The organism is Phaeovulum sp. (genome assembly GCF_047638075.1).
Taxonomy (GTDB): Bacteria; Pseudomonadota; Alphaproteobacteria; order Rhodobacterales; family Rhodobacteraceae; genus UBA6197.
In genome coordinates this window covers 1-45,167 of sequence record NZ_JBLJBV010000065.1, presented here as the reverse complement: position 1 = coordinate 45,167, position 45,167 = coordinate 1, and the positions used below count along the sequence as shown (strand labels likewise).

The 45,167-nt window shown below is 60.6% G+C and carries 40 protein-coding genes; 17 read left to right on the top strand and 23 right to left on the bottom strand.

Annotated elements, in window-relative coordinates; translation table 11 throughout:
* The 7 genes from ACM62R_RS10150 to ACM62R_RS10120 all read left to right on the top strand — a co-directional run.
* Positions 1-236: glycine cleavage T C-terminal barrel domain-containing protein (locus ACM62R_RS10150; RefSeq protein WP_415183938.1), on the top strand; the 236-nt coding region annotated here is incomplete at its 5' end.
* A 189-nt stretch (positions 237-425) separates the two neighbouring features.
* Entirely contained in the window at positions 426-1,181 is a 756-nt protein-coding gene (locus ACM62R_RS10145; protein ID WP_415183937.1) for an amino acid ABC transporter ATP-binding protein, read from the top strand.
* Complete coding sequence (locus ACM62R_RS10140; RefSeq protein WP_415183936.1) at positions 1,178-1,822, top strand: amino acid ABC transporter permease; 645 nt, start codon at positions 1,178-1,180, stop codon at positions 1,820-1,822. The genes ACM62R_RS10145 and ACM62R_RS10140 overlap by 4 nt, the downstream gene beginning before the upstream one ends.
* Positions 1,822-2,505, top strand: coding sequence for an amino acid ABC transporter permease (locus ACM62R_RS10135; RefSeq protein ID WP_415183935.1), 684 nt, complete (start codon positions 1,822-1,824; stop codon positions 2,503-2,505). The genes ACM62R_RS10140 and ACM62R_RS10135 overlap by 1 nt, the downstream gene beginning before the upstream one ends.
* A 34-nt stretch (positions 2,506-2,539) precedes the next feature.
* Positions 2,540-3,388, top strand: a complete 849-nt coding sequence (locus tag ACM62R_RS10130) for a substrate-binding periplasmic protein (RefSeq protein ID WP_415183934.1) — start codon at positions 2,540-2,542, stop codon at positions 3,386-3,388.
* A 171-nt stretch (positions 3,389-3,559) separates the two neighbouring features.
* On the top strand, positions 3,560-5,599 hold the full coding sequence (locus tag ACM62R_RS10125; protein ID WP_415183933.1) for an FAD-dependent oxidoreductase: 2,040 nt from the start codon (positions 3,560-3,562) through the stop codon (positions 5,597-5,599).
* A gap of 61 nt (positions 5,600-5,660) precedes the next feature.
* On the top strand, positions 5,661-6,629 hold the full coding sequence (locus ACM62R_RS10120) for an ornithine cyclodeaminase family protein (protein WP_415183932.1): 969 nt from the start codon (positions 5,661-5,663) through the stop codon (positions 6,627-6,629).
* 71 nt (positions 6,630-6,700) lie between these two features.
* Here ACM62R_RS10120 and glyA read toward each other — a convergent pair whose 3' ends face one another.
* The 5 genes from glyA to ACM62R_RS10095 all read right to left on the bottom strand — a co-directional run bounded on the left by glyA (position 6,701) and on the right by ACM62R_RS10095 (position 13,151).
* On the bottom strand, positions 6,701-7,966 hold the full coding sequence (gene glyA / locus ACM62R_RS10115; protein WP_415183931.1) for a serine hydroxymethyltransferase: 1,266 nt from the start codon (positions 7,964-7,966) through the stop codon (positions 6,701-6,703).
* Positions 7,967-8,042: 76 nt separating this feature from the next.
* On the bottom strand, positions 8,043-8,573 hold the full coding sequence (locus ACM62R_RS10110; protein ID WP_415183930.1) for a sarcosine oxidase subunit gamma: 531 nt from the start codon (positions 8,571-8,573) through the stop codon (positions 8,043-8,045).
* A gap of 13 nt (positions 8,574-8,586) precedes the next feature.
* On the bottom strand, positions 8,587-11,589 hold the full coding sequence (locus ACM62R_RS10105) for a sarcosine oxidase subunit alpha (RefSeq protein ID WP_415183929.1): 3,003 nt from the start codon (positions 11,587-11,589) through the stop codon (positions 8,587-8,589).
* Entirely contained in the window at positions 11,586-11,885 is a 300-nt protein-coding gene (locus tag ACM62R_RS10100) for a sarcosine oxidase subunit delta (RefSeq protein ID WP_415183928.1), read from the bottom strand. Before ACM62R_RS10100 ends, ACM62R_RS10105 begins: the two co-directional genes overlap by 4 nt.
* 12 nt (positions 11,886-11,897) lie before the next feature.
* Positions 11,898-13,151 carry a sarcosine oxidase subunit beta family protein gene (locus ACM62R_RS10095; protein WP_415183927.1) on the bottom strand — a complete coding sequence of 418 codons (1,254 nt, stop codon included), beginning with the start codon at positions 13,149-13,151 and terminating at the stop codon, positions 11,898-11,900.
* 123 nt (positions 13,152-13,274) lie between these two features.
* Here ACM62R_RS10095 and ACM62R_RS10090 point away from each other — a divergent pair, with 123 nt between their 5' ends.
* Entirely contained in the window at positions 13,275-14,276 is a 1,002-nt protein-coding gene (locus tag ACM62R_RS10090; protein ID WP_415183926.1) for a GlxA family transcriptional regulator, read from the top strand.
* Here the strand turns inward: ACM62R_RS10090 and ACM62R_RS10085 are convergent.
* From ACM62R_RS10085 to ACM62R_RS10065, 5 genes are all read right to left on the bottom strand, one after another.
* Positions 14,273-15,082 (bottom strand): ABC transporter permease, encoded by an 810-nt coding sequence (locus tag ACM62R_RS10085; protein WP_415183925.1) that lies wholly within the window; start codon positions 15,080-15,082, stop codon positions 14,273-14,275. The two genes, ACM62R_RS10090 and ACM62R_RS10085, sit on opposite strands and share 4 nt — an antisense overlap.
* A gap of 6 nt (positions 15,083-15,088) precedes the next feature.
* Positions 15,089-16,336 (bottom strand): ABC transporter permease, encoded by a 1,248-nt coding sequence (locus tag ACM62R_RS10080; protein WP_415183924.1) that lies wholly within the window; start codon positions 16,334-16,336, stop codon positions 15,089-15,091.
* Positions 16,337-16,339: 3 nt separating this feature from the next.
* The gene (locus tag ACM62R_RS10075) at positions 16,340-17,461 is read right to left on the bottom strand and encodes an ABC transporter ATP-binding protein (RefSeq protein WP_415183923.1); all 1,122 of its coding nucleotides are present in this window, start codon (positions 17,459-17,461) and stop codon (positions 16,340-16,342) included.
* 29 nt (positions 17,462-17,490) lie between these two features.
* Positions 17,491-18,543: an ABC transporter substrate-binding protein gene (locus ACM62R_RS10070; RefSeq protein WP_415183922.1), complete on the bottom strand. Its 1,053-nt coding sequence runs from the start codon at positions 18,541-18,543 to the stop codon at positions 17,491-17,493.
* A 216-nt stretch (positions 18,544-18,759) separates the two neighbouring features.
* Positions 18,760-19,989 carry an aminopeptidase P family protein gene (locus tag ACM62R_RS10065; protein ID WP_415183921.1) on the bottom strand — a complete coding sequence of 410 codons (1,230 nt, stop codon included), beginning with the start codon at positions 19,987-19,989 and terminating at the stop codon, positions 18,760-18,762.
* A 128-nt stretch (positions 19,990-20,117) separates the two neighbouring features.
* On the opposite strand from ACM62R_RS10065, the gene ACM62R_RS10060 reads away from it, so the two are divergent.
* From ACM62R_RS10060 to ACM62R_RS10045, 4 genes are all read left to right on the top strand, one after another.
* Positions 20,118-21,074 (top strand): LysR substrate-binding domain-containing protein, encoded by a 957-nt coding sequence (locus ACM62R_RS10060; protein ID WP_415183920.1) that lies wholly within the window; start codon positions 20,118-20,120, stop codon positions 21,072-21,074.
* A gap of 73 nt (positions 21,075-21,147) precedes the next feature.
* Entirely contained in the window at positions 21,148-21,843 is a 696-nt protein-coding gene (locus tag ACM62R_RS10055; RefSeq protein WP_415183919.1) for a M48 family metallopeptidase, read from the top strand.
* A gap of 75 nt (positions 21,844-21,918) precedes the next feature.
* On the top strand, positions 21,919-23,193 hold the full coding sequence (locus ACM62R_RS10050; protein WP_415183918.1) for a hypothetical protein: 1,275 nt from the start codon (positions 21,919-21,921) through the stop codon (positions 23,191-23,193).
* Positions 23,190-24,590 (top strand): cytochrome P450, encoded by a 1,401-nt coding sequence (locus tag ACM62R_RS10045; RefSeq protein ID WP_415183917.1) that lies wholly within the window; start codon positions 23,190-23,192, stop codon positions 24,588-24,590. Before ACM62R_RS10050 ends, ACM62R_RS10045 begins: the two co-directional genes overlap by 4 nt.
* Before the next feature lie 29 nt (positions 24,591-24,619).
* Here ACM62R_RS10045 and ACM62R_RS10040 read toward each other — a convergent pair whose 3' ends face one another.
* The 3 genes from ACM62R_RS10040 to ACM62R_RS10030 all read right to left on the bottom strand — a co-directional run bounded on the left by ACM62R_RS10040 (position 24,620) and on the right by ACM62R_RS10030 (position 28,050).
* Positions 24,620-26,092 (bottom strand): carboxypeptidase M32, encoded by a 1,473-nt coding sequence (locus tag ACM62R_RS10040; RefSeq protein WP_415183916.1) that lies wholly within the window; start codon positions 26,090-26,092, stop codon positions 24,620-24,622.
* The gene (ctaA, locus tag ACM62R_RS10035) at positions 26,089-27,228 is read right to left on the bottom strand and encodes a heme A synthase (RefSeq protein ID WP_415183915.1); all 1,140 of its coding nucleotides are present in this window, start codon (positions 27,226-27,228) and stop codon (positions 26,089-26,091) included. The genes ACM62R_RS10040 and ctaA overlap by 4 nt, the downstream gene beginning before the upstream one ends.
* An 87-nt stretch (positions 27,229-27,315) precedes the next feature.
* Complete coding sequence (locus tag ACM62R_RS10030) at positions 27,316-28,050, bottom strand: RNA methyltransferase (RefSeq protein WP_415183914.1); 735 nt, start codon at positions 28,048-28,050, stop codon at positions 27,316-27,318.
* Between the two features lie 101 nt (positions 28,051-28,151).
* On the opposite strand from ACM62R_RS10030, the gene ACM62R_RS10025 reads away from it, so the two are divergent.
* Together ACM62R_RS10025 and ACM62R_RS10020 are read left to right on the top strand one after the other, a co-directional pair.
* Positions 28,152-28,802 carry a thiamine phosphate synthase gene (locus ACM62R_RS10025; protein ID WP_415183913.1) on the top strand — a complete coding sequence of 217 codons (651 nt, stop codon included), beginning with the start codon at positions 28,152-28,154 and terminating at the stop codon, positions 28,800-28,802.
* Between the two features lie 2 nt (positions 28,803-28,804).
* On the top strand, positions 28,805-29,431 hold the full coding sequence (locus ACM62R_RS10020) for a nucleoside/nucleotide kinase family protein (protein ID WP_415183912.1): 627 nt from the start codon (positions 28,805-28,807) through the stop codon (positions 29,429-29,431).
* Positions 29,432-29,495: 64 nt separating this feature from the next.
* On the opposite strand, the gene tgt is transcribed toward ACM62R_RS10020, so the two are convergent.
* The 8 genes from tgt to ACM62R_RS09980 all read right to left on the bottom strand — a co-directional run bounded on the left by tgt (position 29,496) and on the right by ACM62R_RS09980 (position 40,386).
* Positions 29,496-30,626 carry a tRNA guanosine(34) transglycosylase Tgt gene (gene tgt, locus ACM62R_RS10015; RefSeq protein WP_415183911.1) on the bottom strand — a complete coding sequence of 377 codons (1,131 nt, stop codon included), beginning with the start codon at positions 30,624-30,626 and terminating at the stop codon, positions 29,496-29,498.
* Positions 30,627-30,740: 114 nt separating this feature from the next.
* A complete protein-coding gene (locus tag ACM62R_RS10010) occupies positions 30,741-32,519 on the bottom strand; it encodes an aminopeptidase P family protein (protein WP_415183910.1) in 1,779 nt (592 codons plus the stop codon).
* On the bottom strand, positions 32,491-33,783 hold the full coding sequence (locus tag ACM62R_RS10005; RefSeq protein WP_415183909.1) for an alpha/beta fold hydrolase: 1,293 nt from the start codon (positions 33,781-33,783) through the stop codon (positions 32,491-32,493). The genes ACM62R_RS10010 and ACM62R_RS10005 overlap by 29 nt, the downstream gene beginning before the upstream one ends.
* A gap of 15 nt (positions 33,784-33,798) precedes the next feature.
* The gene (locus ACM62R_RS10000; protein ID WP_415183908.1) at positions 33,799-34,752 is read right to left on the bottom strand and encodes an ABC transporter permease; all 954 of its coding nucleotides are present in this window, start codon (positions 34,750-34,752) and stop codon (positions 33,799-33,801) included.
* A gap of 3 nt (positions 34,753-34,755) precedes the next feature.
* Positions 34,756-35,760, bottom strand: coding sequence for an ABC transporter permease (locus ACM62R_RS09995; protein WP_415183907.1), 1,005 nt, complete (start codon positions 35,758-35,760; stop codon positions 34,756-34,758).
* Positions 35,757-37,601: an ABC transporter ATP-binding protein gene (locus ACM62R_RS09990; RefSeq protein WP_415183906.1), complete on the bottom strand. Its 1,845-nt coding sequence runs from the start codon at positions 37,599-37,601 to the stop codon at positions 35,757-35,759. Before ACM62R_RS09990 ends, ACM62R_RS09995 begins: the two co-directional genes overlap by 4 nt.
* Before the next feature lie 76 nt (positions 37,602-37,677).
* Entirely contained in the window at positions 37,678-39,426 is a 1,749-nt protein-coding gene (locus ACM62R_RS09985) for an ABC transporter substrate-binding protein (RefSeq protein WP_415183905.1), read from the bottom strand.
* 255 nt (positions 39,427-39,681) lie between these two features.
* Positions 39,682-40,386: a GntR family transcriptional regulator gene (locus ACM62R_RS09980; protein WP_415183904.1), complete on the bottom strand. Its 705-nt coding sequence runs from the start codon at positions 40,384-40,386 to the stop codon at positions 39,682-39,684.
* Between the two features lie 224 nt (positions 40,387-40,610).
* On the opposite strand from ACM62R_RS09980, the gene ACM62R_RS09975 reads away from it, so the two are divergent.
* Positions 40,611-41,561 carry a dihydrodipicolinate synthase family protein gene (locus tag ACM62R_RS09975; protein ID WP_415183903.1) on the top strand — a complete coding sequence of 317 codons (951 nt, stop codon included), beginning with the start codon at positions 40,611-40,613 and terminating at the stop codon, positions 41,559-41,561.
* A 211-nt stretch (positions 41,562-41,772) separates the two neighbouring features.
* On the opposite strand, the gene gltX is transcribed toward ACM62R_RS09975, so the two are convergent.
* Positions 41,773-43,101 carry a glutamate--tRNA ligase gene (gltX, locus tag ACM62R_RS09970; RefSeq protein ID WP_415183902.1) on the bottom strand — a complete coding sequence of 443 codons (1,329 nt, stop codon included), beginning with the start codon at positions 43,099-43,101 and terminating at the stop codon, positions 41,773-41,775.
* Positions 43,102-43,178: 77 nt separating this feature from the next.
* Between gltX and ACM62R_RS09965 the strand changes: the two genes are divergently transcribed.
* Positions 43,179-43,556 carry a hypothetical protein gene (locus tag ACM62R_RS09965; protein ID WP_415183901.1) on the top strand — a complete coding sequence of 126 codons (378 nt, stop codon included), beginning with the start codon at positions 43,179-43,181 and terminating at the stop codon, positions 43,554-43,556.
* Positions 43,553-44,500, top strand: coding sequence for a 1-phosphofructokinase family hexose kinase (locus ACM62R_RS09960; protein ID WP_415183900.1), 948 nt, complete (start codon positions 43,553-43,555; stop codon positions 44,498-44,500). Before ACM62R_RS09965 ends, ACM62R_RS09960 begins: the two co-directional genes overlap by 4 nt.
* Positions 44,501-44,568: 68 nt before the next feature.
* On the opposite strand, the gene nadE is transcribed toward ACM62R_RS09960, so the two are convergent.
* Positions 44,569-45,167: NAD(+) synthase (nadE, locus tag ACM62R_RS09955; protein WP_415183899.1), on the bottom strand; the 599-nt coding region annotated here is incomplete at its 5' end.

Below are 45,167 nucleotides of genomic sequence, written 5' to 3'. Positions count from 1 at the left end.
GCGAAACGTCGGTGATTGCGGATGAAGGTGTCTATCACAATGGCAAACTGGCGGGCCGCGTGACCTCTGGCGGTTTCAGCTATCACTTTGGTCACGACATCGCTTTGGCGCTTGTCGCAACTGATCTGGCGCAAGCCGGCACCGCGCTGGAGGTCATGGTTCACAATGAAATGCGCAAAGCCACCGTCGTGCTCCACAGCCTTTATGATGCGGCCAACGCAAGGCCAAGAATGTAGCCGTGGCAATAGTTTTATTGACGCCCGAAATTCATCAGTTATCATACAGCATACAAGATAACTGTGGTGCTGCGTCCCAAATATCAACTTGCGCCCCCCTACCCCGCGCCATTCGTGCCAAAGGCTGTGAGACGGCGTAATCAGCAGGGCATCGGGCCTTATCATCAGCCGAACAAGGACAACTTCCCTATGAATGAACGCCCCGTGATCCAGTTGGAGAAAATCTCAAAAAGTTATGGGACGTTCAAAGTTCTGAGCGACGTTGATCTGTCTGTGGCAGCGGGCGAGGTATTGGCGATCATCGGGTCAAGCGGCTCGGGGAAGTCAACCTTGCTGCGCTGCATCAATTACCTGGAGCCGCCCGATACCGGTATCGTTACCGTTGGCGACACCCGATTGGACGGTGAAATTCCCCCTACCCGCCAACAGCTTTATGCGCTGCGCAAGAACATCGGCATGGTGTTTCAGTCTTTCAACCTGTTCCCGCATATGAGTGTGCTGCGCAATGTAAGCCTGGCCCAGGAACGGACATTGGGCCGCAGCCGGAAAGAGGCGGACGCGATCTCGCTTGATTTTCTGAACCGGGTCGGTCTGGCGGAAAAGGCGCATGAATACCCTGCCCGGTGTTCGGGCGGCCAACAGCAGCGTATTGCGATTGCGCGGGCGTTGGCGCTTGGCCCCAATGTCATGTTGTTTGACGAACCGACATCCGCGCTTGACCCCGAACTGGGGCTAGAGGTTCTGGCGGTCATGCGCGAGCTGGCCGAAAGCGGGATGACGATGATTGTTGTCACCCATGAGATGAGCTTTGCAGGGAACGTTTCCGATCACGTAATGTTCATGGCGGACGGTAAAGTTGTCGAATACGGCAACAGCAAAGAGGTTCTTGGTAACCCGCAAACGCCGCGCGCCAAACGCTTCCTTCGTGCGGTGAACGAACGATGACCTATGCCAATTTCCTTCAGATCCTTCTAGGCTTGCCGATCACCATCGCGCTGACCGGGGTGGCGTTTTTGGTGGGTGCCATCCTTGGGTTTCCGCTTATGTTGGCGCGCCAATCCAAGATCCGTGTGGTTCGCATCCTCACGCTTGCGCTGATCACGCTTATTCGGGCGATCCCGCCGATCGTGTGGTTGTTCATCGTGTTTTTTGGCGTCGGGGTTGCGGCGGTGCAGATGTCGCCCTTTGTGTCGGCGGCGATCGTGTTTGGCATAATCGCAACCGTCAACATGGCCGAAATCTACCGTGGCGGCATGATTTCCATCCACGAGGGTCAGTGGGAGGCGGCGCGCGCGCTAAACCTCGGCCACCGCCATACCTTCACCGACATCATCATCCCGCAGATGTTTCGTGTCTCGCTTCCGTCGGCGGCGACCTATGCCATCGGCTTGCTGAAAGATTCCTCCATCGCCTCGACCATTGGCGTGATTGATCTGGCCTATCGCGGCAGCATGGTTTCGCAGATGACATTCAAGGGGCTAGAGGTCTTTGCCGTCGTCGGGGTTCTCTACATTCTGATAAGCCTGCCAATCGCCTGGCTTTCACGCATGGCGGACTATCGTCTGCAAACAAGGGTGGCCCGCTGATGGACGCGTTGTTGATGGGCGTAACCTGGGATGAGATCGTATCCTGGCTGCCCGGTTTTTGGGCCGGATTCTTGATCAGTATCAAGCTAACGGCGCTGGCACTTATCATCGGGTTTCCGCTTGGCCTGGTGTTTGCCCTGGGCGTAAAGGCCAAATCCCTGGTGTTTCGAATCCCGGCCTTTGTTCTGGTTGAGCTGGGTCGCGGGGCTCCGGCGCTCGTGCTGCTGCAATTCATGTATTTCGGCCTGCCCACCGTGAATATGCCGCTAAGCGCATTTGCCTCGGCCACAATCGCGCTAAGCTGGAATGCCGGGGCCTACGCCAGCGAGATTATCCGCGCGGGTCTGGGGGCCGTTGCCGCAGGCCAGACCGAGGCCGCCACAGCACTTGGGCTTAGCCGCAGGGATACCTACCAGTTCATCCTTCTGCCCCAGGGGCTACGCGTGGCGACACCCGCGCTGATGGGGCTGGCGATCCTGACTTTTCAGGGCACATCGCTTTGTTTCGCGATTTCGCTGCCTGAAATTATCAGCCGCGCCTACAACGTGGGGGCAAACACCTTCCACTATTTCCCTGCGCTTACCATTGCCGGGCTGTTTTTTGCGGCCGTCTGCATTCCAGCGTCGTTCCTCGTCTCCTGGGTGGAACATCGTGCTGGGTCTGGCTCTCGTTCGCGGGGGTAAATCAAAATACCGGGAATCAACAAGGAGTTGGGCTATGAAGACTGCATCAAGAATTCACTGGAGTTCCCTTGCCTTTGGCGCGCTGCTGTCCTTTGGCGTCGCAGGCACGGCAACCGCACAAGACAGTTGCACCCCCAAACATGAAGGTTTGCAGACACTCGAACAAGGGTTCATCATCCCGGCCGTAACGATCCTCGTGCCGTTTTCCTTTATGGACGCGAACGGCAAAGCCAGCGGTATCGACGGAGATATCCTGGCCGAAATCGCCAAGATGGAATGTCTGGAAATCAAACCACAGACGGTCGACACCGCCGCGGCGATCCAGTCTGTCATCTCAAAGCGGGCCGATACGACGGTGGGCGCATGGTACCGGACAGAAAAGCGCGCCGAAGTCGTCAATCTGTCGGCACCGCTTTATGTTGACCAGATGAGTGTTTGGTCAAAAGCCGGCATCGACACAATGACAGGTCTGGAAGGCAAGACCGTCGGGACAGTGCAGGGCAACCTTTGGGTTACTGACGTTGCGGCGATTTTGGGCGATAGTCTGATGCTTTATCCAAACTCGGTCGGGATGCAGCAGGATCTGATGTCCGGCAGGATCGACGCGGGGCTGGAAGGCATGGGGGCCGCCATTGCGGCCATGAGCGCCGGCGGAATGGAAGGCATGCAGATCAAGCCGATTCAACCCGATGACCGTGTAGGCGCCAGCCAGGCGGCGGGTCAGATCACCTTCCCCTTGGCCAAGGGCAACGACGCGCTTCTTGCGGCCTTTGATGACGATATCAAAGAACTGCATGAAAGCGGCAAGATCGCGGAAATCCTTGAGAAATATGGGATGAGCCCCAGCGCGGCGGACACCGGTGAGGCCCGTTTGCTGAAGTAATCGGGTGGCCCCTTGCGTATGTTGTGACGTAGGGGGCCAGCCAATCCGCAGATAAAATCCAGGCGTCATGCCCCGTGCATGGCCCAAAACCGGCCGCAAAATCACCCCGATCAGCGGCAATCCATTTGAACGCCATCACTCGGCCTCGGGCGACGGTATGGAGAGACGACAATGACATCCGCTGATCCTCTTTTGCAGCCCTATACGCTAAAGCATCTGACAATGCGCAACCGCATCATGTCTACCGCGCATGAACCCGCGTTTACCGATGACGGGATGCCCAAGGACCGCTACCGGCTTTATCATTCCGAAAAGGCCAAAGGCGGCATCGCGCTGACGATGATCGGCGGCTCGTCCATCGTTGCGCCAGATAGCCCACAGCTTTTCGGCAACATCATGCTTTACAAGGACGAAGTCGTGCCGTGGTTGCAAGAGCTGTCGGACGACGTTCACAGCCACGGTGCTGCCGTCATGATCCAGATCACCCATCTGGGGCGGCGTGCGACGTGGAACAAGGCAGATTGGCTTCCCACGGTTGCGCCCTCGTCGATACGCGAACCGGCGCATCGCGCCTATCCCAAATCCATGGAAGATTGGGATGTGACGCGGATCGTCAAGGATTATGCTGATGCCGCCGAGCGTGTAAAGGCGGGTGGCCTCGATGGGTTTGAGTTGCAATGCTACGGCCATCTGATCGACCAGTTCTGGTCACCCATTACCAACCACCGCGATGATGAATATGCGGGCAGTCTTGATAACCGGCTAAGGTTCCTGTTCCAGATCATCGGCGCCATTCGCGAACGGGTTGGCCCTGATTTTCTGGTAGGCTCGCGGCTGGTCTGCGACGAGGAAACACCGCGCGGCCTGTCCAAAGAGGAAGGCATAGCGATTGCGCAAAAGCTGGAAGCGTCGGGTCAGTTTGATTTTCTGAACGTGGTTCGGGGGCGGACCGAATCCGAAGAGGTCCTGTCACGGATGATCCCCGGCATGGGCTCCCCTTCTGCCCCGCAGCTTGATTTTGCCGGCGAGGTGCGTCGTGCCAGCGGCATGCCAACCTTCCATGCCGCCCGAATTCAGGATGTGGCAACCGCGCGCCACGCGATTGCCGCGGGCAAAGTGGACATGATCGGCATGACGCGGGCGCATATGGCAGACCCGCATATCGTCAAAAAGATCATTGCCAAGAACGAAGACGATATCCGCCCCTGCGTTGGTATGGGCTACTGCATCGACAGCATTTACGGCGGTCAGGCGTCGTGCATCCACAACCCCGCCACCGGCCGCGAAGCAACCGTGCCCCATGTCATCACCCCCTCAACCGGACCAAAGAAAACGGTTGTGGTGATCGGCGCGGGCCCCGGTGGGCTTGAGGCGGCGCGGGTTGCCGCCGAACGCGGCCACCGGGTTGTCGTCTTTGAGGCCGGCGATGCGGCTGGCGGCCAAGTCCGGATCACCGCCGGGCTGAAGCGACGGCGCGAAATCATGGGCATCATCGACTGGCGGCTTGCGCGTTGCGAACAGCACGGGGTCGACATTCGGTACAATACCTTTGCCGAGGCAGACACCGTGCGGGCTGAAAACCCGGATGTCGTGATCGTGGCCACCGGCGGGCTGCCCAACACATCCTTTCTTGATGCGGGCGAAGACCTTGTCACGACCAGTTGGGCCATTCTGACGGGTGCCGAACGTCCGGCCCAATCCGTCATTCTATATGATGACAACGGCGCCCATCCGGGGATGACCACCGCCGAGTTTCTGGCCCAATCGGGTAGTGCGCTGTCCTTTGTGACCCCCGAACGCACCTTGGCGCCGGATGTTGGCAGCACCAGCTTTCCGCCTTATTTCCGCGTTTTCACCCAAAAGAAAGTTGCCATAACGCTTGGCCTGCGGCTTGAGGCCGTGCGGCGCGAGGGCAATTCGCTGGTGGCGACCTTTTATGATGAATATGGCCGCCAGCATATCGAAAAGCAGGCCGATCAGATCGTAGTCGAACATGGCACGTTGCCGCTGGACGATCTTTATTTTGATCTGAAACCAGACTCTTCCAATCTGGGCGAGGTGGATTATCAGGCGTTGATAGATAACCATCCCCAGAATGTGACGCGTAACCCAAAGGGCAGTTTTCTGCTTTATCGGGTCGGTGATGCGATCTCGGGGCGAAATATTCTGGCCGCGATCTATGACGCCATCAGGCTGACGAAGGATCTGTGATTTTGACCAAAGTGCGGACGAAGATCATACCCCTACACCAGATCATGGGGGGGCAAAGGCTATGCCCCCCAGCCTGATTGAGTCAGATACCTTGCTGCCATCTCTCGACCCGCTTTTGCTGGTTGAAGCGATCCGCGCAGGGCATCAGCACGAGGCGATTCCGACGGCCCGGTCTGCCTTGGAGGACATCCAGGAAAACGGCGAAATCAATCACTTCATTTCCTTGACGGCCTGGCAACCGGGAACGGCGCTTGGGGCAAAACTATCCACAGTCTTTCCCGCCAATGAACGGCTTGGCCATGGGCAGAATATCCATTCGGTCTTTGTGCTTTTTGATGGGGAAAATGGTGCGCTGCTTGGCGTTATCACGGGTGACAGTTTTACGCGCTACAAGACCGCAGCGGATTCAGCCCTGGGCGCCTCAATCCTTGCCAGATCTGATGCGACAAATCTTGTCGTCTTGGGCGCCGGGTCACAGGCCGAACCGCATATCCGTCTGATGTGTGCGGTTCGACCATCCATAAAACAGGTAACCATCTGGAATCGCACAGAATCGAAAGCACGCGCCCTGACCGATAACCTGTCGTTGCCGGGGGTGAAGGTCGCCTCAACCACCGATCTTGAAAGTGCGGTCAGGGCTGCCGACATCGTGACCTGCATCACCAGTGCGTCAAAGCCTGTGTTAAAAGGCGCGTGGCTGCAACCGGGAACCCATGTAGACTTGGTCGGCGCCTTTACCGACGCCATGCGCGAAAGCGATGATGAGACCATGCGGCGCGGGCGGATTTTTCTGAACAACCCCGCATTGGCGATGGCGTCAGGCGATATCTCAGCCCCGATCGCCACAGGCGTCATTTCGGCGTCAAGCATCGCAGGGGATCTCTTCGACCTATGCACTGGGCGCGTCGCCGGGCGGACTTCTGCGGCAGAGATCACCATCTACAAAAATGCGGGTGGCGGGCATCTTGATCTGATGGTGGCGCGGGCGCTTTATAAATTATCCAACACCCGCGCCGACCCAACAGTCTAAGTGCCCGTTGATCCTTGCCCAGGTAACCACCCTGGACAAGGCCAATCAGATCGCCCCTTCCGTGCCCCTGATCAACTATAGATGGGGAAACGGTCGCACAGGATTTTGACCTCGGCGCGCATAGCCGCCTCAATTTCCGCGTCGCCTTCGGGGTTGTTGGCAAGACCGCGCAGCACCCGCAGGATCATCTCGCCAATGGCGCGAAACTCTGGCTCGCCAAAGCCGCGGGTGGTGCCCGCAGAGCTACCCAAACGAATGCCAGACGTCACGAAAGGCTTTTCCGGATCGAAGGGAATCGCGTTCTTGTTGCAGGTCAGGCCAGCGCGTTCCAATGCAATCTCGGCCGCTTTGCCGGTGACGCCCAACGGGCGAAGATCACACAGCACCATGTGCGAGTCTGTTCCGTTGGAAACGATCCCCATACCACCGCTGCTCAGGGTATCGGCCAATGCACGGGCATTCGCGATCACGCTGGCGGCATAGCCCTTGAACGATGGCGCCAGCGCCTCGCCAAAGGCCACGGCCTTGGCGGCGATGACATGCATCAACGGGCCACCCTGGTTGCCGGGAAACACGGCCGAGTTGAACTTTTTACCCAACGCCTCATCATTGGTCAGGATCATGCCGCCACGCGGACCGCGCAGCGTTTTATGCGTGGTGGTAGTCACGACATGGGCATGCGGCATCGGGTCAGGATATAGCCCCGCCGCGATCAGACCCGCGTAATGGGCCATGTCAACCATCAGATAAGCGCCGATTTCATCAGCAATCTCGCGAAATGCGGCAAAGTCGATGTGGCGCGGATAGGCCGAGGCCCCGGCGACGATCAGTCTGGGCTTTGTTTCAAGCGCAACCTTACGAACATTATCCATGTCGATCAGCTGGTTATCCTCACGCACCTCGTAGCTGACCACGTCAAACCACTTGCCTGACATCGTCACCGGCGATCCGTGCGTCAGATGCCCGCCGTGCGCCAGATTCAGACCCATGATCCGGTCGCCGGGTTGCAGCAGGGCCAAAAACACCGCCTGGTTCGCCTGTGCGCCCGAATGCGGCTGAACGTTCACAAACCCCGCGCCGAACAGTTGCTTGGCACGGTCGATGGCGATCTGTTCGACGGTATCGACATGCTCGCAGCCGCCGTAATAGCGCCGGCCGGGGTAACCTTCGGCGTATTTGTTGGTCAGCACCGACCCTTGCGCGCGTAGCACATCAAGGCTGACGATATTTTCCGATGCGATCAGCTCGATCTGGTTCATCTGGCGGTCAAGTTCCAGATCAATGGCGTCCGCGATTGCCTTGTCGGTGATGCGGCTGGCGTTCAGGGTTTTCAACATGACATGGGGCCTTTCGGGCAAGGAGAGATCGGGCCGCGCCCGAAGGCGTGGCCATCAGTTTCAGGAAAACGTTATGTCACAACCCGCTGGCAAGCTCGCGCGTGGCGATTTGCAGCAGCGTGTGAACATGCGGAAAGAAGGACCGCCACACCTCGATGCGAAACGCATCTTTGCTGTCACGCAACAGCACGATCTGCGCACTGTCAAACACCGTGCGCTTGGCACTGCCGGGGGCTATGCGCGCAAGGTCAAGCGGGCAGCCAACCGACAAAAGCTCTGCCGCGCGGGGCCCGCGGATCTCAATGGTGATTTCGCGGTCCGAAATCACGGTCAGGCTGTTCGGCGTGGTGACGCGCAGCGTATCGAAGGCAGCGGTGATCGCGGCCTGCTCATCCTCGGGGGCGTGCAAAAGCCACTCATCTGGGCCAAGGCAATACGCTGCGCGCCCCCCCTTGATAGCACCCTGCCCGACTTTGGCCGGAATGGGCACGCCAAAGGCCCTGGAGGCGGCGGCCAGATCATCGGGGTCCACACGCAGGTTAAGCCGGGCCACCGGGGGCAGAACGGAAACCGACACGGCATCAAGGGAACTTACCTGGGCATTCATTGGATCATCCTCTTCATTCGACTTTCAGCCGTTCACCGGCCGGGTCGTAAAATACCGTGCCGGTAACCTTGGCAGTGACAGCGCTACCGCTTGCCATTGGAATATGAAGCGTGTCGCCCATCCGGTCGAACCCTCCTTCAACCACCGCCATCGCAATCGAGCGCCCCAATGCCGCAGACCAGTAGGAACTGGTCACATGGCCGATCATCTTCATCGGCTTGGGTTGGTTGGGGTCAAGCACGATCTGCGCCCCCTCGACCAGCACCTCTTTGGGGTCGTCAGTCAACAGCCCAACCAGTTGCTTGCGCCCCTTGGCAACGATATCGGGCCGCGCAAGCGAGCGTTTGCCGACAAAGTCCGGCTTGGCCTTGCCGATGGCCCAGCCGATACCCGCATCCAGCGGCGTCACAGTGCCGTCAGTATCCTGGCCAACGATGATATAGCCTTTTTCGGCGCGTAAAACGTGCATCGTTTCGGTGCCATAGGGGCAGATGTCGTATTGCTTGCCGGCCTCCATCAACTTTTCCCACAGCGCGCGCCCGTGGCGGGCGGGGACGTTGATTTCAAAGCTCAACTCGCCGGTAAAGCTTAGCCGGAACAGCCGCGACGGGAACCCAGCCACGGTGCATTCGGCCACCGACATATGCGCAAAGGCGGCGTCGGATATATCCAGCCCGTCAACCAATGGTGCCAGCAACTTTCGCGTATTGGGGCCGTTGAGCGCGATGGTCGCCCATTCTTCTGTGGTCGAGGTCAGCCAGACCTTGAGATCCGGCCATTCGGTCTGCAGATAATCCTCCATCATGTTCAGCACGCGCGCCGCACCGCCGGTGGTGGTGGTCACATGGAACAGATCGTCGCGCATCCGGCCAATCACGCCATCATCGCGGATAAAACCATCCTCGCCCAAAAGCAGACCATAGCGGCAGCGCCCCACCCCGAGCTTGGTCCACGGGTTGGTGTACATGCGGTTCATGAATTCCACCGCATCGGGGCCCGAAACCTCGATCTTGCCAAGGGTCGATGCATCAAAGATGCCCAGCGAATTTCGCGCAGCCATGCATTCACGCGCCACGGCCGTGTGCATGTCTTCGCCCGCCTTGGGGAAATACCACGCGCGCCGCCATAACGCGACGGGTTCGAACACAGCGCCGTTTTCTTCGGCCCAGGCGTCAATCGGTGTCTTGCGCGTCACCTCAAACTGGCGACCCTTGTGATAGCCTGCCAGCGCGCCAAAGGTCGTTGGCGTATAGGGCGGGCGGAAGGTGGTCAGGCCAACCTGAGGCACCTCTTTGCCAAGCGCGTCGGACGCGATTGTCAGGCCGTTCATGTTCGACAGCTTGCCCTGATCGGTGGCCATGCCGTTGGTGGTGTAGCGCTTCACATGTTCGATCGAGCGCATACCTTCGCGCACCGCCAGACGAATATCCTTGGCCGTCACATCGTTTTGAAAGTCGATAAAGGCCTTGGCGCGGCCCGGGCTTCGATCCGTCGGCAGTTCCTTTTGGGTGATGCCGGTGCCGGCGCGATCATTGCTGACGGCATAGGTCGCGGCCCCTGCCTTTTGGCCAAGCGCGCGCAGCGCCTCGGCGCCTGCTTTGGCACCATCATCAAGCGCAGAGGCAATACCCCAAAGGCCGCGGCCCGCGCCGGCGATATGCACCGCCTCGGTCTTGTGGCCGGGCAGGTAGGCCTTGGCCTTCGGGTCCCAGTCAAGCGACCCTTTGGTGTGGCTGAACAGATGCAATGAGGGCGTCCACCCGCCGCACATCAGCACCGCATCGCACGCAATCGTGCGGGCTGCGCCGACCGTTCCGCCCCGCACCGGGTTGACGCGGATCGACTTGACGCGCAGCCGGCCACCGGTTGCGGTGGCGGTGTGGCCCGTCAGGGTTTCAATACCGCGCGACATGGCCTGCTGCATCAGCGCGGGCGCAATATCGGTGCGCGTATCGACGATGGCGGCCACCTTGCAGCCCGCCTCTGCCAGATCAAAGGCGGTGTGCCAGGCGCTGTCGTGGCTGGTCAGGATCACCGGATTGTCACCGACCCTGACACCGAAACGGCTCAGGAAGGTCTGCGCCGCGCCCGAGGTCATCACGCCGGGGCGGTCGTTGCCGTCAAACACCATCGGGCGTTCAATGGCGCCTTGGGCCAGCACAACCTGACCGGCCCGCACCCGCCACAGCCGTTCGCGCGGCGCGCCGGCGGGCAGATCCGCCAGATGATCGGTCAGTTTCTGGCACAGGCCCACCATATTCTGATGATAATAGCCAATTGCCGTGGTGCGCGACATCAGCCGCACATTGGGCAGCGCCGCCAGTTCTGCCAGCGCAGATGCCAGCCAGTCCCACGCAGAGGCGCCGTCGATAGCGGGGTTGGGTTCGGACAACAAGGTGCCGCCCATTTCCGCATGCTCATCCACCAGCACAACGCTTGCGCCGCCCCGCCCTGCCGTCAATGCAGCCGCAAGGCCCGCCGGCCCGGAACCGACGATCAGCACATCGCAATGCAAATAACGGCTCGCGTAGTGATCGGGGTCCACTTCGGTCGGGGCACGGCCCAGCCCGGCCGAGCGGCGGATGATGGGTTCATAGACCCGGTCCCAGAAACTGCGTGGCCACATGAAGGTCTTGTAGTAGAACCCGGCCGAAAACAGCATGTAAAGCCGGTCGTTGATCGCACCCATATCGAACTTGAGCGAGGGCCACTTGTTCTGGCTTTCCGCCACGAGATTGGCATGAATCTCTTGCATGGTGGCGCGGGTGTTTGGCTCAAACCGGCCCGGGCCACGGGTGACGCCAACCAGCGCGTTCGGCTCTTCCGATCCGGCGGTGACCACGCCGCGCGGGCGGTGGTATTTGAAACCGCGGCCCATCAGATGCACGCCATTGGCCAACAGTGCCGAGGCAAGGGTGTCGCCCTCATAGCCCTGATAGGACTGGCCATCAAAGGTGAAACGAACGGGGCGATCCGTGTTGATGCGGCCACGGCCCCTGATGCGGAACGGGTTCATTCTGCGGCCTCCAGTTCGGTTGCGTCAGGACGGGGTTCCCCGGCCTTGTAGGTGGTCACGAAACGGTCGCTTACCGTGTCGCGCAGCGCGTTGAAAAAGCGGCCGCAGCCGTTGATATGGCGCCAGCGTTCGGCATGGATCCCGCGCGGATTGGACCGGATGAACAAAAAATCACGCCATTCTTCATCACTCAGCGCCGAGGGGTCGACCGGGCGCGCGATATGCGCTTCGCCTGCGTAGGCAAATTCCAGTTCGGGCAGCGTATCATCGCAATAGGGGCAATGGATCAAAAGCATCGTCTGAACTCCTTAGTGCGCGACGGCGGCGGCGGCGGCCTCATCAATCAGCCGGCCGGTGGTGAAACGCTCAAGCGTGAAGGGCGCGTTGATCTTGTGCGGCTCGTCCTTGGCGACGGTCCAGGCCAGCAGATGCGCGGCCCCCGGCGTGGCCTTGAATCCGCCCGTCCCCCAGCCACAGTTGACGTAAAGCCCCTTGACCGGGGTTTTGCCCAGAATGGCCGAGCGGTCAGGTGTCACATCGACGATACCGCCCCATTTGCGCAGCATGCGCATGCGGTTGAAGATCGGAAAGACCTCGCAGATTGCGGCCACGGTATGTTCGATCAGCGGCAGGCCGCCACGTTGCGAATAGCTGACATACTGGTCGGTGCCAGACCCGATCACCAGTTCGCCCTTGTCGGACTGGCTGATATAGGCGTGCACGGTGTTTGACATCACGACGCAGGGAAAGACCGGCTTGATCGGTTCTGACACTAGCGCCTGAAGCGGGTAGCTTTCCAGCGGCATCTTGACGCCCGCCGTCTGCATGATGACCGAGGTGTGACCCGCCGCGGAAACCGCAACCTTCTTTGCCCTGATAAAGCCCTTGGCGGTATCGACGCCCTCAACCGCGCCATCCGGCCCGCGACGGATCGCGATCACCGGGCAGTTCTGGATGATGTCCACGCCACGCTTGGCCGCCGCACGCGCATAGCCCCATGCCACCGCATCGTGACGCGCGGTGCCCGCGCGCATCTGCAAGGCCGCGCCCATCACCGGATAGCGCGCATCAGGCGAGATATTCAGCGGCGGGCAGAACGCCTTGGCCTCGTCGCGGCTGAGCCAGCGGTTATCGACCCCGTTCAGCCGGTTCGAGTGGATATGGCGCTGGAACGACTGCACATCATGCACGTTATGCGCCAGCATCATCACGCCGCGCTTTGAAAACATCACGTTGTAGTTCAGCTCGGTCGACAGGTTGTCCCACAGATCCAGCGCGTGATCGTAAAGCTTGGCGCTTTCGTCATAAAGATAGTTCGACCGGATGATCGTGGTATTGCGCCCGGTGTTTCCGCCCCCAAGCCAACCCTTCTCGATCACCGCGACATTGGTGATGCCGTGTTCTTTTGCCAGGTAATAGGCCGCGCCCAGCCCGTGCCCCCCAGCCCCCACGATGATGACATCGTATTCTTTCTTGGGCTGCGCGTCGGGCCACTGTTCGGCCCAGTTCTTGTTTCCGGTCAGCGCATTTTTCAACAGCGCCATGGCAGAGAAATGGGTCATTGCGTAGCCTTTCGGGGCGGAGATTTCAGCGTGATGAAACATCATTGCAGGGGGGGTGGTTTTTTACTGTATGTATGCGTCAAATCAGCGTTACAATTGCGCCACCCAGAAAGGAGCCGCGCCATGCCCACAGCTTCTGTTGCCGCCTTGGCACCCCGCCTGCGCGTCGGTTTCATCCTGACACGGCGGTTCACCCTGTGCGCCTTTGCCAATTTCGTCGATGTCCTGCGCCTTGCCGCAGACGAAGGCGACCGTTCGCGCCCGATTCTGTGCAGCTGGAAGGTGCTGTCCGCAACGATGAATCCGGTTACATCCAGCAGCGGCGTGACGGTGCAACCCGAGGAACGGCTGGGCGATCCAAAGCGCTTTGACTACATCGTCGTCGTCGGCGGCCTGATGGAAGAGTTGGAGCGCATTACCCCCCAATACACCGCCTTCCTGCAACGCGCCGCACAGGCCGATGTGCCGCTTGTCGGGGTTTGCACCGGCGCGTTCGTACTGCACCGGGCCGGGCTGATGCAGGGCTATCGTTGCTGCGTCAGCTGGTTTCACCACAATGATTTTCTGGAACAGTTTGACGGCATCAACCCGATCTCTGACCAGATTTTCGTGGTGGACCGGGGCCGGCTGACCTGTTCGGGGGGGGCCAGTTCGGCGCAGCTGGCCGCCTATCTGGTGGACCGTCACATCGGTCGCGCGGCCGCCAAGAAAAGCCTGTCGATCATGATGATCGACGAGGCGATGGCAGCCGAACGCCCGCAACCGGGTCTGCCGCTAGAGCTGTTGACAACCGATCCGCTGGTGAAACGCGCGCTGCTGACGATGCAGCAACGGCTTGACACGCCGCTGACAGTTGGCGCGTTGGCCGAGCGCCTCAAGGTCAGCCGCCGCAAGCTGGAGCGTCATTTCGCAGAGGCGCTTGAACTGACACCGTCCGAGGCGGGCAAGAAGATCCGCCTGACCCACGCCGAGCTTTTGCTGCTACGCAGTGAACGCTCGATCACGCAGATCGCACAGGAAACCGGCTTTTCCGACGTATCTCATCTGATAAGGGTGTTCAGGGCCGTGCATGGCACGACCCCGGAAGTTTGGCGCAAGGCACAAAGCCAGCCCCCGCCCCGCTAGCGCGAGGATTTGCGCGAAAGAAAGGCAAGCGCCGCAAACAGCGTGATCGACAGCGCCAAAAGCATCGTTGCCGCGGCCATGATCGTTGGGTTGATCTGATCCCGAATACCCGCAAACATCTGCACCGGCAGGGTGCGTTGCTCGGCTGCGGTCATGAACAGGGCCACCACCACCTCATCGAACGATATGGCAAAGGCAAAGATCGCACCCGAAATGACACCGGGTAGAATGTTGGGCAGTGTCACCCGGAAAAACGCAGACACCCCCGAAGCACCAAGGCTATGTGCGGCACGCGTCAGGTTGTTGTCATAAGTTGACAGCGTCGCTGTGACCGTAATCACCACAAACGGGGTGGCCAGCGCCGTATGGGCGAAAACCAGACCCGCGCGGGTGTTGGTCAGTCCGAATTGCCCAAAGAACAGATAGCTGCCAACGGCAACGATCACGATCGGCACGATCATCGGTGAGATCAGCAACGCCATCACAACCCGTCGCGCCGGGAAATCCGGCCTTGCGATGCCCAGCGCCGCCAGGGTGCCAAGGGTGGTAGCAAACAACGTGGTCAGCACCGCCGCAATGGCGCTATTGACCATCGCACTCAGCCAGCGTGGGTTGCCGAACAGATCCGCATACCAACGCAACGAATATTCGCGCACCGGCAGGGTGAAAAACGGATCTTTCGAAAACGAGAGCGGCACGATGATGAACAAAGGCGCGATAAGAAACAGCATCACCGTAACGGCAAAGACCACAACCAGGATCCGTAACAGACGTTCTGACGGGGTTGCATAGGATGGAAGCCACATGTTGATTTACCCCAGTTTCAGCTTATCAGCGCCGACAAGACGCAAGAACAGGCCATAGATCGCCAGCGTCACAACCAAAAGAACCACCCCCAAAGCTGCAGCAAGCCCCCAGTTGAGATCGCGGTTGATATAGGTCGAGATGAAGTTTGACACCATTTGGTCCTGTGGCCCGCCAACCAACGCCGGGGTGATATAATAGCCCAGCGACAGGATGAAGGTCATCAGGCAGCCTGCCACCACACCAGGCATCGTCTGCGGCGCATAGATCCGCCAAAAGGCCGAGGTTGGCCCCGCCCCAAGGGATCGCGCGGCACGCAACTGCGTAGGCTGGATCGACCGCATCACCGAATAGATCGGCAGAATGGTAAACGGCAGCTGTATGTGCGTCATCGCGGTGACAGTGCCGACACGGGTAAAGATCAGTTGCACTTTCTCCGCTGTAAGATGCAGCGTAAGCAGGATCGAGTTGATCACCCCATCCGATTGCAGCAACACAACCCACGCCGTCGTGCGCACCAAAAGCGATGTCCAGAGCGGCAACAGCACCATCAGCATCATGATCCCCGCAATGGCCTTGGGGGCGATCGTCAGAACATAGGCCACCGGATAGCCAAGCAGCAACGTAAAGGCCGTGACCATCCCCGCCACCAGCAGCGTGCGGCCCAGGATCGGCAGAAAAATGGCCTGATCCGGGGCAACCTTTTCCAGGCCCCCGCTGGGTGCCTGTTTCAAATCAACAGCCGTCAGCAGGTAATAGGAGGTCAGACCCGCCCCGTTGCGCTGGATGACCGACCAGACTTCGGGGTTGGCCCAGGCATCATCCGCCGCCAGAAACTTTTCGCGGTAAGGGCCGGTTTTCAACTTTGCAGCCATTCGCGCCGCCCCAAGCACCTTGCTGCGCATCCCCGAGATTTCATAGTTCAACCGTTTCCCCACAAGCGCCGCGGTTCTGTTCGCATTGGCCTGTTTCAGATCGCCGGCAAGGGCCGCAAAGACGGCCTCATCGGGGGTCGATGTGCCATCCCAGCTTTCCAATGCCACCAGCGTGTTTGGCAGCACGGTGCGTGCTTCGGGGTTATCGACCGCTGTTATCAGCAAGGAAAGGATCGGCGCCACAAAGGCGATAACCAGAAAGGCCACCAACGGCAGCGCAAGCGCAAAGGCCTTGCGGCGTGCCGGTTTCGCGGCGCGACGGACCGCAACAAAAGTGCGGACCCGTTCCATATCAATTGACTTTGCGGGGGTTACGCTCATCGCTCAGCCCTCCAACAGGCGGCAGGCCGCAGGCATGCAAGCCAGATGCACCGTTTCACCCGCAGTAAACGCCCGTGCCGAAGCAATGGGTATACGCGCCGTCAGGATCTGGCCCCCAAACGCCTCGACAGAAAGCCGCATGTGATCACCCAAAAAGAACACATCTGTCGCGGTTCCCGAAAACAGGTTCGCCCCCGGCGGAACCTGTTCCCCCGCAAGCATGATGTTTTCAGGCCGCACCGATAGCGTAAGCCCGTCCTTTCCGCCTGCCGGGTCCGCGCCGCCCGCTTTCAGTATTGCGCCGTCCGCCATGCGCACCACAGCCTGCCCCGCCTCGCGGCCCACAAAGCTGCAAGGCATGGTATTGTTCTCGCCAATAAACCCGGCGACAAAGCGGTTTTCGGGCGCGTTATAAAGCGTCTTTGGATCGGCAAGTTGCTGAATGCGCCCATCATGAAACACCGCGATACGGTCTGACATGGTCAGCGCCTCGGATTGGTCATGTGTCACATAGACCATGGTAATCCCCAGCGAGGTTTGCAGATGCTTGATCTCGATCTGCATCCTTTCACGCAACTGTTTGTCCAGCGCGCCCAAGGGTTCGTCCATCAACACCAATGAGGGCTCAAACACCAGCGCCCGCGCCAGCGCGACGCGCTGTTGCTGGCCGCCTGACATCTGTCCCGGCTTGCGGTCGCCCAATGCCTCCAGGCTGACGCGGCCAAGCGCGCGTTTCACCTTCTCCTGCGCCTCATTGCCTTTGACGCCCCGATAGCGCAGCGGAAAAGCCACGTTTTCGGCCACCGTCATATGTGGAAACAGCGCGTAGTTCTGAAACACGAAACCAATGTTGCGCTTTTCCGGCGGCAGCTTTTCCACTGGCTTGCCGTCCAGCATGATATGCCCCAGCGTCGGGCGTTCAAACCCGCCCAGCATCATCAGCGTGGTAGTCTTGCCCGAGCCCGAAGGCCCGAGCATGGTCAAAAATTCCCCACGCGCGACATCCAGGTTGAGGTCTTTCACAACGTATTGGATACCATCGTAAGATTTCTTGACTGCCGTAAAACTGACGAGCGCATCATTGGTCTTGCCCGTCGTCACCATATCGCTTTGCACAGTATTCATGATGCGCTCCTTTTGCATTGGGGCCTGGATTACCGCGCCAGCCAAGTGGTGAACCGCTTGCGGATCTCATCTCCGTTATCCGCCCAGAAGGCGTTGTCCAAGGTCAGGGCAACGGTCAGGTTTTCGGGGCTGGTCGGCAGGTTTGCGGCATCCTCTGGGGCCACGAACGGCGCAGCTGATTTACGCACCGGACCATAGGGGATATATTTGGTGATCCCCGCCAGAACTTCCGGCTCTACCGCGTATTTGATGAACGCCATCGAGGCTTCGCTGTTTTTCGCCCCTTTGGGGATCACCCAGTAGTTTGAATCAAGGATCTGGTTGTCCCAGACGATCTTGAAGTTCTGACCTTCGTTGTTCGCGTTGTAGATACGGCCGTTCCAGGCTGTGGTCATCACCACCTCGCCCGAAGCCAGCAGTTGCGGCGCCTGGGCACCCGCTTCCCACCAGACAATGCTGTCCTTGATGGTGTCCAGTTTCGCAAAGGCGCGATCAACACCTTCCGGTGTGGCAAGGTCTTCGTAAACCTGATCCGCCGGCACGCCATCAGCCAGCAAGGCAAATTCAAGATTGGTTGCCGGGTTTTTCCACAGCCCGCGCTTGCCGGGGAATTTGTCCGTGTCAAACAGATCGGCAATCACTGTGGGGCCGTTTTCCAGCGTGGCCGCATTATAGGCCAGTGCCGTCGAATAGACGATCGTCCCGACACCGCACTCAGAGGTGGTGCCCTCCAGCCAGTCGTCCTGGGGGCCGATCTGGTCCCAGTCGATAACTTCAAAAATACCCTCGTCACACCCTTGCAACAATGTCGGCGCGTCAACATCCACAACGTCAATGGTGGTATTGCCGGATTCGACCATAGCCGCAATCTTGGCGATTTCGCCGCCATATTCCTGCTCATTCACCGCGATTCCAGTCGTGGCGGCATAGGTTTCAAAGACGGCTTTGCGCTCTGCCTGTTGATAGGCCCCGCCAAAGCTCATTACCGAAATCGAGTCTTGTGCAAAAACGGGGGCTGCGGCCAAAGGCAGCACCCCCAGAACGGTAACGGCAAGCGCACGGCGCGTATTCGCGTGTTTCAAATTATTTCCTCCCCTTATGTTTATCCTGCACGCACCAGCGCGTGAACAGGGCAGACACTCCCACGACGGGCGCTTTCCCAAAGGGTAGTCGCCTGGCGATCCTCAGGACTGGTCCGGTGCGAAACGGGCTCCTCTTCCCACTTTGCGCCGGCCATCAGCCCGGCATTTTCCTTTGCGCCTGACGCTTGGGGCGTCAGGCGCAAAGGTGTTGTCGGTTCAGCCCTTGCCCTTGACGATCAGATGATCGGGGCCGTAGGGGAAGCCGGTGATATTGGTGTTACCCTCATTGCCTTCGTCGGTGATTACAAGAATATCGTGTTCACGGTAGCCACCCGCGCCCGGCAGATGGTTCGGAACGGTAATCATCGGCTCCATCGACACGACCATACCCGGTTCCAGAACCGTGTCGCAATCTTCGCGCAGTTCCAGCCCGGCCTCGCGGCCATAGTAGTGGCAGAGCACCCCGAATGAGTGGCCATAGCCAAAGCTGCGGTATTGCAGCAGGTTTTCTGCGGCATACATCTCGTTCAATTCCTTGGCGATATCGCTGCACTTGGCGCCGGGAACCAGTAGTTCCTTGCCGCGATCATGCACTGCACAGTTGATATTCCACAGGCGGATATGTTCGTCGCTGGCCTCTTCGGCAAAAAGCGTGCGCTCAAGTGCCACATAATAGCCCGCGACCATCGGGAAGCAGTTCAGCGACAGGATATCGCCCTTTTCGATCTTGCGGCTGGTCACCGGGTTGTGCGCGCCGTCGGTGTTGATGCCCGACTGGAACCAGGTCCAGGTATCCAGCAACTCGCCGTGCGGCCAGACCTTGGCAATCTCGCGCACCATGGTGCCGGTGGAATGCAGCGCAACCTCATGTTCGGGCACGCCCACGCCGATCGCCTCGACACACGCCGCACCGCCAATATCGGCAATGCGGGTCATCTTGGTGATATGGGCGATTTCCTCGGCCGACTTTATCATCCGCAGACGCATCGACGGCGCGGCAATATCAACGAACTCCATGTTGGGGAATTCGGATTTCAGCTGGTTCAGCGTGTCGATGTTGATATGGTCAAACTCAATCCCAAGCCGCTTGACGCCGCCGGTCAGGCCGCGGATAGCATGAAAATAGTTATCCTTCTGCCAGTCGGTATAGGTGACGTTCTTGCCGCCAAAGGTCCGGCGCCAGGGCTGGCCGCCGTCGATACCCGCGCTGATCGAAGTGGCGATGTTGTGATCAACCAGAAAGCCGTAGCGACGGCCGAAATAGCAAAACAGAAAGTCGGAATAATAGTTGATGCAATGGTAGCTGGTGAACAGCGCCGCATCGATTTTTTCCTTGGCCATATAGCCGCGAATACCATCCAGGCGCCGCTGCATCTCGGCGTCGGAAAAGGTCGGAACGGCTTTTTCGCCATTACCAACATAGTTTTGCAACCGCTCACGCTCCATCAAAATCTCCACGCTGAATGCCGGGCCGAAACTGGCGCCACTGGGATCAAAAGGCCTTCAATCGCAAATCTTGTCAAACGACCAAATCTAACACTATCATTAGATTTTCTCATGTAAGGAAAGCCGCAGTGTCAGCGCCGCCCCTGAATGCCCTGCGCACCTTTACCACAGTAGCCCGCCTTGGATCGTTCCGCGCCGCAGCCGAAGCGCTTTGCGTGACCCAATCGGCCATCAGCCATCAGATTCGCAATATCGAAACGTGGTTCGGCACACCACTTTTCGAAAGAGAGGGGAACCGGATCCGGATTTTTCCGCATGGCGAGGAACTCGCGCGCAGGCTGACACTGTCATTTGCTGAAATTGACGCCGCCTGCAACCGAACCCGCATGCAAAAAACTAACCAACCGCTTGTTATCGCTGCAATCCCTTCCGTGGCGACGTGCTGGCTGATCCCCCGCCTAAGCCGGTTTCGCACGGCTCACCCGAAGGTCGAGTTCCGCATCGTTTATGCCATGCATGGCCGCGACATCAACTTTCAGGACGTGCATCTGGCTTTCGTATTCTCGCAGGAAAAGCCGACCCTTCCAAATGTGGAATCCCAGCTGTTTCTGGAAGGGCAATGCCTTCCGGTATGCAGCCCTGCCCTGCTGCAAAAACTTGATCACCCTCCCAAATCCGCCACGGATTTTCAGCGCCTGGGCCTTTTGCATGACTGCGACACCTCGGGCTGGACAACCTGGCTCGCGGGGCTGTCCGACACAAACACCACCAGCGGCGATAAGCCATTGGAAGGCGCAACGTTTGAGGATTTCAACCTGCTCCGCGCGGCAGTGCTTTCAGGGCAAGGTGTGGCGCTTTGCCCAATGGCCATGATCCGGCCCGATATCGACGCCGGCAACCTCGTCCAGGTTTCCGACCGCATGATGAAAGAGGGTTACGATTATTACCTGCTGTCCGCCACCTCCGCAGAGCCGCTGGTCAACCGGCAGGCGCAAGTATTTCGCGACTGGGCAATGGGGGAACGTGAAAAAGCCCTGACAACACCAACACCCCGCAGCCCGGTGTCAACGCCCCCGCACGCTTAGCGGGCTGATCCACTCGCACTGTCGCGGCCAGCCGCCCCATTGACGTGCCCTGCATCCCCCCCATATCTGAACCATGATCAAATTTCTGCCCCTTCTTTTGATGCTCGCCTACGGTCTTGTGATGTGGCACTTCTCAGCCTGGCGCCTGCGCCATGAGCTTGACGCCCGCTCGCGCCCGCTTGCGCATCCGGACCTTGACGCGGTCGTTACCCGGTTGGCGGGTGCGCTGGGTTTGCCGCATCTGCCGGTGCAGATCTATGAGGTCGACCCGGTCAACGGCCTCGCGGCACCTGATGGTCGGGTCTTTCTGACCCGTGGGTTTTTGCGCAAATACGAGGCTGGAGAGGTCAGCGATACCGAACTTGCCAGCGTTATCGCACATGAGCTGGGCCACGTCGCCTTGGGCCATTCGCGCCGCCGGATGATCGACTTTACCGGCCAGAATGCCCTGCGCATGGTGCTGATGACGGTTCTGGGGCGTTTCCTGCCCGGAATCGGCGTTGGGCTAGCCAACCTGATTTCCAGTGCGCTGGCCGCCCGCCTGTCACGGCGCGATGAATTTGAGGCCGACGCCTGGGCCTCGGCGCTGATGGTCAAGGCGGGGTTTGGCACCGGCCCGCAAAAACGTCTGTTCGAGAAACTCGAAGGTCTGACCGGCGCGTCGGGTGCTGGCACGCCCGCATGGCTTTTATCACACCCCAAGGCCGCAGTACGCATCAAGGCAATCGAGGCCAACGAGGCGCGCTGGGGCCTTGCGCCCCAGGCTTGACAAGCCCTTACGCCCCCGGTCTTTTCCCGCTAATCTCCGGCACGACACCACCCTTCCACGCCCGAAAGCCGCCAGATGCCGCCTGCCCCCGTTCCCGTCAAACGCCGCCGGGTGTTCTACATTCCCGGCTATGACCCGATCCACCCCCGCCGCTACCGCGAACTTTACCGCAAAGAGGGCGCGGCACAGGCTATGATCACTGGTTACGACCTGACGCTTAAGCCCAAACAGGCCGGCGGCCCCTATGGCTGGCATGTAGAGGCCACGATCGACGGGCAGAAAACCCAGACTGATTTCGAGGTTCTGATCTGGTCCGATATCGTGCGCGACAGCATGGGTCGCTCCATCCCGGCCACCTACAGACAATTGGTGCAGACCAGTTGGGCCTATATCAGCAGCGGCGCGCTTTTTGGCCTGATGCGGCTGCGCAAAGGCCCGATCATCGCCGCCCTCTACCCGATTGTCATGCTCTTGGCCCAGGCACTCGTTGGGGTGCTTGCAGGCTGGGCAGTAGCGGCATTGATACTGTGCGCGCTGCCCGACTTTCCCTTTGACGGCCTCGTGGGCTTTGGCCTCACCGCCCTCGTGCTGATCCTGACCCTCAATTGGTTTCACCAGAACGACAGCATATTTTACGCCTATTACCTGATGCACGACTACGCCTTTTCGGCGCAGTCCCAAGGCGCCTACCCCCCCGCCCTTGAAACCCGCATCGCCGCTTTTGGCAACAGTATCGCCACCGCATTGACCGAACCCTGGGACGAGGTTCTGGTCATCGGCCATTCCTCGGGCGCCCATCTCGCCATCTCGATCCTCGCAGATCTGATCCGGCAAAACCGCATCCCGGCTTTTTTTTGGCGAAAATACTCCGGGGGTCTGGGGGCAGCGCCCCCAGCCTCGTCCGCACCAGCGCTGGGGCTGCTCAGCCTGGGCCAGGTCGTGCCAATGGTCAGCTACCTGCCGCGCGCAGACCGCCTGCGCGCCGATCTTCACGATCTGTCCACCCACCCCGAACTGACGTGGGTTGATGTCACCGCCCCCGGCGATGGCTGCGCGTTTGCGCTGTGCGATCCGGTCGCGGTCAGCGGCGTCGCCCCAAAGGGCAAGCGCTGGCCGCTGGTGATCTCGGCTGCCTTCAGCCAATCCCTGTCGCCCGAACGCTGGCGCACCCTTCGCTGGCGTTTTTTCCGACTGCATTTTCAGTATATATGTGCCTTTGACCGCCCGCGCGACTATGACTATTTCCAGATCACCGCAGGCCCGCAGACGCTTGCCGACCGTTACAAAGATCGCGCCCCGTCAAAAAGCCGCATTGAGCGCGCCACCAACAGGTTCACCAGCAGGGCATGACACACCCCCCCAAACCTCCTGCCCGTCCCGAAAAGGTCTCGCTCTGGCGGTATTTTCAGCTCTTTCGCCGCGACATCCTTTCGGCCCACCCCGCAAGACTTTACCGTGCGTGGATGGCGGAATACCGCACCCCGTTCTTTCGCAGCTATCTGTGCAACGACCCCGATCTGGTCGATCTGGTGCTGAAACGTCGCCCCAGGGATTTTCCAAAATCCACCCGCGTCCGCAAAGGGTTGAAGCCGCTTTTGGGAAATTCGGTGTTCATCACCAACGGCCCCACCTGGGAACGCCAACGCCGGATCATTGACCCCGCGTTTGAGGGTGGGCGCTTGCGCGACACATTCCCCGCGATGTGGGATGCGGGTATCGCGGCTGTCGAACGACTTGCCCCGCTGGCCAACGGTCACCCCCTAGATGTCGAGGCCGAGACCAGCCACGTCGCGGCTGATGTGATCTTTCGCACGCTCTTCTCGATTCCGATCGCGGATCAGACGGCAAGCAAGGTCTTTAGCGAATTTCGCGCCCATCAACGCGCGCAACCCGTCGTCAATATCGGTGCGCTTTTGCCGCTGCCGCACTGGTTTCCCTGGGTTCATTCGCAAAAGACGAAAGCCACCGCCAAAAAAATCCGCGCGCTGATCACAGAGTTGACCCAGACCCGGGCCGCAGCACTGGCCGCTGGCACCGCCCCCGACGATCTGGCAACCAAGATCATGACCACCCCCGACCCGCAGACTGGTCTCTGTTTTAACACCGCCGAGATGGTTGATCAGGTCGCGATCTTCTTTCTTGCCGGGCACCAAACCTCGGCCTCGGCGCTGGCGTGGTCGCTATATTTGCTTGCCCTTCATCCCGATTGGCAAGACCGGCTTGCCACCGAGGCGGTTGGTGTGATTGGTCCAGAAATACCTTATTTTTCAATTATTAACAAGCTGAAGCTATCGCGCGCCACCTTCCGCGAGGCGATGCGCCTTTACCCCCCCGTTCCGATGTTGGTGCGCGAGGCAACCTGCCCCGAGACCTTCCGCGGCCGTGCCGTGGCCCTCGGCGCACAGATCGTAATCAGCCCCTGGCACCTGCATCGGCATGAACGGCTTTGGGATGACCCTGACAGCTTTAACCCCGCGCGGTTTGACACTGAAAACGGCAAGACCTGTCTGCGATCGGCCTATATTCCCTTTTCGGCGGGGCAAAGGGTCTGTCCCGGCGCCGGGTTCGCGATGGCCGAGGGGCCGCTGATCTTGTCGCTGTTGCTGCGTGCCTACCGCTTCAGCACCGTGCCGGACCACCCGGCGATGCCGGTGGGGCATCTGACCGTGCGCGGCAAAGACGGGATCTGGCTGTCGCTAAAGCCGCGCCAGAATATATCGGACGAAACACCGGTCGCCGGGCCGTGACCTCAGGGTCCGCAGCCCGCACCGTTGCCTCACAGCCCGTAAATCCCCTTGAACTTGGCTTCCAGATAATCCAGCAGCGGCGCCTCGGTCGGTTGAAAACCGCAGGCCATTTCAATCATTTTCGCGGGCTTATAAAGGCCGCCGTGGCGTTGCAGGTTTTCGCGCAGCCAGTCGGTGGCGGGGCTCGCGTCGCCTTTGGCCAGGCTCTCGTCAATACCGGGGACTGCGGCACGCATCGCCTGATTGAGGCAACCCGCATAGACGTTACCCAAAGTATAGGTCGGGAAATAGCCAAACAGCCCCACCGCCCAATGCACGTCTTGCAGCACACCTTGCGAGGGGCGCGGAACGGCCACCCCGAAATCCGAAAGAAACCGCGTGTTCCACGCCTCTTCCAGATCATTGACCTCTAGCTTGCCGGCGATCAACGCGCGCTCCAGATCAAAGCGCAGCATGATGTGAAGGTTGTATTGCACCTCGTCAGACTCGGTGCGGATAAAGCCGGGGGTGACGCGGTTCACAGTGGCGTGGAAAGCCGCGGCGTCGGGCAGGCCCAGATCCCCGAAGGCCTCGGTCATGCGCTGATAAAGCCAGCCGGTGAACGGCGCCGAACGGCCAAGCTGGTTCTCATAAATCCGGCTTTGGCTTTCGTGCACCCCCATCGAGACGCCATGCCCCACCGGGGTAAAGGCATAGTCCGGGTCAATCCCCTGTTCATAGCACGAATGGCCAACCTCGTGGATGGTCGAGTAGATACAGTTGAACGGGTCGGTTTCCACCACGCGCGTCGTGATCCGCGAATCCGACACCCCGCCAGAGCTGAACGGATGCACCGCCTGATCCAGCCGCCCCCGGTTCCAGTCATAGCCGAATGCGGTGGCGCAGATCCGCGCGATCCGTAGTTGGGTGTTTTCGGGAAAGACACCGTCCAGTGCTGCGGGTTGGCGTTCTGCACCCAGCACCGCATCGCGCAGCGCCACAAGGCGCGGACGCATCCGGTCAAACATCGCCCCCATACTGCGCGCCGAGGCGCCCGGTTCATAGTCATCCAAAAGCGCATCGTAAAGATCGCCGTCATCGGCCAACGCCTGCGCCTCTTCGCGCTTCAGGGCCAGAACTTCTGCAAGGGTGGGCAGAAAATGGGCCACATTATCCGCTGCACGGGCCTCGGCCCAGATGCCTTGCGATAGCGAGGTCAGCCGTGCCAGTTCGGCAGCCAGCCGCGCGGGGATCCGGGCGTGACGGTTGTAGCTGCGCCCGATCAGATCCAGCATCCGCGCACTTACCTCATCAGGTGCCTCGGCGCGGGCCAGCCAATCGGCAATGCGCGGGTCGGTGCGGCGCGCGTGCAGCACGGTTTCCAACGCACCGATTTCCTCGGCGCGTTGCGCGGTGGCGCCGCGCGGCATCACCGTTTCCTGGTCCCAGCCCAGACGCTCCGCGATCAGGTTCAGCGCCTCGGTATCGTGTTGAAAGGCCATCAGTTCAGAATAGGCGGTCATTTCGTCCCCCGGATGGATTGCACTACAGGATAGCGTGACAGATAGCGGGCGCGAATGATCAGCACCCACAACACAACGGCGCCCATCTGATGCGCCAGACCCAGCCCCAAGGGGGCGGCGTGCATTACCGTGACAATCCCCAGCACGATCTGCACCGCCAGCATCAGCCCCGCCATATTGAAGGCGCGGCGCGTGGCCGGATGGGCCGAACGCCGCCCCCGCAGCCAGACCACCACGCCGAACGCCGCCAGCAAATACCCCACAAGACGGTGGATGAATTGCACAAGCGCCGGGTTTTCAAAGAAATTTGTCCAAAGCGGGCTATAAGCGAACGCGTCAGAGGGAAAAACCTCTCCCCCCATCAGCGGCCAGTCGATATAGCCGCGCCCGGCGTCGATACCCGCCACCAACGCCCCCAGCAGAATTTGCAGAAAGGCGAAATGCATCAGCCCGGTCGACAGGCCAAACAGCTTTGCCTCGCCCATGCGGCGCGCCTGCAAATGCGCCCCCTCGGACCGGCCCAAGCGCAGAACATACCACGCGATCAGCCCCAGAATGGCAAAGGCCAGACCCAGATGGATTGCCAGCCGATATGACGCGACAGACACCATTCGCCCGGTCAGGCCCGAAGATACCATCCACCAGCCAATCGCCCCTTGCAGCGCGCCCAACGCCCCAAGCCCCAGCAGACGCCCGGACCAGCCCGTCGGCAGCCGCCGCGCCAGCGCGAACCCGGCAAAGCCGACCGCCCAGACCAGACCGATCACCCGGCCCAGTTGCCGATGCCCCCATTCCCACCAGAAGATGGCCTTGAATTTTTCTAGGGTCATCGCGTGGTTTTGCAACTGGAACTGGGGGGTGGCCTGATACTTGGTGAATTCATCCACCCATTCGGTTTCTGACAGGGGGGGCAGCGCGCCGGTGACCGGTTTCCATTCGGTGATCGACAGCCCCGAATCCGTCAGCCGCGTCAGCCCGCCAACGGCGATCATCGCCATCACCAGCACGAACAGCGCCACAAGCCAGACCCGCACCGCGCCGCGCGCGCCGCGCCTTGGGGCGTCGATCATGCCGCCTTTGGGGGCGGGCTTGGCAACCTCGGTCACCTCTTCGAAAATGCTGCGCTTCTGGGTCATCCGGGCCTCCGTTACGCGCCAGAGGTTACGGCGCGCCAGTTGGGGGTTCAAGGGTGGTTCGGACGAATTGGTGCGGGCCAAACCCCCTCAGTCGCGGTAGCGCAGGATCTGGCGCAACATCCCGTGCAGCATCTGCACATCGGCCCGCGTCAGCGCCATGCGCCCCCACATATTGCGCAGGTTGAGCTTCATGCTGGGGGCCTTGGTTTCGGGAAAGAAAAAGCCCGCCTCGGCCAGCCGTTCCTCGTAATGATCGCCCAGCCGTTCCACTTCGACCTTTGTGGCCATATCGCCCCCGGCCAGCCCCGGCACCATTGGCGGCAATGCGGCGGCACCCCGGCGCCACTCATACCCCGTCAGCAGCACCGCCTGCCCAAGGTTGAGCGAGGCGAAATCCGGATTCACCGGGATCGAGATGATCGCATTGGCGCGGCTGATATCCTCGTTTTCCAGGCCCGCGCGTTCGGGGCCGAACATCACCCCGACCCGGCGCCCCTGGGCGGCCATGTCGCGTGCAGCCTGCATCGCGCCTTCGGGCGTGTAGATCGGCTTGACCAGTTCGCGCCCGCGTGCGGTGGTGGCAAAGACAAAATCACAATCGCCGATCGCCTCGGGAAGGGTGTCAAACACCCCTGCCCGGTCCAGCACCTGCCCCGCCGCCCCCGAGGCCGTGGCCACCGCGCGGCTATTGGGCCAGCCGTCGCGGGGTGCTACCAGGCGCATCCGGTTCAGCCCGAAATTCAGCATCGCCCGCGCCGCTGACCCGATATTTTCGCCCATCTGGGGCCGCACGAGGATGAAAACGGGGGAAAGATCGGTCATCGGGGCTTCCTTTCTGGCCCCTGCCCCATAAGGCCGCGCGCCGCCACTGGCAAGGCGGCTTAAGCTGCGCTAACAGGGGCAAAGCCTGAAAGGAACCGCCCATGGCCGCCAAGACCCCCGCAGAACCCTCTACCCAGATCCCCGACCGTCCGCAGATCTATCTGATCACCCCGCCGACCTTCGCGCTTGAGGTGTTTCCCGCCGAATTGGCCAAGGTGCTGGATGCGGTGGATGTGGCCTGCATCCGCCTCGCACTGGCCTCGCGCGATGAAGACGCGATCGGCCGCGCAGCCGACGCCTGCCGCCAGATCGCGCATGAACGCGATGTGGCCGTGGTGATCGAAGATCACCTGAAGCTGGTCGAACGCCACGGGCTGGACGGTATCCACCTGAGCGATGCCGCGCGCAGCGTGCGCGCCGCCCGCAAGGAACTGGGGGCGGATGCGATTGTGGGGGCATGGTGCGGCGCCTCGCAGCACGCTGGGATGTCGGCAGGTGAGGCAGGCGCCGATTACGTCTGCTTCGGGCCGGTCGGTGACACCGCGCTGGGCACGGCCACACGGGCCGAGCGCGACCTTTTTGCCTGGTGGTCCGAGGTGATCGAGGTGCCGGTGGTGGCCGAGGGCGCGCTAAGCCCCGCGCTGGTAACCGATCTGGCCCCGGTCACCGATTTCTTTGCCATCGGGCCCGAGATCTGGGGCGAGAAAGACCCCGCCGCGGCGCTTCGCGCGTTGATTGCGGGCATCGGCTGATCATGACACGGCACCTGTCGCACGCGGCCCTCACCGCCCGGATCCTGGCCCTGAGCGGGCAGCGCGTGCTGGTCGCGATCATCGGCGCGCCGGGGTCGGGAAAATCGACGCTGGCGACCCAAACTGCCGAAGCGCTGAACCGCGCCAAGCCGGGCACAGCCGCGCTGCTGGCGATGGACGGGTTTCACTATGACGACGCGGTGTTGAAAGCGCGGGGGCTGGATCAGAAAAAAGGCGCGCCGGATACGTTTGATGTAGCCGGGCTTTATCACCTGTTGACGCGCCTCAAAGGCAATGCCGAGCCCGAGGTCGCGGTGCCGGTCTTTGACCGCGCGTTGGAGATTGCCCGCGCGGGGGCCGCGATCATTCCGGCCTCAACACGCGTGGTGCTGGTCGAGGGGAATTATCTGATGCTTGATCGCGCGCCCTGGGACCGGTTGGCACCACTGTTCGATCTGACGTTGCGGCTGGAGATCCCCGAGGATGAGTTGCGCAGCCGCCTGACACGGCGCTGGGAAAACGCCGGTTTGCCCGCGGACGAGGTGCGCCGAAAGGTTGAAGAAAACGATCTGCCAAATGGAAGGTTGATCGGTAAGGATAGCTTGCCGGTGGATTTCACCCTGAGCTGAGCGCTACTTTCGGCCTGCGCCTCCGGCGGGAGTATTTTTACCAAACAAAAGCGCAGGGAGATTGTCACAAGGGGTCGATGTCACCCAATGCGCGCTGGTCGTGGAAGGATTTGACGAAATCCGCCAACGTGCCTGCCGCAATTGCGCCGCGCAGCCCCGCCATCAGTTCCTGAAAATAATGCAGGTTGTGCCAGGTCAGCAGCATCGCGCTGATGATTTCCTGCGCGCGGAATACATGGTGAAGATAGGCGCGGCTGTAATTGGAACAGGCCGGGCAGGTGCAGGCCGCATCCAGCGGGCGCGGATCGTCCATATGGCGCGCGTTTTTGATGTTTACCACGCCGTGGCGGGTAAAGGCCTGCCCCGTGCGCCCCGAACGCGAAGGAAGCACGCAATCCATCATGTCGATGCCGCGTTCGACGGCGCCGACAATATCATCGGGTTTGCCCACGCCCATCAAATAGCGTGGGCGGTCGGCGGGCAGCATGTCGGGGGCATAGTCCAGCACCTCAAACATCATCTGCTGGCCCTCGCCCACGGCAAGCCCGCCGACGGCATAACCCTCAAACCCGATTTCGCGCAGTTTATCGGCGCTTTCGGCGCGCTGGTCGCGGTAAATGCTGCCTTGCTGGATGCCGAACAGCGCATGGCCGGGCCGTTCGCCAAAGGCATCGCGGGACCGGCGGGCCCACCGCATCGAGCGTTCCATACTGGTACGGGCGGTGGCCTCATCGGCGGGGAACGGGGTGCATTCGTCAAATGCCATGACGATATCGGACCCCAGAAGGCGCTGTATTTCCATGCTGCGTTCAGGGGTCAACCAGTGTTCGGAGCCATCAATGTGGGATTTGAAGCGAACGCCCTCTTCGGTCATCTTGCGCAGGCCGGACAGGCTCATCACCTGAAATCCACCGCTATCGGTCAGGATCGGGCGCGACCAGTTCATGAATTCGTGCAGCCCGCCAAGGCGCGCGATGCGTTCGGCGGTGGGGCGCAGCATCAGATGATAGGTGTTGCCTAAAAGGATATCGGCGCCGGTCGCGCGCACATTTTCCGGCAGCATCGCCTTGACCGTCGCGGCGGTGCCGACCGGCATGAAGGCGGGGGTGCGCACCTCGCCGCGCGGGGTTTGGATGACCCCGGCACGGGCCCGTCCATCGGTCGCATTCACTTGAAACTGGAAGCGTTGGGGCATCGCCGTCTCCTTGGTCAATCCGCCGCCCTTCATAGGGGTTTTCATCCGAATGCCAAGAGAGGCGGGCGCCGTTATCGGTAGAGACCGTTGCGGGTGGCTGGTTTGGGGGTCACATCAACGTGGCGGTATGGGCTGGGTTGCCGTTATCAGCCAGTCTTGTACCGGATGATCCAAAAGCGGGGCTATTTCGGCGCGGACACGCTGATGGTAGGTGTCGATCCAGTCGCATTCCTCTGTGGTCAGCGCGGTCAGATCAAACAGCGAAAGATCGATGGGCACCAGTGTCAACGGCTCAAACCCCAAAAAGCCGGGGCCGCGTGCGACCACTTCGACCTGATTTTCAAGGCGGATGCCCCAACGCCCCTCGTCATAGTAGCCCGGCTCGATGGTCAGCATGTGCCCCGCCTCAAGCCCGTAGGGGTTTGCCACCTTGCCAAGCCGGTGCGGGTGTTCATGGACCAGCAGGTTATGCCCTACCCCGTGCCCGGTGCCGTGATCGTAATCAAGCCCCAGTGCCCAAAGCGGGGCACGGGCCAGCGCGTCAAGCTGATGGGGCATCGTACCGGTTGGAAACCGTGCCGCGCAGAGCGCGATGAAGCCCTTGAGAACCGCGGTCGCAACGTGGCGGATGTCGTCAGCCACCGGGCCGAACGCATAGGTGCGGGTCACATCGGTGGTGCCGCAAAGGTATTGCCCGCCGGAATCGCACAAAAACACATCCGCCGCGCGAAGCTGCCCGCTGCCTTTGGCTGCCGGGGCATAGTGGCAAAGCGCGCCGTTTTCGCCGGTTGCGGCGATGGTGGTGAAACTGGGTTCAAGATAACGGGGTGACATCTTTCGAAACCCGGCCAAAACGCCGGCCACTTCCCATTCATCCAGCGGCTGGTTTGTCGCCTCACGGACGGGGAGTTCGTGCGTGAGCCACTGGCCAAAGCGCGCCATGGCGATGGCATCATCCAGATGGGCGCGGCGATAACCGGCAAGTTCTTCTTTGGTTTTAAGGGACTTGGCGACGGTGATCAGGCCCCGGGATGGCTGCATCCGCGCGCCCGTCTTGGCCAAGGCTTTCGCCACCGCATCGGGGGTAAAGGCTGGATCAAAGGCGGCGCTTTTGCCCGCAGCGTTCGCCTCAAGCCAAGGCAGGAACGCCTCGAATGGCTGGGCTGCAACGCCTTCGGGCACGGCTACGGCAAGCTTTGCGGGGTCAATGAACCACTGGGCCGGGCCCACAGCGCTAAAAACCGCGAAGGAGAGTGGTAGCGGGTTCATCGCGACATCACCGCCGCGCACGTTGAACATCCACGCAATATTGTCGGGCCGTGTTTCCACCCAAAGATCGGCGTTCGCCGCCGACATCTCGCCTTGAAGCCAGGCGAGTTTGCTGGCCACGGTGCGCCCGGCCTGATCCTGCGGCATCTCGCGCAGCGGGGCTTGCGGCATGGCGGGCCGATCCTGCCAGATCTGTGCGAAGGGATCGGGCCAAGGCACCAGATCAACGCCCGCCGCGTCCTTATGCAACGCCTCAAGCTGATTGACCGTCCAGCACATCGGATCATATCCGATTCTGGTGCCGGGCGCGGTCGCCCTTAGCCAATGGGCCACCGGTTCCTTGATCAGATGGCCAAACTGCCATGCGTTCCCGTCCACCTGACGCGCGGCTTGCAGGCCGTAGCGCCCATCAACCAGAAAGATCGCCCGATCCGCAAAGACCAGCGCATGGGCCAGCGACCCGGTGAAACCGGTCAGCCATCCTACGGTGCGGTCATGGTCGGGCGCCTCTTCGTTTTGAAAGGCGTCGGCGGTGGTCATGATCAGACCGTCCAGCCCGCGCGCAGCAATCATGGCGCGCAGGGTCGACAACCTGTCAGAGGGCGAAGTGATTGAAGCCTGCAAGGTCAGCCTCCATGCTGAAAAGACGTTCCAGAACGCGGGTCGAATGGCGCAACCCGTTATGTTCAAATTCGTTTGTCATCCAAAGCCGGACGTTGCCGACGGCGCGCGCGGTCTTTTGCGACAGGCCGGCATCGACATACATATCGTCGGTATAAAGCGCGGCCCAAACCGGCACCTCATTCGCGGCCAGTCGCGCGGGGTCGTATAGCAGCGCCTCCAGCCCCATGTCGGCCAGCGCATGCGAGGCCGCCGCAAAGGGGCGCAGCGCGCGGATATCGTCAAACATCCACGGATAGATCATCTCGCCGGTGAACAGCAGCGGCCGGGCCTCGGCGCTGAACTGCGGATGATCGGCCAGCCCCCGCTCGGCTGCCCAACGGGTTGGCGCGCCGTGCTGGCCGTAGATTGGTTCGTGAATGGCGGCGAAAAGGGGGTTGTGATCGAACGAGGTCAGGTCACGGATAGCGCCCAGTAAGCTGTCCGAAAGCTGGCCGTCAGCGCAGAACGCCTCATCCAGCAGCCAGTGGATGGATTCGAACCCGCCTTCCATCCCCAGATCCATGCCCAGATATTGCAGCCGCCGCACCGTCAGCCTGTCACCGTCGGGCAGGCGGACATCGTTTGCGGCAAGATGATCGGCCAGACGGTCAAGCAGCGGGCGATCTTGTGGGTAGCGGTGGAAATAGAGCGCATTCTTGGCGGCGACGCGGGGGTAGGTATGGGCATAGATTTCACTGGCCGAGGCAAAAATTCCGGCCATGCCGCCGGTCACATAACATCCGGCCAGCGCCTCGGGGGCAAAGGACAGATAGGTCAGCGTCAGAAAACCACCATAGCTTTGACCCAGCGTATGCCACTTGGCACCGTCAAACAGCGTCTTTCGGATATGCTCGCAATCCTTCACGATACTGTCGGCGCGAAAATGCGCCAGATAGCGGGCGCCCTCAGCCGGGGTGGCGAATTCCTGCATCCGCCGCCCCTGCACCGGGGCCGAGCGACCCGTGCCGCGCTGATCCAGCAAGAGCACCCGAAACCGTTTGGTCGCCACCCCAAGCCAAGCCGGCCCAGCGTTCGGGCGTGGCGCCTTGCCGCCCGGACCGCCCTGCAAGAAAACCAGAACCGGCAGATTTTCGGATTTCTGATCGGGGGCACTGACTTCGCGGGCGAAAACCTGAATCGTTTCCCCATTGGGCGCGGCCCAGTCAAGCGGCACGGTTACAAGATGATCACGAACCCGAAAGCCGGGGATATTATAAGCAGACATGAGGGTCTCCGCTGGTCAGTGCATGCGCGGGTCAAGCGCGGCGTAAAAAAGATCGACGATGATGTTGCACAGCACAATGAAAAGACCGCCCAGCATCACCACGCCAATGATGATCGGTCGGTCCTGATTGCGCACCGCCTGCACCGCAAGCGAACCGACACCTTGCAACCCATAAACCTGCTCAATCACGATTACCCCGCCCAGCATCAGCGCAATATCGGCGCCAAGCTGCGTGATCAGGGGCGTCAGCGTGGCGCGCATCCCGTGGCGGTAGATCACCTTGCGTTCGCTCAGGCCCTTGGCGCGGGCGGTGCGGATGTAATCCTCGCTTAGCACCTGAAGCAACTGGCCCCGCGTCAGTCGCGCATAGATCGCCGCCGTCACCAGCGCGAGGGTAATCCACGGCAGGGTCAGGTACCACGCCCATTGCAGCGGGTCATCCAGCAGCGGCTTGTACCCCCCTGGTGGAAACAAGGTAAAGCCCGCCGTGCGCGGCAGAAAGTAAAGCGTATAAAGCGCCAGCATCCCCAGAACGAACGTCGGAAAAGACAGCCCCAGCAGAATGAACACCTGCCCCAACCGGTCTTTCCAGGTTCCCGGATTGCGCGCCGAGGCGATACCGATGGGAATGCCGATCGCCAGCCAGAAGACCATTCCGCCAAACACCAGCGACAGGGTGACGGGGATCCGCCGCAAGATGATGTCGGTGACCGGCTGGCGGTTGCGGTAGGAATAGCCCAGATCGCCCTGCGCGGCACGGGTGACGAAGGTCGCGTATTGCTGGACGATCGGGCGATCAAGCCCGAGGTTCTGGCGCACCTGTTCCAACTGGACCGCGCTGGCCTTTTCGCCCGCCACGATGCGCGCCGGGTCGCCGGGGGCGACGAAGAACAGAAAGAACACGAAAACACTCAGCGTGAAAAGCACGAGAAGACCAAAACCCAGACGTTTTGCAATGAATGTGCCCATGGTTCAGCCCTTTGCCTTGGCGGTGTCGGTGGCGGTGGCGGTGGCGGCGGGGCGCGCCTTGGCCTTGCGCCGTTTGCTGACGCGGCGGCCAGCGGGGTCAAGCGCGTCGCGCAGCCCATCGCCCAGAATATTGAAAGCCAAGGTCGACCCCAAAAGCGCCATCCCCGGAAAGACGACAAGCCACCACGCCACCAGATACATCGAGTTGGCCCCCGCTTCGGCCAGCATCCCCCCCCATGAGGGGGTCGGCGGCACGATACCCAGGCCCAGAAACGACAGCGTCGCCTCGAACACGATCGAATTGGGGATCATCATCGTGGTGTAGATGATGATCGGCACAGACAGGTTGGGCAGAATATCGCGCAGCAAGATGGACCCATGACCCGCCCCCAGCGACCGGCTGGCCTGCACGAAATCGCGCCGCACAAGCGAGGTTGTCTCGGCGCGGATCACCCGGCCAATCGTTGTCCAGCTGAAAAACACGATGACACTGACCGACAGCATCAGCGAAGGCCCGAACACCGAAACCAGTGCCAGCGCGCACAAAAGAAACGGCACCGACATCACCAGATCCATGAAACGGCCCAGCACAAGGTCAACCCAGCCGCCAAAATAGCCCGCCGTCATGCCGATGACGACCCCGATGGTCGAGGCGGCAATGGCCGCAACCACCCCCACCAGCAGCGACACGCGCGCGCCATAAGCGATACGGACCAGAACATCCCGGCCCAGTTGATCAGCCCCCAGCCAGAATGTGCTGTTAGGCCCGACGGGCAGGCCCACGGGTGACAGGGCCGTGTCACGGTATTGCTCGATCGCGGTGTGGCCGGTCCAGCCTTCGACCAGTGGCGCCCCGAACGCAAAGGCAAAAAGCAAGATGATGAAGCAAAAGGCGATCAGGCTTGCCGGGTCGCGCAGCAGCCTGCGCAGCGTCAGGTTTGCCGATGAGCGTTGAACGACCAGCGTTTCTTCGGCGGTATCGACGGATTGGGTTTGCATGTCGCTCATCCTGCCGCTCCGGCTACGATTTCCAGAATTTCGCGGGTTGCCGGCAGGCCGGGCTTTGGCGGCACATGCGACGCGGCCAGCAGGGTGCGGGTGTAATCTTCTTTCGGATGCTCGAAAATCTGGTTGGCGGTGTCCAACTCGATGATATGCCCGCTGTTCATCACGGCGATGCGGTCACACATATGGCGCACCACGGTCAGATCATGCGAGATGAACAGATAAGTCAGCCCAAGTTTCGCCTGCAACTCTTTCATAAGATTGAGGATCTGCGCCTGGATCGAGACGTCAAGCGCCGAGACAGGTTCATCAAAGATCACCAGATCAGGGTTCAGCGCAAGCGCGCGCGCTATCCCGATACGTTGCCGCTGGCCGCCCGAAAATTCAGACGGGAAGCGGTTGTAATGCTCGGGGTTCAGCCCGACCAGTTCCATCAGGCGGCGCACCTCGGCCTTGCGCTTTGCGCCCGATGCCAGGCCATGAATACGAAACGGCGCACCGATGATCGAGGCGACCCGGCGACGCGGATTAAGCGATCCGTAGGGATCCTGAAACACCAGTTGCACGCGTTTGCGCATGGCGCGCCATTCGGCAGAGGTCAGATTATTGACCGCGACACCATCAAAAAGAACCTCGCCCCCGGTCACGGGGTTCAACCCCGCAATTGCCCGCGCCAGCGTGGATTTACCGCACCCCGATTCACCGACAAGGCCCAGCGTCTCGCCCCGCGCCACCTCAAGCGAGATGCCGCGAAGCACCTCCAACTCTCGTTTACGACCAAAGCCGCTGGCGACTTTGTAGCTCAGGCGCAGATCGCGGACCTGCAAAAGGGTGTTTTCGGGGTCGATATGGTGCGCCTGTTCGATGTTTAGCCGCTCTTGCGCGGGGGCTTCGGGCTCAAAGTGGCATAGCGCATCGCTGCCGTTTTTGTAGCGGCGCAGCGGCGGGGGTGTCGTGTGGCAAATCTCGTGGGCCTGCGGGCAGCGTGGCGCAAAGATGCATCCGCGCGGATGTGCCAGCAGGCTTGGCGGGCGCCCGGCAATTGAAACCAGTTGCCCATCCGGTTCGGCCGCCGCCGGGGACGAGCGCAGCAACCCCAACGTGTAGGGATGCGCAGGTGCGTTGAAAACGGCCGACGCGGGGCCAATCTCAAGCCGGCACCCCGCATACATGATCATCACCTTGTCCGCGATCGAAGACAGCAAGCCCAGATCATGGGTAATCATGATGATGGTGATGCCAAGTTCCCGGCGCATCTGATCCAGCAGCGCCATGATTTGCGCCTGCACGGTCACATCCAGCGCGGTGGTGGGTTCATCCGCAATAATCAGCGACGGTTTCAGGACCAGCGCCATTGCAATCATCACCCGCTGGCGCATCCCGCCTGAAAACTGGTGCGGGTAGTCATCCAGTCGGGCGGCGGCATTTTCGATACCGACTTTTTCCAACATTTCGGCGGCGCGGCGACGCGCCTCATGTTTGGTGACGTTTTCGTGGGTGTGGATCACTTCGGTGATCTGGCGCCCGATGGTATAATAGGGATGCAGGCTCGACAAAGGATCCTGAAACACCATGCCGATGTGTTTGCCGCGCAATGCGCGCAGCTCGGACTCGGGCATGGTCAGAAGGTCGCGCCCCTCGAACAGACATTCGCCGTCAATCTCGACCCCGGGCAAAAGCCCCATGATCGCCTGCGTCAGCACGCTTTTCCCCGACCCGGACTCGCCTGCGATGCCGAAAAGGCTACCGGCCTCGACGGAAAACGAGATGTTCCGTGCAGCGTGGATGACGCCGTCTTCGGTGGGAATACGGATGGATATGTTGCGCGCTTCGATCAGCGGCATGGGCGGGCACCTCGTGAAACGCGTGGGGTGGGGTATCGGATGCGCCACCGGAAAAACCTGGTGGCGCACATCAGGCTTAACGTTCCAGCCAGATATTGGTCCAGTCACCGTTCGCCCCAAGGGCGTAGGGCTGGAAGTTCTTGGCCGCTTCGCTGTGGTAAACGATGACATTTTGCGAAATCAGCGGCACGATCGGGGCATCGGCCATGACCAATTCATCCACTTCGCCCCACAATTTACCAACATCTTCAGGGGTGGTTGCGTTGATTGCTTCGGCGGCGGTCGCATTGGCCGCGTCGTTGTTATAGTCGGTGTAGTTGTAGGTCTGATGCCGCCCGTCATAGCTGAACTGCGGCTGAAAGACCGACCGCGCCGCGCCGCCCGCCCAGTCGGGCGACCAGCTGACGGGGGCAATATCCCAGCCGCCCGCTTTCGTATTGTCCGGGTTGGTCATGAACTTTGAATAATAGTCCGCCGCAGTCACCGGAATCAGCTCCAGCTCGATTCCGGCCTTTTTGTAGCTGGCCTGAATGGTCTGGGCGATGGCGGGTTCGTCATTGAGATTGCGGAAGGGCATCTTCAGTGTCAGCCCGTCAGGATAGCCCGCCTCGGCCAACAACGCCTTGGCCTTTTCAGGGTCGCCCTTGTGCTCGGGGCTGGGGTAAAGGTCAAAGTCGTGATGGCCCAGAACGCCCGGCCCGAAGATGCCGTTTTGCGGTGCTGCAACATAGGCCCCGCCCATCTGCTGCACGACCGCTGCCTTGTCGATTGCGTAGTTCAGCGCCTGACGCACCTTGAGATCGCGCAGTGCACCATTGTTGTTGTCGGCCACGGTGTTGATAAAGATAAACGATGTGCGGCCCACGGCAATCGCCATCAGCTTGTCATCGCCCGTCGCCTGAAGCATCGGCAAAAGCGCAGGGGGCACGAGAATATCAAAGAGCAGATCGGCGTCGCCCGCCTGAATCTGCTGGATCGCAGCATCGGGTTGCAGGCCCAGCACCATTTCGATTTCATCGACATAGGCTTTGCGCAGCGGGTCGCTTTCGGGGTTCCAGGCGGGGTTGCGCTTTAGCCTCAGCACGGTGTCGGGCACATATTCCGCGACCGTGTAGGGCCCCGAGGCCACAAAGTTGGCGCGGTAGTCGGGGCCATCGGGCATGTAATCCATCACTTCGATCGGGGCGGGCGCTGCCGCCGACAGCGACAGCATATAGATAAAGTCGCCTGCCCGTTCTTTCAGCCGGATGATGATGGTCTTGTCATCGGGGGTTTCGATACCCGAAATGTCAGTGCCCTCGACATAGGCTTTCATCGCATCGACCGTCGGTTCGGTCGCGGCAAAGCCGTCGCAGTAGCTATCAAGCCCCTCGATCAGCGAAACGTAATAGGTCAGGAAGGGCGACCCCAGCGACGGGTTGCACATCCGCTTGATGCCACGCTCAAAATCGGCTGAGGTGATGGCGCGGGCGCCTGTAGGCGTGTCCCAGGTGATGCCATCGCGCAGGGTAAAGGTATAGGTCAGCCCATCGTCGGTCGGCTGCGGCACGTCGGTCACCAGATCGGCTTGCGGTGCGATACGAACGGACTCGTCGGTCGAGGCCTCATAGCTGATCAGCGTCCTTTGGGTTGCGCGCACAAAGTTGTTTGCCGCTACGGTGCCCACGCTGGTCGGATCAAAGTGCCCAAGATCGCCCGACCCCAGAATCCGCAATGTGCCGCCGGTTTGACCTTCGGCAAATGCCGGTGCCGCGCCGCCCAGTGCCAACAGCAAAGCAGTGGATGACATGATTGCGTAGCGTCTGGACAGAAACTTTATACCCATGGTGCGACTCCCCGCTTGTATTTTCTATGTCGGCAAGATTACGGATCGCGAAAAACGAGTCAAGAGTTTTGCGTCTGGCACCCGGAAAAATCCGCAAGCCACCGCCGCCCGAAAACCCGCCTGGGTTGACAGGGTTCAGGTAGGTGTTGTTTCGCAAGAAAGAAAATGGCGTTAACCGCGCAGGCCACTCATCATGGGCCAAGCCGCCGCCAAACTGGCGCTTGCACCACTGCGGGCGCCCTTACCCGACACGGGTCAAAGTGCAATCTTTTGACGTCGATCTTCTGAAATGAGCTGCTGAATCTGATGAACGATCTGATCGGCGTGGATACCGGCCAGCCGATCCGCCTTTTCAATGTCGCGCGCCTCGATTGCGGCGATCATGTCTTCGTGTTCGATGACATATTCCTGAGGCAAGCGGTCATCGAAGGACGAATAGTAAAGCCGCAACAGGCGGCGCCCCTCATCCAAAAGCCGAATGAAAAGCCCCTCATAATAGGCGTTCTGGCCAGCCACCGCGATTGCGGCATGAAAATCGCGGTTGGTCGCAATCATCGCCAGCGCGTCTTGTGATGCCACCGCCTTGGCAAATTCCGCCTGGTGGACCCGAATGACCTGCAAATCCTCGGGGCGGTGATACTGCGCTGCGAGCCGTGTCGTGACCCGGTACATAAGCGTAATTGCGTCAAAAAAGGTGTAAAGATTCAAAAAGTCGATGTTTGACACCACGGTCGAGCGGTTGGGAAGGGTCGTCACCAACCCCTCGCCTGCCAGCCGCACCAAAGCCTCGCGGATGGGCGTGCGCGACATGGAAAAGCGTTCAGCAAGCTGGATTTCATCAATCGGGCTGCCGGGTTCCAGTACCAGATCAATGATCTCGTCACGCAAGATATCATAGACATGTTTCACGCCAGAGCCGCGCTTACGTTCCGGTTTCAACGATGTCGGTGTGGAGTTCATGTTTAATCCTTTGTGTCGACATGGGGATAAGAGAGTTTGCAGCGTCGATCAAGTAGTCTTGCTTTTGCTGCGCCATCAATGCGCAAAAAGTTAAGGATGATTTTTGTCGACAAATAAAATGCAGACAGTATTATCCGGATTGCACACAACAGAATCACAGACGGTGGACCATTCAGCGCAAACCGAATGCCACCATGCGAAAATTGAGGTTGAAGGAGAGATCAATGACCACCAGCATTTTTTCGGGCACCATTCCCGCGCTGATGACGCCCTGCAAGCCTGACCGCACGCCAGATTTTGACGCGCTGGTTCGCAAGGGGCAGGAACTAATCGCTGCGGGCATGTCGGCTGTGGTTTACTGCGGCTCCATGGGGGATTGGCCGCTGTTGACCGACGCAGAGCGCATGGAAGGCGTTGAACGTCTGGCCAAGGCCGGGGTTCCGGTGATTGTGGGCACCGGCGCAGTGAATTCGCGCATCGCGGTTGAACACGCCGCCCACGCGCAAAAGGTAGGGGCCAAGGGCCTGATGGTGATCCCGCGGGTAATGTCGCGCGGCACCTCGATCCCGGCGCAGCGGGCGCATTTCAAGGCCATTCTGGCCGCCGCCCCTGATCTGCCCGCCGTCATCTACAACAGCCCCCACTACGGCTTTGCGACCCGCGCCGACCTGTTCTTCGATCTGCGCAAGGATCACAAGAATCTGATTGGTTTCAAAGAGTTCGGCGGCGCTGCTGATATGTCTTATGCCGCGGAATTCATCACCAGCCGCGATGATGAGGTGACGCTGATGATCGGCGTCGACACCACCGTTTTCCACGGCTTTGTGAACTGCGGCGCAACGGGTGCAATCACTGGCATCGGTAACGTCCTGCCCAAAGAGGTGCTGAACCTCGTGGCCCTCAGCAAGGCCGCCGCCAAAGGCGACGTAATGGCACGCCAGCGCGCCCAGGAACTGGAATCGGCGCTTGCCGTGCTGTCCAAATTTGACGAGGGCACAGACCTTGTGTTGTTCTACAAGCACCTGATGGTGATGAACGGCGACAAGGAATACACCTTGCATTTCAACGAAACCGACGTTCTGTCCGATAGCCAGAAGGGTTTTGCCGAAACGCAGCTTAAACTGTTCCGCGACTGGTATGCCGATTGGTCAAAGCTGCCGGGTGCTGTTGCCTGAAAAAAGGGCGATAGGTAAGATTGAAAGGCCCGCTCTTAAAAGCGGGCCTTTTGCGTAAATCGCACCAACGCGGTCGCGATCAGGCGCGCATGATGTTGGCAATCGCGAACTTTACAGCCCCCAAATCGCACAGCGCCATAGGGCGACCGGCCATCCTGACAGCCCAGCAATAGCGCCCGCAGGAAACGGTGCGCCATTGCAGCGATAATCGCTACCTTTTGGCCGGATTCTTTTGCAACAAGGGCATCAGCTCGGCCATCTCAGGCCCATGTGCCTGCCCGGTCAACGCCTTGCGCAGCGGCATGAAAAGCGCCTTGCCCTTGCGTCCGGTGGCCTCTTTCACCGCGGCCGTCCAATCAGCCCATGTCGTTTCGGTAAAGGGCATCGTGGGCAGCATCGACATCGCGGTTGCAACAAACTCGGTATCTTCAGGCTCGATCGCGGGAGGGGCCCCTTCCAGCACCAGTTCGGCCCAGTGTGTCAGATCATCCAGTGTATCAATGTTTTTTGAGGCAACGGCCCAGAACTTCTCGGCCAGATGTTCGGGCAGACCCAATGCGTGAACCCGGTCGGCCACGGCGGCAAAGGGCAGATGCTGGTTGCGTTCGCGGGTCAGCGGGATCAGGTCTTGCGCATCGAACTTGGTGGGGGCGGCGCCAAACTGGCTTAGCTCAAACCCCTCGGCAATCTCGTCAAGGCTCATCCGCAGCGCTACCGGCTGGCTGGACCCCAGCCGCGCCATCAGACTCAGCAGCGCCTCGGGGGCAATCCCGTGGGCGCGCAGATCGCGCAAGGAAAGCGTACCAAGACGTTTGGACAGCTCTTCGCCGCCCGCACCTGTTAACAAACTGTGATGCGCAAAGGCAGGTGGCCGGCCCCCCAGCGCCTCGATGATCTGGATCTGGGTCGCGGTATTGGTCACATGATCCGCACCGCGCACGATATGCGTGACCCCCATCTGGATATCATCCACCGACGAGGCAAAAGTATAAAGCACCTGCCCATCGCCCCGGATCAACACCGGGTCCGAAACCGACCCCGCATCAATCGAAATCGGGCCAAGGATCCCATCCTCCCACTCGATCCGGTTCTGATCCAGCAGAAAACGCCAATAGCCGTCACGCCCCTCGTCGCGGAACTCAGCCTTCTGGTCTTCGCTCAGGGTCAGGCTCGCGCGGTCATAAACCGGCGGTTTATGCATGTTCAGCAGTTTCTTGCGTTTCAGGTCCAGCTCGGTCGGGCTTTCAAAACACTCGTAAAAGCGGCCGGTGCGGCGCAGGCTTTCGGCGGCGGCCTCGTATCGGTCCATCCGCGCTGACTGACGCTCGACGCGGTCCCATTGCAGACCCAGCCATTCAAGATCCTCCATGATCGCATCCGCGTATTCCTGTTTTGAGCGTTCGCGGTCGGTATCATCCAGACGCAGAATAAACTGCCCCCCGGTTTTTTTGGCGATCAGATAATTGAAAAGCGCGGTGCGCAGATTACCAACGTGGATGTAGCCGGTAGGCGAAGGGGCAAAGCGGGTAACGGTGGTCATGGCGGATCTCCTGTTGGGTCCGCTCTTTCACAAGGCGGCGGTTTTGTCCATATCCGGGGACAATCAGGGGGGATGAAATGAGCGATCGCCCCTTGGGCGGTCCGGTCGCAAACGCGGTGATGCGTGGATTGCCCCAACACTTTGGCCGGGCCGACACAGGCGTGTTGCGCCCCGGCGCCGGTGACCCCAACACCCCGGCTGCCACCATGATCCTGACCTCATTTCACCCCGACGCGGGTCAATACCGCAAACGCGCGCGCCAGAAAAACTGCCGGTCACCGCGCCCCGATGGCCCCGCCCTCAAACACCGGGCGGCACGGCACACTTTGTCGCACACCCTTTTTCAGTTGACCATATCCCCGGTCTTTGACCCTTTGCACCCATCAGTGGCGCGAATGCTTGGAACCGGGCATGAGTTCTGGCACAGTGCAAAGAACCTTCGGAACATGCCATGACCGCGATTCTGACCATTACCCTCAACCCCACCGTCGATATCTCGACCCAGACCGACATGGTCAAACCAAACCAAAAGCTGCGCTGCACCCGCCCAAAGTCCGACCCCGGCGGTGGCGGCATCAATGTCAGCCGCGCCATCACCCTGCTTGGGGGCCATTCCACCGCCTTCGTCGCAGTCGGCGGGCCAGTTGGCGACAAGGTAATCCACCTGCTGACAAAAGCAGGTATCGGCCTCTCTCCCTTTCCCGCCCCCGGTGAAACCCGGCAAAGCTTTTCCGTCATCGATGACTCTACCGGCCAACAATACCGGTTCGTGCTGCCCGGCCCGCTCTGGCCCGCCCACAGCGTGACCGACGCCCTATCGCGGATCGCGCGCGCAGCGCCACGCGGCGGGCTGGTCGTCCTGTCGGGCAGTCAACCACCGGGTGTTCCAGTAGATTTCCCCGCCCGTCTCAGTGATCGCATCACACGCACCCACGCGCGGCTGATCCTCGACACCTCTGGCAAGCCATTGCATCATCTGTGCAGTGCAGGCGCCCGCCCGGCCCATGTGTTGCGCATGGATGAAGTCGAAGCCGAAGGCCTTGCCAACGCGCCCCTGACGACGCGTGACGCCAGCGCTAGTTTTGCGCAATCGCTTGTCCACCGTGGCCTTGCGCAAACGGTCATCGTTGCGCGCGGCGCCGATGGCTCGGTCATGGCCACGGCCGATCAGCGCTGGCATTGCGCGGGCGCCAATGTTCCGGTCGTCTCAAAGGTCGGCGCGGGCGATAGTTTTGTGGGCGCCTTCACCCTGGCACTGTCGCGCGATCACGCCCTGCCCCGCGCGCTACAACTCGGCGTCGCCGCCGCAAGCGCGGCCGTGATGACCGAGGCGACCCAGCTTTGCCGCCCCTCTGACGTGCGGCGCCTTACCCCGCAGTGCCCGGTAACCAAACTCTGATACCGGGCTTTTTTTTGGCCTAAATACTCATTCCAACGCCGCAACCCACCCAAAGGCCGCGACGCATCTCAGCTACTGTCGCGCCACCGGTTCACGATCGGATAGCGCCGGTCCAACCAGAACGCCCGCCGGCTCAGCCGTGGCCCCGGCGCAGACTGGAATCGCTTCCATTCGGAAATATGGATCAAGTGCTCAATCCGCTTGACCGTGCCCCGGTCAAACCCCGCCGCCACAACCTCAGCCACCGATTGATCATCCTCGATCAGCCGCTCGAGTATCGCGTCCAGCACCTCATAGGGCGGCAGGCTGTCCTGATCCGTCTGGTCCGGGCGCAACTCGGCCGATGGTGCCTTGGTAAGGATCTGCGCAGGGATCATTTTCCCCGCCGGCCCCTTCATCCAGTCCCGGTGGTTCGCGTTACGCCAGCGGCAAACCTCATAAACACGGGTCTTATACAGATCTTTCAACGGGTTATAGCCACCTGCCATATCGCCATAAATGGTGCAATAGCCTACCGCTACCTCGGATTTGTTCCCCGTGGTCAAAAGCATCTCGCCAAATTTGTTCGACAGCGCCATCAACATGACCCCGCGCAACCGGGACTGGATATTTTCCTCGGTCACATCGGGCGTCGTGCCCGCCATGACATGCGCCAGCGCCCCGTCAA

What these genes read in the sequence shown, in the direction of transcription:
- ACM62R_RS10145 (WP_415183937.1), top strand. Translation starts at nt 426, where the DNA reads ATGAATGAACGCCCCGTGATCCAGTTGGAGAAAATCTCAAAAAGTTAT.
- ACM62R_RS10140 (WP_415183936.1), top strand. Translation starts at nt 1,178, where the DNA reads ATGACCTATGCCAATTTCCTTCAGATCCTTCTAGGCTTGCCGATCACC.
- ACM62R_RS10135 (WP_415183935.1), top strand. Translation starts at nt 1,822, where the DNA reads ATGGACGCGTTGTTGATGGGCGTAACCTGGGATGAGATCGTATCCTGG.
- ACM62R_RS10130 (WP_415183934.1), top strand. Translation starts at nt 2,540, where the DNA reads ATGAAGACTGCATCAAGAATTCACTGGAGTTCCCTTGCCTTTGGCGCG.
- ACM62R_RS10125 (WP_415183933.1), top strand. Translation starts at nt 3,560, where the DNA reads ATGACATCCGCTGATCCTCTTTTGCAGCCCTATACGCTAAAGCATCTG.
- ACM62R_RS10120 (WP_415183932.1), top strand. Translation starts at nt 5,661, where the DNA reads ATGCCCCCCAGCCTGATTGAGTCAGATACCTTGCTGCCATCTCTCGAC.
- glyA (WP_415183931.1), bottom strand. Translation starts at nt 7,966, where the DNA reads ATGTTGAAAACCCTGAACGCCAGCCGCATCACCGACAAGGCAATCGCG.
- ACM62R_RS10110 (WP_415183930.1), bottom strand. Translation starts at nt 8,573, where the DNA reads ATGAATGCCCAGGTAAGTTCCCTTGATGCCGTGTCGGTTTCCGTTCTG.
- ACM62R_RS10105 (WP_415183929.1), bottom strand. Translation starts at nt 11,589, where the DNA reads ATGAACCCGTTCCGCATCAGGGGCCGTGGCCGCATCAACACGGATCGC.
- ACM62R_RS10100 (WP_415183928.1), bottom strand. Translation starts at nt 11,885, where the DNA reads ATGCTTTTGATCCATTGCCCCTATTGCGATGATACGCTGCCCGAACTG.
- ACM62R_RS10095 (WP_415183927.1), bottom strand. Translation starts at nt 13,151, where the DNA reads ATGACCCATTTCTCTGCCATGGCGCTGTTGAAAAATGCGCTGACCGGA.
- ACM62R_RS10090 (WP_415183926.1), top strand. Translation starts at nt 13,275, where the DNA reads ATGCCCACAGCTTCTGTTGCCGCCTTGGCACCCCGCCTGCGCGTCGGT.
- ACM62R_RS10085 (WP_415183925.1), bottom strand. Translation starts at nt 15,082, where the DNA reads ATGTGGCTTCCATCCTATGCAACCCCGTCAGAACGTCTGTTACGGATC.
- ACM62R_RS10080 (WP_415183924.1), bottom strand. Translation starts at nt 16,336, where the DNA reads ATGAGCGTAACCCCCGCAAAGTCAATTGATATGGAACGGGTCCGCACT.
- ACM62R_RS10075 (WP_415183923.1), bottom strand. Translation starts at nt 17,461, where the DNA reads ATGAATACTGTGCAAAGCGATATGGTGACGACGGGCAAGACCAATGAT.
- ACM62R_RS10065 (WP_415183921.1), bottom strand. Translation starts at nt 19,989, where the DNA reads ATGGAGCGTGAGCGGTTGCAAAACTATGTTGGTAATGGCGAAAAAGCC.
- ACM62R_RS10055 (WP_415183919.1), top strand. Translation starts at nt 21,148, where the DNA reads ATGATCAAATTTCTGCCCCTTCTTTTGATGCTCGCCTACGGTCTTGTG.
- ACM62R_RS10050 (WP_415183918.1), top strand. Translation starts at nt 21,919, where the DNA reads ATGCCGCCTGCCCCCGTTCCCGTCAAACGCCGCCGGGTGTTCTACATT.
- ACM62R_RS10045 (WP_415183917.1), top strand. Translation starts at nt 23,190, where the DNA reads ATGACACACCCCCCCAAACCTCCTGCCCGTCCCGAAAAGGTCTCGCTC.
- ACM62R_RS10040 (WP_415183916.1), bottom strand. Translation starts at nt 26,092, where the DNA reads ATGACCGCCTATTCTGAACTGATGGCCTTTCAACACGATACCGAGGCG.
- ctaA (WP_415183915.1), bottom strand. Translation starts at nt 27,228, where the DNA reads ATGACCCAGAAGCGCAGCATTTTCGAAGAGGTGACCGAGGTTGCCAAG.
- ACM62R_RS10030 (WP_415183914.1), bottom strand. Translation starts at nt 28,050, where the DNA reads ATGACCGATCTTTCCCCCGTTTTCATCCTCGTGCGGCCCCAGATGGGC.
- ACM62R_RS10025 (WP_415183913.1), top strand. Translation starts at nt 28,152, where the DNA reads ATGGCCGCCAAGACCCCCGCAGAACCCTCTACCCAGATCCCCGACCGT.
- ACM62R_RS10020 (WP_415183912.1), top strand. Translation starts at nt 28,805, where the DNA reads ATGACACGGCACCTGTCGCACGCGGCCCTCACCGCCCGGATCCTGGCC.
- tgt (WP_415183911.1), bottom strand. Translation starts at nt 30,626, where the DNA reads ATGCCCCAACGCTTCCAGTTTCAAGTGAATGCGACCGATGGACGGGCC.
- ACM62R_RS10005 (WP_415183909.1), bottom strand. Translation starts at nt 33,783, where the DNA reads ATGTCTGCTTATAATATCCCCGGCTTTCGGGTTCGTGATCATCTTGTA.
- ACM62R_RS10000 (WP_415183908.1), bottom strand. Translation starts at nt 34,752, where the DNA reads ATGGGCACATTCATTGCAAAACGTCTGGGTTTTGGTCTTCTCGTGCTT.
- ACM62R_RS09995 (WP_415183907.1), bottom strand. Translation starts at nt 35,760, where the DNA reads ATGAGCGACATGCAAACCCAATCCGTCGATACCGCCGAAGAAACGCTG.
- ACM62R_RS09990 (WP_415183906.1), bottom strand. Translation starts at nt 37,601, where the DNA reads ATGCCGCTGATCGAAGCGCGCAACATATCCATCCGTATTCCCACCGAA.
- ACM62R_RS09985 (WP_415183905.1), bottom strand. Translation starts at nt 39,426, where the DNA reads ATGGGTATAAAGTTTCTGTCCAGACGCTACGCAATCATGTCATCCACT.
- ACM62R_RS09980 (WP_415183904.1), bottom strand. Translation starts at nt 40,386, where the DNA reads ATGAACTCCACACCGACATCGTTGAAACCGGAACGTAAGCGCGGCTCT.
- ACM62R_RS09975 (WP_415183903.1), top strand. Translation starts at nt 40,611, where the DNA reads ATGACCACCAGCATTTTTTCGGGCACCATTCCCGCGCTGATGACGCCC.
- gltX (WP_415183902.1), bottom strand. Translation starts at nt 43,101, where the DNA reads ATGACCACCGTTACCCGCTTTGCCCCTTCGCCTACCGGCTACATCCAC.
- ACM62R_RS09965 (WP_415183901.1), top strand. Translation starts at nt 43,179, where the DNA reads ATGAGCGATCGCCCCTTGGGCGGTCCGGTCGCAAACGCGGTGATGCGT.
- ACM62R_RS09960 (WP_415183900.1), top strand. Translation starts at nt 43,553, where the DNA reads ATGACCGCGATTCTGACCATTACCCTCAACCCCACCGTCGATATCTCG.